The organism is Gemmatimonadaceae bacterium (assembly GCA_020851035.1).
In the GTDB taxonomy this organism is placed as follows: domain Bacteria; phylum Gemmatimonadota; class Gemmatimonadetes; order Gemmatimonadales; family Gemmatimonadaceae; genus JACMLX01.
Map to the genome: position 1 here is coordinate 57672 of JADZDM010000014.1, position 45954 is coordinate 103625.

At 69.3% G+C, this 45954-nt stretch carries 33 protein-coding genes and 2 pseudogenes (1 of these 35 cut by a window edge); 13 read left to right on the forward strand and 22 right to left on the reverse strand.

Going from position 1 to position 45954, the window contains the following annotated elements; all coding sequences use genetic code 11:
• The 8 genes from IT355_10905 to IT355_10940 form a co-directional block, all read left to right on the forward strand.
• Nucleotides 1-340, forward strand: the end of a protein-coding gene (locus IT355_10905; GenBank protein MCC7053767.1) for an acetyl-CoA carboxylase carboxyltransferase subunit alpha. 629 nt of this gene lie to the left of the window's left edge; 340 of the gene's 969 nt are visible here — the last part of the coding sequence; the start codon falls outside the window, past its left edge; it ends in the stop codon at nucleotides 338-340.
• Between the two features lie 3 nt (nucleotides 341-343).
• On the forward strand, nucleotides 344-1711 hold the full coding sequence (locus IT355_10910) for a hypothetical protein (GenBank protein ID MCC7053768.1): 1368 nt from the start codon (nucleotides 344-346) through the stop codon (nucleotides 1709-1711).
• A 63-nt stretch (nucleotides 1712-1774) separates the two neighbouring features.
• Entirely contained in the window at nucleotides 1775-3316 is a 1542-nt protein-coding gene (locus IT355_10915) for a methionine--tRNA ligase (protein MCC7053769.1), read from the forward strand.
• A gap of 321 nt (nucleotides 3317-3637) precedes the next feature.
• Entirely contained in the window at nucleotides 3638-5419 is a 1782-nt protein-coding gene (locus tag IT355_10920) for a hypothetical protein (GenBank protein ID MCC7053770.1), read from the forward strand.
• On the forward strand, nucleotides 5419-5961 hold the full coding sequence (locus IT355_10925; protein ID MCC7053771.1) for a prepilin-type N-terminal cleavage/methylation domain-containing protein: 543 nt from the start codon (nucleotides 5419-5421) through the stop codon (nucleotides 5959-5961). The genes IT355_10920 and IT355_10925 overlap by 1 nt, the downstream gene beginning before the upstream one ends.
• 20 nt (nucleotides 5962-5981) lie before the next feature.
• The gene (locus IT355_10930) at nucleotides 5982-6398 is read left to right on the forward strand and encodes a hypothetical protein (protein ID MCC7053772.1); all 417 of its coding nucleotides are present in this window, start codon (nucleotides 5982-5984) and stop codon (nucleotides 6396-6398) included.
• On the forward strand, nucleotides 6395-7354 hold the full coding sequence (locus IT355_10935) for a prepilin-type N-terminal cleavage/methylation domain-containing protein (GenBank protein ID MCC7053773.1): 960 nt from the start codon (nucleotides 6395-6397) through the stop codon (nucleotides 7352-7354). Before IT355_10930 ends, IT355_10935 begins: the two co-directional genes overlap by 4 nt.
• 73 nt (nucleotides 7355-7427) lie before the next feature.
• The gene (locus tag IT355_10940; protein MCC7053774.1) at nucleotides 7428-8000 is read left to right on the forward strand and encodes a TIGR00730 family Rossman fold protein; all 573 of its coding nucleotides are present in this window, start codon (nucleotides 7428-7430) and stop codon (nucleotides 7998-8000) included.
• 111 nt (nucleotides 8001-8111) lie between these two features.
• Here IT355_10940 and IT355_10945 read toward each other — a convergent pair whose 3' ends face one another.
• Together IT355_10945 and IT355_10950 are read right to left on the reverse strand one after the other, a co-directional pair.
• Nucleotides 8112-9671 carry a hypothetical protein gene (locus tag IT355_10945; protein ID MCC7053775.1) on the reverse strand — a complete coding sequence of 520 codons (1560 nt, stop codon included), beginning with the start codon at nucleotides 9669-9671 and terminating at the stop codon, nucleotides 8112-8114.
• 29 nt (nucleotides 9672-9700) lie between these two features.
• A complete protein-coding gene (locus tag IT355_10950; protein MCC7053776.1) occupies nucleotides 9701-12760 on the reverse strand; it encodes a SusC/RagA family TonB-linked outer membrane protein in 3060 nt (1019 codons plus the stop codon).
• 356 nt (nucleotides 12761-13116) lie between these two features.
• Between IT355_10950 and IT355_10955 the strand changes: the two genes are divergently transcribed.
• Nucleotides 13117-13953, forward strand: coding sequence for a carboxypeptidase regulatory-like domain-containing protein (locus IT355_10955; protein MCC7053777.1), 837 nt, complete (start codon nucleotides 13117-13119; stop codon nucleotides 13951-13953).
• 15 nt (nucleotides 13954-13968) lie between these two features.
• On the opposite strand, the gene IT355_10960 is transcribed toward IT355_10955, so the two are convergent.
• Both IT355_10960 and IT355_10965 read right to left on the reverse strand, forming a co-directional pair.
• A complete protein-coding gene (locus IT355_10960) occupies nucleotides 13969-17688 on the reverse strand; it encodes a VCBS repeat-containing protein (GenBank protein MCC7053778.1) in 3720 nt (1239 codons plus the stop codon).
• Nucleotides 17685-19145: a vanadium-dependent haloperoxidase gene (locus tag IT355_10965; GenBank protein MCC7053779.1), complete on the reverse strand. Its 1461-nt coding sequence runs from the start codon at nucleotides 19143-19145 to the stop codon at nucleotides 17685-17687. Before IT355_10965 ends, IT355_10960 begins: the two co-directional genes overlap by 4 nt.
• Nucleotides 19146-19237: 92 nt before the next feature.
• Here IT355_10965 and IT355_10970 point away from each other — a divergent pair.
• Nucleotides 19238-19915, forward strand: a pseudogene (locus IT355_10970) (thioredoxin domain-containing protein).
• A gap of 111 nt (nucleotides 19916-20026) precedes the next feature.
• Here IT355_10970 and IT355_10975 read toward each other — a convergent pair.
• From IT355_10975 to IT355_10985, 3 genes are all read right to left on the reverse strand, one after another.
• Nucleotides 20027-20692, reverse strand: a complete 666-nt coding sequence (locus IT355_10975) for a LemA family protein (GenBank protein MCC7053780.1) — start codon at nucleotides 20690-20692, stop codon at nucleotides 20027-20029.
• Between the two features lie 87 nt (nucleotides 20693-20779).
• On the reverse strand, nucleotides 20780-21553 hold the full coding sequence (locus IT355_10980; GenBank protein ID MCC7053781.1) for a hypothetical protein: 774 nt from the start codon (nucleotides 21551-21553) through the stop codon (nucleotides 20780-20782).
• Entirely contained in the window at nucleotides 21550-22371 is an 822-nt protein-coding gene (locus IT355_10985; GenBank protein MCC7053782.1) for a TPM domain-containing protein, read from the reverse strand. The genes IT355_10980 and IT355_10985 overlap by 4 nt, the downstream gene beginning before the upstream one ends.
• A 140-nt stretch (nucleotides 22372-22511) precedes the next feature.
• Here IT355_10985 and IT355_10990 point away from each other — a divergent pair, with 140 nt between their 5' ends.
• Together IT355_10990 and IT355_10995 are read left to right on the forward strand one after the other, a co-directional pair.
• Nucleotides 22512-23198 (forward strand): thioredoxin domain-containing protein, encoded by a 687-nt coding sequence (locus IT355_10990; protein MCC7053783.1) that lies wholly within the window; start codon nucleotides 22512-22514, stop codon nucleotides 23196-23198.
• Between the two features lie 58 nt (nucleotides 23199-23256).
• Nucleotides 23257-24570 (forward strand): hypothetical protein, encoded by a 1314-nt coding sequence (locus IT355_10995; protein MCC7053784.1) that lies wholly within the window; start codon nucleotides 23257-23259, stop codon nucleotides 24568-24570.
• Here IT355_10995 and IT355_11000 read toward each other — a convergent pair.
• The 3 genes from IT355_11000 to IT355_11010 form a co-directional block, all read right to left on the reverse strand.
• Nucleotides 24567-25157 carry a hypothetical protein gene (locus tag IT355_11000; protein MCC7053785.1) on the reverse strand — a complete coding sequence of 197 codons (591 nt, stop codon included), beginning with the start codon at nucleotides 25155-25157 and terminating at the stop codon, nucleotides 24567-24569. The two genes, IT355_10995 and IT355_11000, sit on opposite strands and share 4 nt — an antisense overlap.
• Before the next feature lie 98 nt (nucleotides 25158-25255).
• Nucleotides 25256-26197, reverse strand: coding sequence for a hypothetical protein (locus IT355_11005; GenBank protein MCC7053786.1), 942 nt, complete (start codon nucleotides 26195-26197; stop codon nucleotides 25256-25258).
• 187 nt (nucleotides 26198-26384) lie between these two features.
• Nucleotides 26385-27527, reverse strand: a complete 1143-nt coding sequence (locus IT355_11010; protein MCC7053787.1) for a carboxypeptidase regulatory-like domain-containing protein — start codon at nucleotides 27525-27527, stop codon at nucleotides 26385-26387.
• 39 nt (nucleotides 27528-27566) lie between these two features.
• On the opposite strand from IT355_11010, the gene IT355_11015 reads away from it, so the two are divergent.
• Nucleotides 27567-28748 carry an energy transducer TonB gene (locus tag IT355_11015; GenBank protein MCC7053788.1) on the forward strand — a complete coding sequence of 394 codons (1182 nt, stop codon included), beginning with the start codon at nucleotides 27567-27569 and terminating at the stop codon, nucleotides 28746-28748.
• A gap of 137 nt (nucleotides 28749-28885) precedes the next feature.
• Here the strand turns inward: IT355_11015 and IT355_11020 are convergent, their stop codons facing one another.
• The 12 genes and pseudogenes from IT355_11020 to IT355_11075 all read right to left on the reverse strand — a co-directional run bounded on the left by IT355_11020 (nucleotide 28886) and on the right by IT355_11075 (nucleotide 45954).
• Nucleotides 28886-29755, reverse strand: a complete 870-nt coding sequence (locus IT355_11020) for a DUF4397 domain-containing protein (protein MCC7053789.1) — start codon at nucleotides 29753-29755, stop codon at nucleotides 28886-28888.
• A gap of 37 nt (nucleotides 29756-29792) precedes the next feature.
• Nucleotides 29793-30275 carry a hypothetical protein gene (locus IT355_11025; protein ID MCC7053790.1) on the reverse strand — a complete coding sequence of 161 codons (483 nt, stop codon included), beginning with the start codon at nucleotides 30273-30275 and terminating at the stop codon, nucleotides 29793-29795.
• Nucleotides 30276-30285: 10 nt separating this feature from the next.
• On the reverse strand, nucleotides 30286-31902 hold the full coding sequence (locus tag IT355_11030) for a RagB/SusD family nutrient uptake outer membrane protein (protein ID MCC7053791.1): 1617 nt from the start codon (nucleotides 31900-31902) through the stop codon (nucleotides 30286-30288).
• Between the two features lie 89 nt (nucleotides 31903-31991).
• Nucleotides 31992-35357, reverse strand: a complete 3366-nt coding sequence (locus tag IT355_11035; protein ID MCC7053792.1) for a SusC/RagA family TonB-linked outer membrane protein — start codon at nucleotides 35355-35357, stop codon at nucleotides 31992-31994.
• Between the two features lie 445 nt (nucleotides 35358-35802).
• Nucleotides 35803-36231, reverse strand: coding sequence for a response regulator transcription factor (locus IT355_11040; protein ID MCC7053793.1), 429 nt, complete (start codon nucleotides 36229-36231; stop codon nucleotides 35803-35805).
• 165 nt (nucleotides 36232-36396) lie between these two features.
• Nucleotides 36397-36930 (reverse strand): CHRD domain-containing protein, encoded by a 534-nt coding sequence (locus tag IT355_11045; protein ID MCC7053794.1) that lies wholly within the window; start codon nucleotides 36928-36930, stop codon nucleotides 36397-36399.
• Nucleotides 36931-36941: 11 nt separating this feature from the next.
• Complete coding sequence (locus IT355_11050) at nucleotides 36942-38351, reverse strand: hypothetical protein (GenBank protein ID MCC7053795.1); 1410 nt, start codon at nucleotides 38349-38351, stop codon at nucleotides 36942-36944.
• A 7-nt stretch (nucleotides 38352-38358) separates the two neighbouring features.
• Nucleotides 38359-41472 carry a SusC/RagA family TonB-linked outer membrane protein gene (locus tag IT355_11055; GenBank protein MCC7053796.1) on the reverse strand — a complete coding sequence of 1038 codons (3114 nt, stop codon included), beginning with the start codon at nucleotides 41470-41472 and terminating at the stop codon, nucleotides 38359-38361.
• 293 nt (nucleotides 41473-41765) lie between these two features.
• On the reverse strand, nucleotides 41766-42011 hold the full coding sequence (gene atpC / locus IT355_11060) for an ATP synthase F1 subunit epsilon (GenBank protein ID MCC7053797.1): 246 nt from the start codon (nucleotides 42009-42011) through the stop codon (nucleotides 41766-41768).
• Nucleotides 42011-43447: a F0F1 ATP synthase subunit beta gene (atpD, locus tag IT355_11065; protein MCC7053798.1), complete on the reverse strand. Its 1437-nt coding sequence runs from the start codon at nucleotides 43445-43447 to the stop codon at nucleotides 42011-42013. Before atpD ends, atpC begins: the two co-directional genes overlap by 1 nt.
• 211 nt (nucleotides 43448-43658) lie before the next feature.
• A complete protein-coding gene (gene atpG, locus IT355_11070; GenBank protein ID MCC7053799.1) occupies nucleotides 43659-44522 on the reverse strand; it encodes an ATP synthase F1 subunit gamma in 864 nt (287 codons plus the stop codon).
• 29 nt (nucleotides 44523-44551) lie between these two features.
• Nucleotides 44552-45954: pseudogene (locus IT355_11075) on the reverse strand (F0F1 ATP synthase subunit alpha).

Genomic DNA, 45954 nt, shown 5'->3' on the forward strand with positions numbered 1-45954 from the left:
CGTGGCCGACCGGGTGCTCATGCTCGAGAATGCGATCTATTCCGTGATTTCAGTGGAAGGCTGTGCCGCCATCCTCTGGAAGGACAACAAGTCGCAGGAGAGCAAGGAGAAGGCGGCCAAGGCCCTCCGCATCACCGCGCCCGACCTCGTCGAGCTGCGACTGATCGACGAGATCGTGCCCGAGCCCGAGGGCGGCGCGCACACCAACCACGATGCCGCCGCCGCCACGCTCAAGACCACCCTCGTCCGGCTCCTCGACGACCTCCGCGGCCTGCGACCGGAGAAGCTCGTGCGCCGCCGCCGCGAGAAGTTCCTTCGCATGGGCCAGTTCATCGGCTAGCCGATGTCGGACCTGATCGAGGTTGCCTTCAAGGGCAACCGGAAGGAGTTCTTCCGCTGGGAAGACGTCGTCCCGCCGCCGGGCCCGCCGACGCAGGTGATCGTCGAGGGTGACCGCGGCGAGGACCTGGGACAGGTGCACGCCATCGGCGAGCTCGCCGAGCAGCGCTTCGCCGGCGTCGCACACGGTGCCGCACTCGGCGTGGCGGCACGCCGTGTCGTGCGACTCGCGAACCGCGACGACATCCGGCGCGCCACCGCCCTCGTCGAGGAGAACGAAGCCACCCGCCGCGCGGCCACCCAGCAGGTGCGCGCCCTCGGCCTGCAGATGAAGGTCACCGACGCCGAATGGCAGTGGGACCACCGCAAGCTCACGCTCTACTTCACCGCCGAGAAGCGCGTCGACTTCCGCACCCTCGTGCGGGACCTCGCCAGCACCTTCAAGGCACGCATCGAGCTGAAGCAGATCGGCGTGCGCGACGAGGCCAAGCGGCTCGATGGCATCGGCCGCTGCGGGCGCCAGTACTGCTCCGCGTCGTGGCTGCCCGACCTGCGGCCCGTGAACCTCGGCGTGGCCAAGGACCAGAAGCTGTCCCTGAATCCCACGCAGATCAGCGGCGCCTGCGGACGCCTCATGTGCTGCCTGCGCTACGAGCACGAGTTCTACGTGCAGAGCCGCAAGCGATTCCCGAAGGAGGGGAAGGTCATCGCGACGGCGAAGGGCGAGGAGAAGGTCATCCTCAACGACATCTTCCACGATCGCGTCACGCTGCGCGCTGCCGACGGCGAGACCCGAATCCTCACGCTCCTCGAACTGCGCCGCGAGACGTCGGCGTGGACGCCGGGCGTGACCGACGAGTTCAGCGTGGCCGACGCGCGCGAGGCCGCGGAGGAGGGAGTGCTTCCCCTCGACGATGCGCCGCGCGCGACCCCGGAGCGCACGCGGTTGCCAGCCCAGGATCGCACGCTGCCCGTGCTCCCCGCCACACCGCGCGGCAGTGCGACGGTCGCACCCGTGACGCCGGCGCCGGCCGGGCCGGATGACGCTACGCCCGCACGTCCCGCCGTCACGGCGACGCCGGTGAAGGCGGAGGCCGCCGTGCCGGCTCCGGACGCCGAGGCCATCCGGACGCCGACGTCTCCCCCCGGTACTGCGGTTGCGCCGGTGATGATGGGCGCCTCCGGCACCGACGACGCCGGTGATGACGACGAGGACGGTGACGATCCCGACGCGGACGAAACGGAGAGCCCCTCGGCAGATGGAACCCCTGCCGGCGACGCCCCGCGGCGCCGGCGCCGGCGCGGCCGCCGCGGCGGACGCCGTGGGCGTGGCAACCGTCCCGCCGGCGGTGACGAGACTCAGCCGCAGTAGCTTGCCCTGACGCGCGCAGCGGTCGCGGCGCCGTGCACCAACCCGTCCACATCCGGATCCACCGTGTCGCGCTTCTACATCACCACCGCCATCGACTACGCGAATGGTGACCCGCACATCGGGCACGCCTTCGAGAAGATCGGTGCCGACGCCATCGCGCGCGCGCATCGTGCGCTCGGCCACGATGTGCACTTCATGATCGGGATGGACGAGCACGGCCAGAAGGTGGCGCAGACCGCCGCCGCCGCCGGCGTCTCGGAACAGGCCTTCGTGGACGACATCGCCAGCCGGTTCGCCGGGATGTGGACCACCCTCCAGGTCTCGAACGACCAGTTCATCCGCACCACCTCGCCGGAGCACGAGGCCGGCGTTCAGGCGCTGATCTCCCGGATCTTCGAGCGGTCGCCCGATGCGTTCTACGAGAAGAGCTATGCGGGCTGGTACTGCGTGGGGTGCGAGGCCTTCAAGACCGACACCGAGATCGTCGACGGACAGTGCGTGCTGCACCCCACCCGCAAGCTCGAGTGGGTCGAGGAGCGCAACTGGTTCTTCCGCCTCTCGGCGTACGCCGACCGGCTCCGCGCCCTGATCCAGGGCAACCCGGCGTTCGTGCAACCGTCCAGCCGGCGCAACGAGATCCTCGGGTTGCTCGACTCGGGACTCGAGGACGTGTCCGCGAGCCGCGCCCGCAGCGGGTGGGCCGTGCCGTTCCCGCGCCCCACCAGCGATGGCCAGGCACAGGGCACGTACGTGTGGTTCGATGCGCTGCCCAACTACCTCACCGGAACCGGCTTCCCGCACCAGCCGGGTTGGGAGACGCGCTGGCCGGCGCAGGTCCACGTCATCGGCAAGGACATCACCCGGTTCCACGCGGTCATCTGGCCCGCCATGCTGATGGCGGCAGAGATCGCGCTGCCGGAGCGCGTCTGGGGCCACGGCTTCGTGCTCCTCGGCGGAGAGCGGTTCAGCAAGAGCGCCGGCGTGAAGCTCGACCTGCGCGAGGCGATCGACCGCTTCGGCGCCGACGCATTCCGGTACTTCCTGCTCCGCGAGATCCCCTTCGACGGAGACGGCAGCTTCTCGTGGGAGCGGTTCGGTGAGCGCTACAACGCCGACCTCGCGAACGCCTTCGGCAACCTCGCCAGTCGCGTCACGTCGATGATCGAGAAGTACAACGACGGCGTGATTCCACCGGCGGTGCCCGACACGCTCGACGAGCAGGACCTCGCCGACCTGGCCGACGCCGCCGCCGCGATCGACGGGTCGCGCGGCTACATGATCCATGACAGCCTGGCGGCGATCTGGCGCACCGTGGCACGCGCCAACGAACACGTGCAGCTGCACCAGCCCTGGGCGCTGGCGAAGTCCCCCGACACGCGCGAGGCGCTCCTGCAGGTGCTCGGATCGCTCGGGCGTGCACTGGCGCGACAGGCTGTGGCCATCGCCCCGTTCATGCCGGCCAAGGCGCAGGCGCTTTGGGAATCGCTCGGCGCTCCCGGCAGTGTGCACGGGGTTTCATGGCCCACACGTGCCGCGGTGGACGCTGCCGGCTGGCGGGTGACGAAGGGCGCCGCGCTCTTCCCGCGCGAGGAAGCCGCGAAATAGTCGCGGCATGGGCCCTGCCGCAGATCGCCCGAACTGCCGCGAAACGCTCCGCATCCCACGGGCGATCGGCAGCCACATCCCGCGATCAAGCCATTGCAGGGCAATGACTTGCAGTGACCTGCGCGGCGTGGCGCGCCCCCTGCCATGTTGTCGGGCACGGCACGGCAAGAGCCTGTGACACCAGCACTGGAGCAGCACTACCAGTCACCGCAGTGACTTCTTCGACCGACCCGTGGCATGACCACACCCAGAGTCAGACTCGGCTGTTACCAGTGTCCCACGTCCATCGTCCACTGGTCGGGCCTGCCTCTGGAGTGTGGTATGTCGCGTTTCGCTCCGAACCACTCACGGTTGGACGAACCCGCTCGATCAAAATCCCTGCGCCGCGGCTTCGCGCTCGAGTCCACGCTCCTCCTGATCGTGCTCTTCGGGGCGCTCATCGGCGTCGCCACGACTGCCATCGCGGTCTATTCGCGCACGGCCGGCGTCGAGGTGCGCGCCGCCCGCGTGCAGTACGCTGCCGAGGGCGCAGGTGACCAGCTGATGGCCCAGCTCGACGCCGCGATGGCCGACGGCGTCGTCAGCCCCGCCGACATCACCAGCCTCACCACCCCGACCCTCCCGGGGTTCACGTTCACGCAGAGCACGTCGTACGTCGGCGGAGCCGCGATGCGGATCATCACGCGTGGCGCCTTCAGCGGCCTGTATGCGCTGGAGCAGCCGATGAAGGTGTCCGTCACCGCCGACGATGCCGGCGGCAACCGCGCCGCCATCGAACTCGGTGTCCTGGTGCAGGCCGTGCCGGTGTTCCAGTTCGGCGTGTTCGCGGAGCGCGACCTCGAGATCACCAACGGCCCGCCGATGACGTTCGTGGGCTGGGTGCACTCCAACCGCAACATCTACCTCAGCTCCGCCAACGCCGACTACATGAGCCAGGTCACGGCGGCCGACAGCGTGTTCTGGATGCGCAAGGACACGGTCTCGCGCTTGCCGGGTGTGCGGATTGCCAACGCCTCCGGCACGCTGATGCCGCTCGACTTCGACAGCCGCAGCCATCCTGGTGCGGCGTTCGTCGCGCAGAGCAACACGGTGTTCGATGGGCGCCTGATGAGCGGCGAGAGTGGCGTGCGACGACTGCAGCTTCCGTTGCCCACCGGAATGGACCCGATCGAGCTGATTCGCCCTGCGCTGGTGGGAGACACCCCGGAAGTGCGCGGCGTGCGGATGGCCAACAAGGCGGATCTTCGCATCGTGGTGAACCTTGCCGCGCCGCTCACGAACGTGTGTACCGAGGCGACGTTCGTCCGCACCGGCGGCCGTGCCGCGCTCGCAGGCGCATGCCCGGGCATCCTGCAGTTCGCGCGCGATGCCTTCTACGATGGCCGCGAGATGCGGTCGCCCGACGTGCTGGAGCTCGATGTCGCGGCGCTGCGGGCGTGGGTGAACGCCAACGTCAGCAGTCGCCAGGTGAACGTGCTCTACGTCGAGTTCCAGAATCGCGACACCCTCGTCGCCGGCCGCGACTACCCGGCCCTGCGCCTGAAGAACGGCTGGGAACTCCCCGCCGCCGCGCCGGGTGAGGTCGGGGGCATGACCGTCTCGACCAACAGCGCCCTCTACGTGCAGGGTGACTACAACACGACCAACTGGAAGCCGGCCTCGCTGCTCGGCGACGTGGCGACCTTCCTGTCGAATGCATGGGCCGACGACTCGTCGGCGGTCTTCCCGCGGCCGCGCACCTTCGCAGCCACGACGGTGTACGCGGCCCTGCTCGCCGGGAACTCCGAGACGCCGTGTGATGCCATGAACTGCGGCACCCAGCCCTACGGTGGCGGCTTCGAGAACTTCCCGCGCTTCCTCGAGGACTGGGGTGGCAGCACCGGTGGTACGCAGTTCCAGTACCGCGGATCGCTGGTGGCGCTCTTCACCAGCCGCCAGTCGTCGAGACCGTGGGGCCACGGACTGAACATGGGATTCGGCTACTACAACCCTCCGTCGCGCGACTGGGCCTTCGAGACCCGCTTCAGCGACCCGCAGTTCCTGCCCCCCGGCACGCCGAGTCTCGGCGCCGTGGTGCAGGTCTCCTACCGCAGTGTGTTCTGATGACTCGTCGTGGCACGTCGATGGTCGAGCTGCTCGTGGTCCTCGCCATCCTCGCGGTGATGACCACGATCGCCGTGCCCAAGCTCCGGATCTCCACGCGTGCCACGGTCGAGCAGAATGCCCGCGTGCTGGCACAGGACCTGGACCTCGCGCGCACCCGCGCCTACGGTGCACGCGCCCGCGTGCGCACCGTGATCAACGACACGATCTGGCAGTTCTACCTCGACCAGAACCGAGACAGCACCTTCGCGGAGTCGGCCACCGAGCAGACGGCGTTCGGCACGCACTATCGCCGCACACTCGAGAAGGGCGTGATCATGAGCCGCGGCCTCGCGACGCGGCTGCCGAACGACCCGGATGCCACCGCGCCAACCGGCGTGCGGCGCCTCACGTTCACCGCCCGGGGCATCACGGAACCGATGGGCACGGCGATGTTCATCTACCTCACACATGCGCAGGACGCCGGATCGGTGTACGCCATCGAGATCAACCCCGCCGCCAACGTGCGCGTCTGGCGCTGGCTCAACGGTGGCTGGCAGTGACGTCCGACCCCGTCGAGCATATGCCGGCCCTCCCGACGCCGGACGCAGGCCAGCGCCGCGGCTTCGCGCTGCTCTCGATCATGGTCGCGGTCGTGCTGCTGGCGACGGCCGTGATGGCGATCGGCGCCGCCAACACCACCCGCCTCAGGTCGCAGACGATCTCCACCACGCGGACCGCGGCACTCAGCCTGGCCCGCGACCACCTCGAGGCGGTGCGCGCCCGGGATCCGTGGTCCGTGGCCAGCGAGGCACCCCAGGCCGTGGATGCCACCGGCGCCCCGGTCACGGGGGGGGAGTTCACCCGGGAACTCGTGGTCACCGTCGTGCAGGACAACCTCCTGATGCTCGAGGTGATCATCACCCCGCGCCGCGGCACGGCCCCGGTGCGGCTGATCACGAATCTCTTCCGCGGCGCCAGGATCGCGCCGGGGGCATGATGCCCGACCAGACTCCCATCCGCCGCGGCAACCGGCGCGCCGGCTTCACGCTCATCGAGCTCCTCATCGCGATGGTGCTCGGCCTGGTCGTGCTCACCATCTCGGCCAACTTCGCCTCTGCCACGCTGCGATCCAGCCGCGCGACCGACATGCGCGACGGCCTCAATCGCGACGCCCGCTTCGTCGGCCTGTCGGTCGCACGCGACGTGCAGGATGCCGGCGTCTCGCTCCCGTCCACGAGCACATTCGGCGCCGTCGCCACGCGCGGCGACACCGTCGTCGCACTGTCGGTGCCGTACCTGCCCAACCAGGCCGAGGTCTACCGGATGGTCGTGCCGGTCGCCTCGATCGATCCCCTGCCGCCCGGCGGCACCTGCGGCGCCACCTGCATCGACCTCGTCGACCCGAACGTCGTGCCCTTCCAGCTCCGGGTTGGCGACCTCGCGCTCCTGCAGGTCCAGAACGTGCGCCGGCTGATCGTGCTCACCGCCGTCTCGACCCCGGTCGCGGGCCAGCGGCGGATCACCTGGTCCACCGCCGACTCGCTGTTCGTCTGGCCGGCGGGGCTCACCGGCGGGCTGCGGCTCACCCGCACCACCGTCGCCGTGCAGCGGCTGCAGGCCACCGGCTACTACCACAACACCCTCGCCAGCACCCTGATGCGCGCTGACGGGTTCACCACCACCGGCCAGCTCAATGCAGGCCCCGCCGCACGCGGCGTGCTGACCTTCAGCACCCGGCTCGCCTTCACCGATGGCAACGAGCGCATCGCCGCCGACGGATTCGACGCCGACACCCTGAACGACTACGACCGGATCATGTCGGTGGTCGTGCGGGCGCGCATGAAGATCGAGCGCACTGACCGCACCATCAACGGTGGCGCGGTGCTGTACCGGAACTACGAGTGGAAGGTCACGCCGCGGAACCTGCTCTTCGAGCGGAACCGGCTGCTCTGATCCACCGCGCGCGACACGGATCGAGCTGCTAGGATTGCCGGGTCGTCCGCACCCGGAACCTCCTCCAGACCGCATGTCAGCGCTGCCAGTGCCACTCCGTCGCGTCGCCGTCTTCTGTGGCTCCGCACCCGGCGCGGATCCTCGCTTCCTCGTCGGCGCACGCGCGCTCGGCGCGGAGCTCGCCAGCGCCGGCATCGGCGTCGTCTACGGTGGCGCCATGGTCGGCTGCATGGGTGCCGTGGCCGATGGTGCGCTCTCGGCGGGCGGTGAGGTGATCGGGGTCCTAACGCGCGGCCTCGAGCGGCGTGAGATCGCACATCGCGGCCTCACCCGCCTGGAGCTCGTGGACACGATGCATGAGCGCAAGGCCCGCATGGCGGCGCTGAGCGACGCCGTGATCGTGCTTCCCGGCGGCTACGGCACCCTCGACGAGTTGTTCGAGGCGCTCACCTGGTCGCAGCTCCGCATCGACCGGAAGCCCATCGGGCTCCTCGATGCCCACGGTTTCTGGGAACCGCTGCTGGCCATGCTCGATGCCGCCGTGGACGCCGGGTTCATTCATCCCGGGAATCGCGCGCTACTCGCCTCCGGCCGCTCCGCCACCGCGCTCCTGGCGCAGTTCGCCGCGGCGGATCCGGAGCGCTGATTCGTGCCCGGTGGTCCGCCGTCGCCGCTGCGTACGGCAGTGGCGCATGCAACGAGGGGGCCGGAGATGAATCTCCGGCCCCCTCGTCGTCATGCGGTCACACCTGCAGGATCACGGCGCAGCGGAACTCGCTGCGCCCGTGCCGCCCCAGGTGTACGTCGGCTGTCCGATCACGCCGAGTTCCTTGGCGGGAACCGGCATCTCGTGCGGCGTGCCGGCAATCAGGCCGTCGATACGCCGGCGCCAGTAGTACGGCGCTGCGCCGAGGCCCATCAGCTCCAGCTCGTTCTCGTATCCGAGCTTGTCGATCAGGCCTGCCACACCGTCGCTGACTGCCGCGGCGCTCAGGCCACCGCGCGTGACGCGGGTCTTGTTGATCAGCGGCACCGCGCCGGCCAGTGCACCGGTGCGGATGAGTGCCTCGGCCCACAGCAGGTCGTTCTGCGTCGCCGTCATGACCGGCGCCGGGCCATAGCCGGCCCAGATGCCCGACGGATCCTGCAGGCCGGTCAGGTCATACCGCATGAAGCCGATGTTCGACTGGTGGTACGAGCCGCGGCTCGGACGGAAGATGGCGTCACGGGAGTACACGAAGTCCGTGCCGCCCCGTGCCGTCTTCGGGATGGTGCCGAAGCCGTCCACGATCGACGCGTCACCGAACGAGCCGTCGCCCAGGCGCTTGTCAGCCGAGTTCGGCTGCGGGTTGCCGGTCTCGGGCCACGGGGTGGCCTGGGTGGCCGGATCCAGCAGGTTGGCCACGCGGGTGTGCACGCGACCGGTGCTGAAGTCGTCGAACCAGGTCAGGATCTGGTGGCAGAACGAGACGCAGCCGTCGCCGACGAACACGAAGTCGAAGGCCGTGCCCGACGACATGCCCTTCTGCGTGTAGCCCAGCACCGTCGCCCAGTTCACCGTGGCGTTCTCGGCGGCGTTGCGCGGGTAATAGGCCAGCGTGATCGCGGACATGGTGTTCGCGATCTGGGCGATCTGCACGTTCGTGTACGACACGCCGTTGGTCCAGCTCGACGGCGTCGTGAAGGCATTGGCCGTCGCGATCGTGGCGGCCGACTGCAGCTTCGCGATCGCGGCGTCCCGCATCTCCTTGCGGTTCGAGAACGCCAGCGTCGAGAGGTCCGTCGTCTCGTCGACGATGTACCCCTTGTCGTAGTTGAGCGCGATGTAGCTGAGCGTGGCGCCGAGCATGAGCTCGGCGACGGCCTCGGAGCGCTTCGTGTCGGCCACGTTGTTGATCACGGTGCCGGTCACGCGGATCGCCTTCAGCACGTCCACCGCCGACGAGACGGCGGAGTACATGCCCACCCACGGCACTTCCATGGAGGTGCGGCCGGCGGCGGCGTTGTCGTTCTGCCAGGGGCGCGTGAGGCGCTTGCCGTCGGCGTCGATGCTGGAATAGAAGTTCATGTTCCAGTTGTTCCACGACGCCGAGAACGACTGGGCCTGCGTGACCAGCACGCAGTTGCCCTCGCACCCGTCGTACGTGTTGAACCAGGTGCGCATGGTACCGCCCGCGACGGCCTCGAGGGCCGCCGGGTCGGCGAGCGCACGCTTGGCGTCCGGCTGGTTCGGGTTTTCGACATCCAGTGAGCCGCAGCCGGCAAGCGACAGGGTCGCCAGCACGCCCGCAGCACCCATGAATCGGGTCATCTTCATCGGGTATATCTCCAGTGTTGGCGAGAGGATCAGAAGCCGAGTTCGAGCATCATCGTGAACGTGCGGTACGCGGGATACGTGAAGTAGTCCACGCGGTAGCCGAACGGGCTGCCATCGCCGCCCGGGCCCGTCACGTCAGGATCGTAGCCCGAGTACTTCGTGTGCGTCCACAGGTTGCGGCCGACGATACCGACGCGGGCCGTCTCCAGGCCGCCCACGCGCAGCGAGCGCATGATCGACTTCGGGATCTGGTAGTTCAGGGCCAGCTCGCGCAGGCGGACGAAGCCACCGTCTTCCACGAACTTGCTGTTCGGGTCGAAGTTGTTGTAGAAGGCCTGGAAGAAGCCCTGCGGCTTCTTGACCGCCGCGTTGCGCTGGTCGAAGTCCGTGTCGCGCAGCTCGTTGTACGGCCACTGGCGGGTGTAGTTGTAGATCTGGCCGCCCTTCTGCCAGGTCACCACGCCGTTCATCGTGAAGCCCTTCCACTGCAGCGTGTTGCTGAAGCCCATCGTGAAGTCGGGGTTCACGTCGCCGATCGGGCGCAGCGCCACGCCGTTCGCATCGAAGTACTTGAGCGGGCGCTCTGCGGCCGTGCCGTACGCGCTCTTGGCGACGTAGTAGCCCAGCTCGTTCAGCTGGTAGTCCGAGGCCGTGCCCGTGAGGGTGCCGTTCGTGATGTTCGTCGCCAGCTGGTCCGCCGTGCGGATCCAGTCGGAGCCGTAGATCACGCCGAAGGTCTGGCCGGCGGCGACGCGGAAGATGCGCGTGTTGCCGTCGTTCGGGTCGGGGCCCACCAGGAAGTCGGCCACGTTCAGCTCGGTGATCTTCGAGCGCGTGCGGTCACCGGTGATGTTCAGGCGCCAGAAGAAATCCTTCTTCGAGGCCAGCACGGCGCCGAAGGCGAATTCGTGGGTGGCGCCGTCGAGCGTGGCGGCGTTCACCCAGGTGTTCTGGTAGCCCGTGCCCGACGAGGTCGGGACCTTCAGGATCTGGTCACGCGTGTTCTTCTTCGAGTAGCTGTACTCGAAGCTGTAATTCCGCAGGAAGTTGATGTTGAACCCGGCCTCGGTCTCCTGCGAGAAGGCCGGCTTCAGGTTCGGGTTGCCGAGCGTGACCTTCGACGGGCTGCCGCCGTCGATCGAGAACGTCTCGTACTGCGCATCGAACTGCGGGCGCAGGCCGGCGGTGCCGTAGGACACGCGCAGCTTGCCCTCGTCCACGCCCGGGATCTTGAAGTCCTCGGTGAAGCGCCAGGCGCCCGAGGCGCGGACATACGTGGCGCTGCGGTTCTCGGAGCCGAACAGCGACGAGGCGTCGCGCCGCACGAGACCGTCGATCACGTAGCGATCCTTGATGTCGAACGTCGTGATCGCGAAGTAGTTCTGGTTGCGGATCGTCTGCGACTCGGACGTCGGGACGTTCGGGGCATTCAGGTCACCCTTCGCCGCCGCGCCGAACTCGGTCACGCCGCCCACCGTCAGCTTGTTCGCCTCGACGCGCAGGAAGTTCACCGCCTGGTCCTCGTAGACCGTCGCCAGCTTGGTCGTGTTCGTCAACCAGCCGAACGTCTTCGTGGCCGTCAGCGTCGCGCCGGTGTTGAAGGCGCGGTTCCCGGTGTAGCGCTGGCTCAGGTAGCCCTGGCCCGTGCCACCGATCGAGTTCAGGAAGCCGATCGGGATCAGGTTCTTGTTGTTCCGCGTGCTCTGGTCGTAGTTGAAGTTGCCTTCCGCCGTCAGCCACTCGAACGGCCGGTAGCTCACCTTGGCCGTGCCGGTGAAGCGGTTGCGGTCTTCGGAGATCGTCTGGTTGGCCAGGCGGTACAGCGGGTTCGACAGGTTGCCCGACGAGGGGGGCTGGCGGATGGCGGCCAGGTACGGCGTGCCGTCCGCGTTGTTCGCCGTGATGTCGATGTTCGGCTCCAGGAACCGGACGCCGAAGAACAGGCTGCCCTCGTTCGTCTGGTCGTTCGTGGACCGGCCGTAGAACATGCCGGTCGACAGGTTGATCTTCTCCGTGATCGCCTGGTCCACGTTGATGCGGAAGTTCTGGCGGCTGTAGCCCTTGAGCAGGGTCAGCACGCCCGTCTCCTGCGTGTTCTGCACCGAGGCGTTGAAGTTCGTGCCGCCCTTGCGCTGGCCGATCGAGATGTAGTTCGTCATCGTCGCGCCGGGCTTGAACACGGCCCCGAGCGCGTCGTACACGACCGGATAGCTGTTGTCCGAGATGTCGTCCGGCTCGGAGATGCGCTGGCCGTTGTCATCGAGCTTGAAGCCGCGCGACAGGCCGGTGGTGTTCGACGGGTCGAGCTGGAACGCCGTCGAGGTGTTCAGGCCGACCTTCTTCGGCAGGTAGCTCTGGCCGTACTCGTTGCGGAACTGGAAGTTCACCTGGCCTTCGGACAGGTTCGCGCCGCGCTTGGTGAAGATCTGGATCACGCCGTTCGCCGCATCGGAGCCGTAGAGCGAGCTCGCGGCCGCGCCCTTGATCACCTCGACGTGGTCGATGTCCTGCGAGTTGATGTCCGCCAGGCCGAGACGGGTGATGGTGCCGTCCACGATGATCAGCGGGTTCTGGCTGCCCGTCAGCGACGTGGCCGAGCGGAGCCGGATCGCCGGCTCACCACCGGGCGAGCCACTCACGGCCGTCACGCTGGCACCAGCCACGCGGCCGGCCAGGCTGCCCACCGGCGAGATCGCCGGCACTTCCTTGATCGCGGTGTTGTCCACCACCGCCACGGCAAAGGCCGTCTTCTTCTGGCTCGTCGCGTCCGACACGCCCGTCACGACCACCTGGTCGAGGTTGAGCACGTCACGCTCGAGGTCGAAGTCGCGGTCCACGCGACCCGGCGCGATGGCAATCGCCACCCGCTTCGGCTTGTAGCCGATGTAGCGCACCACGAAGTTCAGCGTCCGGCCACGGTAGCGCGTTGCATCGATGGTGAAGCTGTACCGACCATCGGCCGACGTGTTGGAACCGACACCGATCTCGGGAATGCCGACACTGGCGCCGCCGATCGGCTGCCCCTGCGTCGTCACCCGTCCCGCAAATACGGCCGCCTGCGCCGCCGCGACTTGTGCCCCTGCGGTCATTGCCGCAATCGCTGCGGCAAACCTCAGGGACTTGTTGAACAAGACACCGGCCATTGGGGTACCTCTTGGGATGGAGGAGTGGACCGCGACTGCAACCACGACGTGAACTGCGGCGGCACGGAGAAGCGACATGTCGGCCTCGCCCCTGTGGACCAGGGGTGAAACCGGCACGCCGGATCGCGCGTATACCGTTCCTGTGCGGCCGGCCAGCTTCAGCCGGGCAACGCTTCGTTACCAGTATCATCCCGAATTCACGCGGGGGCAATGGCGCGTCCGCTCGAGTTTTTGCGGCCGGGCTCGCTTGACGCTCCCCCCCGCGCTTGACCCCTCCGCGCGCGCCGGCCACGTTCCACCGCGTGACGCCCCTCGTCCCCCGCCTCCTGCTGGCGACTGTGCTGGTCGCCCTCTCCCCGCCTGTCACGGCGTGGGCGCAGGCGCGCAACGCCCGGCTCTCCGGCGCTGTCGTCGACAAGTCCAGCGGCTCGCCCCTGCCTGGCGCCACGGTCGTCGTCCTGGGCGACGGCCGCATCAAGACCACCGACTCGACCGGGGTGTTCCTCTTCGATCGCCTCCCCTCCGGCATCGCCCGCTTCCTCGTCCGCCACCCCGCGTTCCCGGCCGGCGCGCTCATCGTCGCCCTCGCCCCGGGCGAGATCATGGCGCACAACGTCGAGCTCGATTCGACCTCGGTCGAGGCGCAGCGACAGGCACGGCGCGACGCAGCAGCCCAGGCCGCTGCGCAGGCGCCAGCCACCCGCGCCGCCAACGGACAGGTCCTGGCCCCGGTGCTGGTCGAAGCCGAACGGTCCCGCGGCCCACGCTTCGCCAACTTCGAGCGGCGCCAGAAAACCGGGTCCGGACAGTACCTCGTGCGCGAGCAGATCGAACAGGGCGGCTTCTCCACCCTGCAGGACATCGCCCGCAGCCTGCGAGGCGTGAACGTGGAATGTTCAGGCGGCCCGAACGGGTGCCAGATCCGCATGGTCCGCGCCCCGATGCGATGCTTCCCCGAATACGTCGTCGATGACAACCTCGACAACGTCTTCGGGCCACTCGTCTCGGTGCGCGACATCGAGGCGATGGAGGTCTACACCGGCCCCGCCGACGTGCCGGGTGAGTACGCGGGCCGCAACGCCGGCTGCGGCGTGATCGTGATCTGGACCCGCTCCGGCCCGCCGCGCAAGAAGAAGTAGCCGCCGCTCGACCGGCTACCGGCGTCGGACCACCACCTCGCGCTGGTCCGACGCCACCGGCTCCACCTGCTCACGGCCATCCGGCCACCGCACCCAGACCCCGGTCATCCGGGTGGTCCGTGCGAGCACCTGCGCCGCGGCGTCCATCGACCAGTAGCCGCTGCCGGCGCGCAGCACCCGCACCGGCCCGCGCCGCGTCCCCGACACCACCGCCACCTGCGCCCCGATCGCGAGCGGGTTCGACGGCAGACCCTCCAGCCGCACCCGCACCCCAGGCGTCGCCCGGGCGTTGCGCCACAGTGTCATCGGCCCGCCGTTCTGCGACACGGCCAGGTCCACGCGCCCGTCGCCATCGTAGTCGGCGGCCGCCGCGCCACGCTGGTCACCCGGCACCGAGATGCCGCTCTGCTGCACCGTCTGCGCACGAAAGCTCCCCGCGCCATCGCCAAGCAGGAGCAGGCCGACGCCGGCGTCGAAGCGCATGGTGTTGATCTCGGTGGGATGGAAGTTCTGCGCGAGAAACAGGTCCTCCGCCCCGTCACCATCGAAGTCCGCCACCACGCTGCCGAACGACGGCGCCAGCTGCGCGGCGGTCGGCAGGGGACGCGCCTCGAAATGGTCGCCGCGATTGAGCAGCAGCACGTGGTCGAACGTGGTGGCCCCCACCCGCACCGCCTGCGCCGCCGCCGGCCCCAGCACGGTTTCCACGTCCGCCGCCGCGAACTCGGCGAACGTCGCGAACGTCGCCTTCACCGACGGCAGCGCCGCCCCGATGCGCGCGAAGCCGTCCAGCGGCATCTCGCGCTGCGTCCGCGCGTCGCGCTGCGCGAAGAGCAGGCCGAGGCGGTCGCCGTCCATGCGGGCCACGAACAGCGCATACGGCGCCGCCTCGCTCGCCTTCCACGGCACGTTGCGGCCCCAGCTCGTGGCGACGAGGTCGAGCTTGCCGTCCCCGTCGAAGTCGCCGGCGTTGACACCGTTCCAGCGGCTCGAGCGCGTGCGCAGCCCCATCGCCTCGGTCACGTCGCGGAAGGTGCCGTTGTCGTTGTGCAACACGCGCACCGGCCCGAACTCCACCGCCAGCACCAGCTCCGGCTTCGCGTCGCCATCCAGGTCCGCGAACAGTGCCGATGACACGAGGCCGAGCGCCGACATCGCCCGCGCGTTGGCCGGGTCGTCGGTGAAGGTGCCATCCGGTTGGCCAAGCAGGAGGCGGGAGCGCGCGGGGAGCGGCCAGAGGCCCGGAATGACCCGCGCCCCGACGAACAGGTCCGGCACGCCATCGCCGTTCACGTCGGCCATCGCCAGCGGCCCGATGCTGGCGGCATCACCGGCCACCGCCGGCACCGGCGCCCCGATGCGCGAGCCGGCGGCGAAGGTCAGCACCGCTGGCATCGCCCGCGCGGCGGCGGTGTCGGGTGCCTCGTAGCTGGACTGGCCGGCGAGCAGCGCGCTGGTGCCACCCGCCGTGGTGTGGGGCAGCACGGTGGTGAGGTCGGCCAGTTGCACGCCGCCGCCCACCGCCATCGGCACGAAGCGCGCACCGTCGTTGCGCAGCACCTGGAGCGCGCCGCCGCGTCCACTGCCGAAGACGAGGTCCACGCGGCCGTCACGATCGACGTCGATCCAGCTCACGCCGGGCCCGAGCTGGCTGAAGCGGTTGGGCAGCAGCGGCTGGCGCTTGAAGTCGGCGTAGAGCGAGTCGACGTGCGCGGCGCCGCCAAGCAGCGGTGTCGCGTCGGCGAACAGGGCGGGTCGCGCACGGTCACCGGATGGCGCCGGGACAATTCGTGCACTGTCACCGAATTGCGTGAGGGACGGCTCCGCGATCTCGTAGAGGCGGTCGGGACGGATGCCCTGGATGCGGCTCTCCCGGCCGCTCCGCCAGCGCACGTGGATCGAGAGCGCGGTATCCCGCGCGGCGAAGGTGAGCTGGGCGTCGCTCCCCGAGAGGTAGTAGCCGCCCGCCGTCATCTCGCGCGACTGCACGGGGCCGGTGGCACCCGTGACGGTCACCACCGCACCGATGCCCTGCGTGTTGGCGCCCTGCCCCTTCAGCCGCACTGACACGCGCGGTGCCGCCGTGCGGTTGCGGTACACCACGCTGGGCGCGTCCAGGCGCGTCACCACCATGTCCAGCGCGCCGTCGCCATCCAGGTCACCGAGGGCGATTCCCTGTGAGATGGCCTCGTCGGTGCCGAAGTCCCAGGCCGCACTCGCATCGGTGAACTGGAGGTCTCCGCCGTTGCGGAACGCGATGCTGTGCGTGGCCAGGCGCGGGAACTCCTTCGACTCGCGGTTCCACGGCACGCGCGGGAAGCTGTTGCGGATGCGGTCGTACGGATCGGCCTCGCGCACGTCGTAGCGGTGGCCGTTCACCGTCAGCAGGTCCTCGAAGCCGTCGAGGTCCACGTCGAGGAAGGCCGAGCCCCAGGTCCAGTCGGTGGCCGTCACGCCGGCGAAGTCGGCAACCTGCGCGAAGGTGCCGTCACCGCGCGCGAGCTGCAGCATGTTGCGCATCCACTGCGTGCGCTCGGGCGACAGCCCCACCGGCTTCTGCTGCGGCGTGTGCGTCGGCACCTGGCGCTGCTGTGCCGCGAGCGTCGGTGCCAGCATGTCGCTCGTGAAGATGTCGACGAGCCCGTCGCGGTTCACGTCGGCGAAGTCCACCGACATGCAGGTGTTGCTGGTGGCGCGCAGCGCCATCGTCGGTGCCAGCCGGAAGTTGCCGCGACCGTCGTTGAGCCAGAACTGGTCGGGGTCCTCCAGGTCGTTGCAGACGTAGAGGTCGGGCGCGCCGTCGCCGTTCACGTCGTAAAAGCGGGCGGCGAGCCCGAAGTAGTCGGGCTCCGTCGCCAGCGGACGGCCCGCCTCGTCGCGGAAGCGGTCGCCCTGCACCGGCGTGCGCGTGAAGTGCCCCGTCCCGTCGTTGAGGAAGAACAGGTCGGGTTCCGCCCGCTGCGACCGCAGGAACCCACCGAGGTCAGGGCGCTTCTCGACGCGGTACTCCTTCACCCACGCATCGACCACCACCACCGAATCACCCACCTTCCGCAGCACCTGGTCGAACGCGCGCTGCTGCGGCGTGTAGGCGTCGAGCGCGTTGCGCACCTTGTATGTGGTGACGTACAGGTCGAGCGAGCCGTTGCCGTCCACGTCGGCGAGGGTCATGGTGGAGGCGTTGTAGCCGCCCGTGAGCCCGCTTCCCGCAGTCGCATTCGTGAAGTGCCCACGGCCATCGTTGGTGAACAGCAGCACCGGGCCGCCGAAGGTGCCGGCGATCAGGTCGAGGTCGCGGTCACCATCCACGTCGGCCAGCACCACGCTGGTGGTCTGCACACCGGTGAAATCCAGGCCGCTGGCTTTCGTCACGTCGGTGAACCGGAAGTCGCCATCGTTGTGGTACAGCGCGGCCGGTGCTTCCTCCGACGCCAGCACCACATCCGGCCGCGCGTCGCCATCCACGTCGCCCAGTGCCACGCCCGCACCGTCCAGCAGGCCGCGGTTGTCCAGGCCGCGCGTCTCGTCGATGTCGTTGCGATGGGTGAGCCCGGTGCGCGATGCCGTCAGCAATTCGAAGCCGGCGTCACCGCGGCGGGGCACGGCCAGTGCGCGCCAGCGATGGCCGGCGGCCTCGTGCCAGCTCGTGTCCACGGCCGGCGCACCGCTGCATCCCGCCACCACGGCGGCCGCGGCGACCACCGCCGCCGCGCGCCACGCCCGCAACGGGTTCATGGCGCGCGTCTGGTCTGCAGCGCGTTGACCTTCCGGCCGATGCACTGCCCCTGCACCATCCCGTCCACCACGGCGGGCAGGTAGTGCACGCCGGCATACACGCGCGAGATGGCGACCTCGGCGCGCGCGGCGGAGAAGGTCGCGAACCGGCGCGGCGGCTGGCCGATGTCCACCTGCGTCGAGTCGATGTACGGAATCGTGTCACCGAGCAGCCGGATCAGCACGTCCACCGCGGCACCCGACTGCACCGAGTGTCCCGACGTGTACTCCGGGAAGGGCGGCGTGGGGATCACGGTCTGGTACGAGGGGTCGAGCACGCGCCGCACCCACACCTCGGGACGCACCACGTTCGACCGGTACTTCTCGCGCCAGCATCCGATGAAGGCATCGGCGATCGCGATCGACGTGAGCGCGTAGAGTTCCGCCGCAGCGTCGGCGCCCAGCTGCCGCCGCGCGACCATCAGGTTCGCGACGCTGATCCAGTGGAAGCCCGGCGTGCCCGTGGCCACCGGATTGTCGGCCCAGAACAGCGCCACCTGCTTCTGGTCCGGCGTGAGGGCCTTCACGCTGTCGTGGAACTGCTCACCCATCGTCCGGAACGCCGACCCCGGCGCCTCCGAATACGGCGGCAGCGGCGGCGGCGCGCACTCGTCACCCGACGTGAGCACGAACGGGCGCAGCACGCCCCAGTACGGCTCCGTCGGCTTCATCGGGTTGAAGGTCGGCAGCGTGGTCGGGCCATCGGCGCGCGGACGGTTGGTGAACGTGCCCTTGTCGGTCGCCGTCTCGACGTCCTCGCGCACGTTCGGGTTGTCGAGCAACACCACGTCGGACTGGTTCGAGAGCGTCTGCGGGACGAACTGCGCCACCGTCGACGTGTTCATCCACTCCTCGCGCCGGCCGGACGGCTTCCAGGCGCGGCCCCGCGTGGCGAAGAAGCTGTCCCGCGCGGCCCAGTCGAGGATCGCAGCACCGATCGCGCGCCCATGTGCCAGCGAGCGTGCGCTGTCCGCCGCGCTCACACCGGCCCGCACCCGCGCCGCGACCTGCGCCGCCGCCAGCGAATCGATCGTGCGACGCGTGCCCGGCAGTCCGTCGCGGAAGAGCGAGTCCATCACCACCCGCTCCGCTTCCGCTGCCGCGATCGGCCCATCCACTGCGTCGCCGGCGGGGAGCGCCGCGAAGCCGTTGAGCTGCCCGGACAACGAGCGAAGCCTGGACTGCGGATCCGCCGCGTAGCCCTCGTAGAGTGCGATCGATGCGTAGGCGGAGATCCGCGACGCCACCGGCGGTCCCAGTCGTTCGCTGCGGACGAAGGCCAGCGAGGTGCGCATCCACTGTGACACGAACTGCGGATCCACCGCCGGGCGCGCCTTCGTGCACCCGGCACCGACGGTGAGCAGCAGGATCACGCCGACGTGCCGCAGGATCGGCGCACCACGATGGATGGCAGGCATTGGGAGTGGCTCCAGGAAGACGGTCTCGCCCCGATTCTGAACGGTAGACTATTCCCGTTGGCTTGGACAGGCACGGCGGGTTAGCCTTCCGTATGCATCGCACCACGTCCACGATCCGGCCCATCCGGGCGCTGCTGCTGCTCGCGTTGCTCACCGGCTGTGAAGGGTCGCCACGCAGCGCCGCCGCCGATGTCCCCGGCACCGATGTCAGGCAGATCCCGGAGTACCGCAAGGCGATCGTCCCCGACCTGATGATGCAGGCCGCCGATGCCGGCCGCGTGCTCGGTGACCGCAGCGCACCGGTCCGCCTGATGGTCGTGAGTGACTACCAGTGCGCCGAGTGCCGCACGTGGGCGGACTCGGTGTTGCCGGTGCTCCGGGCGGCGTACATCGATTCCGGGCGGGCACGCCTGACCTGGGTGCACTACCCGCTGCGCTCGCACCCGAACGCGGTGCGGGCCGCCAGTGCCGCGCTCTGCGCCAGCGCCCAGGGCCGCTTCTGGGAGGCCGGGGCACGGCTCTTCGCGCAGCAGGCGCTGTGGGGCGGCACCAAGGACGCGAACGTCGTGATCGACTCGCTCGTCGCCACCCCCGGCATCGATGCGTTCGCCCTCCACAACTGCATCGACAGCGGCCGGATGCTGCGCCAGATCCGCGGTGACATCGACTGGGCCGACACGGCACGCGCCGGCGCGCCGCTGACGGTGGTGCTGGGCACCCGGCGCATCCCGGCATCCGCCGGACTGCCGGTCCTGCGCGCCGCGATCGATTCCGCGCTCGGCCGGCGCGGAGCACCGGATACGCCAACGACGAAGGGCCAGCTCCGGTGCACTGGAGCTGGCCCTTCGTCGTCGTGCCGGGGCGCCGTCAGGCCGGGCGCGTCACGGCGTGGCCGGTGCCGGTGTGGCCGGCGGTGCCGCCGCCGGGGCCGGCGTGGCCGATGGCGCGGTGAAGTCCACCGTCGGTGCCTCGCGCTTCGCGGCATCCGTCACCTCGAAGTACTCGCGCGGCTTGCTGCCGAGCACCTTCGCCGTCATCACCGCGGGAAACTTGCGGATGTACGCGTTGTACTCGTTCACCGCGTTGTTGTAGTCCGTGCGGCTCACGGCAATGCGGTTCTCGGTGCCGGTGAGCTCATCCTGCAGCCTCAGGAACTGGGCATCGCTCCGCAGCTGCGGGTAGCTGGTGACCAGCGTCATCATCGGCAGGACGGCGCGCGACAGGGCGTCGTTGGCCTGCGCCAGCTCGGCCGGGTTGGCGCCGCCCGGGCGCGCCAGCGCGCCCGTGAGGCCGCGCTGGGCCTGCGCCACGGCGATGAAGATGCTCGACTCCTGCGCCGCGAAGCCCTTCACCGTGGCCACCAGGTTCGGGATCAGGTCGGCGCGGCGCTGGAGCTGCACCTCGATCTCCTTCTGCGACTTCGCCGCCGACTCATCGAGCGACTGGATCGTGTTGTAGCCGCAGGCGCCGAGCGCCAACGGCAGGAGCATCACCGCGCGTCGCAGCCATCGCGTCCGTGCGCTGCGCACTGGGTCGGGTCGAGCCATCGTCAAGTCACGCATCGTTTCGCTCTCTCGAAGATCTGAAGTGAACGGCGCTGCCTGACGCAGCACCGGGGACCGCGACGGCCGACGCTAGACCGCGGCGGACGCCGACCGCGTGGACCCACCCACGCGGTTCAGGTACGCCACCAGGCGCCCCATCGCATCCAGCACGCCAAGCAGGACCGGCGTCACATCCGTCAAAGGAATCTGCACGTCGGTACGCGCATGCTGCACCAGCCGATCGAATGGCCGGGCATCGAACCCGGCCAGCGCCGCGACGTCGCGGCTGAGCTGCCGGTAGTCCATCGCGGGTGGCTGGCCTGCCACCCGCGACACCCCCCGGAACAGCACCATCAGCGTGGACAGCCCGTTCACCAGCATCTGCAACTGGTGCCGCTGGTTGTCCCCCACCGCCATCACCGCCCGGCGCAGCTGGAGCAGCTTGCCCATCGCCTCCCGCTCCACGTGCAGTCGCAGGTCCTCGGCGTCCACCGCAACGCCGGCGAACGGCGGATCCCCCACCAGCACCTGGTGGCGGTGCAGGATGTCCGCGTACTCCATCGCGAAGATGTCCGCGCTCGAGCGCCACTCGTCCAGCGTGAGCAGCAGCGGCGGCGGGTTGCCGGCCGCCGTCCACTTCTGCACCGCCGCCGCCTTCCGGATCAGCAGGTCCAGCGGCAGCGCATCGACGATCACGAGCAGGTTCGTGTCGGACTGGTGCGGGAGCACCTCTCCCGCCACCGCCGACCCGAACTTCAGCACCACCCGCAGCGTGTCACCGAAGACACGCTCGAGCTCGGTGACGAGTTCGCCGATCGCGATCGAACTCGCCTCCTCCGTGGCCTGCATCACTGAAGTCGTCACCAGCTCGATCCTCCGCCGCCGCCGCTGAAACCGCCACCCCCGCCGAACCCGCCGAATCCGCCACCTCCTCCACCACCGCCGCCGCCCCAGCCACCACCGCTGCCCCAGCCGCCGCCACCGATGTTCGGCAGGACGACCGGGATGAACCCGCCACCCCCGCCACCGCCACGCCCGCCGCGCCCGCCGCGACCCGCGCTCGACAGGAGGAAGATGATCACCATGATGATCAGGAACACCACCAGCGGACTGACCTGGATCTCCGGCGCCTGTTGCACACGGCGCCGCGGCACCAGCGTCGTGTCGAGCGCGAACCCGAACTCCGCGGCATAGTGCTGCGCCACCCGCACCGTCACCAGCGACAGCCCGCGGGCGTAGTCCTGCTCGCGGAAGTACGGCACCGCCTCCCGGCAGATCTCGCCCGACATCCCGTCGGTGATGAAGCCTTCACTGCCCTGCCCGACCTCGATCCGGCAGGCGCCGCGACCGCTCGTGTTCGTCTCCTTCGGCACGAGCAGGATCACCACGCCGGCATTCCGTGCCCGTGACCCCACGGCGTCGTTCGCGCCGACCTTCCAGGTCCGGGCGATCTCCAGCGCCACGTCGGCCGCCTCACGGTTGCCGAGATCCGCCATCGTCACGACCGCGATCTCGCCGCCGCTCTTGGCCTTCACGTCCTCGGCGATGCGCGTCAGCAGCGTGACGCGATCGGCAGGCAGGATGCCCGCGAAGTCGTTGACGTACCCCACCGGGGTCGCCGGGATCGCCACGCCCTGGAACAGGGCAAACACGCCGGCGACCAGCGCCGAGAGAAAGTGCATCGACTGGGTTTGAGGTGACGCTGAATAATACGCCGCAGTCGCCGGGAAGTGTCAGGCGCGCGGGATCCGCCACGCGGCACCGGTGCCGTCGGAGCGCCCGCCGGCAGTAACTTCCAGCTCCTTCCAGACCCCACGCGACCATGACCGTCCGCCTCCTGCTCGGCGCCCTCGCCACCCTGGCCCTGACTGCCTGCGCCCGCACCGCCGAGAGCGCAACGCCGGCCAGCCCGGCCATCACCTATGGGCCGGACTCCGCCACGGTCGTGATGGACACGGCACTCCTCCGCAAGGCGGATCTCGGCCGGATCACCGGTGACTCCACCGCGAAGGTCATCGTGCTCGAGGTCAGCGACTTCCAGTGCCCGTACTGCAAGGTCTTCCACGACTCCACGTACTCCCTCCTTCGCAGTGCCTACGTGGACAACGGCAAGGTCCGCATGGCGTACGTCAACCTCCCCCTCCGCGGCCACCGCAACGCCTGGCCCGCCGCCGAGGCGGCGATGTGCGCCTCGGTGCAGGGAAAGTTCTGGACGATGCACGACTCGCTGTTCGACGCCCAGCCGCGCTGGGAGGACATCGCGAAGCCGGACACGATGTTCGCACGGTTCGCGCGCACCCTGGCACTCGACGAGAAGGGCTACGCTTCGTGCATGACCACGCACGCCACGCGGCCGCTGATCGCCAGTGACGCCGAGCGGTCCTCCAGCGCCGGCATCAGCGGCACGCCGGCCTTCATCATCGGCGACAGCCTGCTCAGCGGCGCCTATCCGTTCGCCGACTTCCGCCGCGTGATCGACGCCAACCTCGCGGCGTCGGCGCCGCGCTGACGCCCCGCCGTCCAGCACCGCCGCCCGTGCTCCGCATGCACAACGGCGCGGTGGTGCCGTGAATCCCCTCCTGCGGGCGCTCTACGGTGGGGCGGGGCTGCTGGCGCGCGGCGTGGTGGCAACGGGGTGGCCCGGCGACGGCAAGCTGGCCCGCAGCGTGGCCGCACGCCGCGGGCTGGGCGCCCGGTACCGCGACTTCGCGACCAATGGACGTGACCGCAGCCGCCCGCTGGCCTGGTTCCACGCCCCGAGCGTGGGCGAGGGCCTGCAGGCCACACCCGTCATGGCGGAGTTGCGCACCAGGTTCCCGGGCGTGCAGCAGGCCTACACCCACTTCTCGCCGAGCGCCGCCGCCTTCGCCGCGCGGACCGGTGCCGACTTCCACGACTACCTGCCGTTCGACGGCGCCGCCGAGATGGCCGGCGCCATCGAGGCACTGTCGCCGTCGGCGCTCGTCTTCAGCAAGCTCGATGTCTGGCCGGTGCTGGTGGAACAAGCATCCCGACGGGGCGTCGCACTCGGGATGATCAGCGCGACGATCGCGGCAACCAGCGGCCGACGCGGCGGCCTGGCCGCCGCGATCGCACGCGATGCCTACGGCGCCCTGCAGGCCGTCGGCGCCATCGACCACGCCGACGCGGCACGGCTGGTCGACATCGGTGTTCGCGAGTCGGTGATCCAGGTCACGGGTGACACGCGCTACGACCAGGTGTGGGCCCGCGCCCTGCACGCGGCACGCACGGCGCCCACGCTCGACCGGTTCCGCACGACGGCGCGCCTCACCTGCGTCGCCGGCTCCACCTGGCCCGCCGACGATGCCGTGCTGCTCGAGGCATGGCGCCAGCTCACGGCAATCCACCCGGGTCGCCTCCGCCTGATCATCGCGCCGCACGAACCAACGCCGGCACACCTCCAGCCGGTGGAAGCGTGGGCGCGCGGGTGCGGCCTCACGTGCCTGCGCCTGGATGCGCACGGCGACGAATCGGCCGACGTGGTGCTGGTGGACCGCGTGGGAGTGCTCGGCGAGCTCTACTCCGTTGCCGACATCGCCTTCGTGGGTGGTGGCTTCCACGGCGCCGGGTTGCACTCGGTGCTCGAACCGGCGGCGTTCGGCGCGCCGGTGGTCTTCGGCCCACGGCACACGGCCAGCCGCGATGCAGGCCTGCTCATCAGCGCCGGCGGCGCCACACCGGTCACGGATGCCCGGTCGCTGACCACCGTGCTCACCGGATGGCTCGATCCCGCGCACGACGGGGCTCGCACCACCGCGGGCGCACACGCGCGCACACTCGTGGAACGTGGCCGTGGCGCCGCGACGCGATCAACGGACCTGGTGGCCGGACTGCTCGAACGTGCCGCGCCGCGCGCCTAGGGGCAGGCCACCCACGCTGCTTCGCCATCCGCGGCGAGATGCATGCCCGACGTGACCGTGATCGCATAGGTGGGCCCCGCGGCGACCTCCCACGTCAGCTGCACCGCCGTTCCCGGCGCGCCCTTCGTCCAGGTTCGGCTCCCGCGCTGCGGCACGAACAGGTACGCCGGCTCGCCCTGCAGCGTCGAACAGCGGTCGGCGGCCCCACCCCGCACCTGCACCAGCTGGCGCGTGAGCACCTGCACCCGTGCACGGAGCGTCACCGTGTCCGCCACGGACTCGACATAGCTGGCGGCGCGCAGCCGCGTGACGCTGTCACGGCCCGACGCGGCCGGCCCGAGGAAGAGGCGCACCACGTGCGCCGGCGTGAAGCGCATGGTGTGCTCCAACGGTGCCCGTCCCACCGGCAGCGGCCACGCGGCATGGACTGCGGTCGCCGGAGCACCCAGGGCGGCCGTCGCCCGCAGGAAGGTCTCGAACGCGGCGGATGCCGCGCCGGGCGCGGCCGCACCCTGGGCTCCCGCGGTGGCCACCACCGCGCACGCCGCGACGATGGCAGCCATCGCACGACGGATGACGTTCTGCATGGTTTCCTCCGTTCCAGTGTGACGGGCGCGCGCGATGCTCCGCGCACCCGTGCCCATTCTTGTCTGGCGCGTCATCGCGCCGTCATCGCAGTCCGGCGTCAGTAGTCGTACCAGCCCGGCGGCAGCCCGCCCCCGGGCTCGGGGGCCGGCGGTGGTGCACCGCCGGGTGTGGAGCCTGTGGCCTGCTGGTACGGATCGGTGATGCGGATGCGCCCACCGGGAATCGAACTGAAGACCAGTGTGCCGCAATCGGTGGTGTGGTCGGACGCCGCCATCGCCGCGCCGAACGAGCCGTTCCGGCCGAACTGCAGCCCGCGCATCGGCAGCCAGGCGAACTCCGCCTCCGCGAACGCCGACACGAGGTCGATCACCAGGCGCAGCGTCTCGTTGTTCAGCAGGTACCAGTGCGGGTTGCTGCTGAAATTGCGGTACAGCAGGCAGCCGTAGATGCCCCCTGCCAGCTGCTCGGACTCGGCCGGCGCGAGCGCATAGTCGTTCGCGCGGATCTTCGCGCGAGCCTTGTTCCCCAGGATCGGCTCCGCGAACACCTGGTTGATCACGGATCCCACCGTCGGGTACCGGTCCGGGAACACCCGCAGGTACTCCTCCGCCTTCGCCAGCAGGATGCGCCGCTCGCGGGGAGAGAGCGACCCCCAGAACTCGGTGTCCACGCCGGCAGGAGCCGGCACGAAGTCGCTCGTCGCCACCGACAGCGTCTCCGCCGCGTAGTACACTTGCGGTGAGTTGAGGCACGAGGCGCGTTCGGCCCCTGACCCCATCGGGAACCGCATCGCCTGCATCACGTCGAACGGCAACCCGAAGCCGGTCGGGTAGCTTGCCGTCACCGTGATCGTCGGCAGGCCGTACGCCGGGAAATCCAGCGAGCGCGGCGCCCGGCTGGCCAGCACACCCATGCAGTCACCGATCGCCGCCGAGACCATCGGGGCACCGCCGCTGCGCGGCGCCACCGGACCATCCTGACACGCCGTCAGTGCCACGGCACAGACGACGAGCACCGCTCCCGCATGCGTATGTCGCATCGGAATCCACCTCCAGCCAGGGAACGTGTCGAGCGACGTCGCTCCCCTGGCGGGGCGTGCATCGCGTCAGCCATGACGCATGGCTGACGCAGGCACGTTGTGTTGTCAGGCTCGCGGCACCCGCCCGCTTTTCACGCACCCCGTACCATCGTGATGCATGGCGGCGTGACGGCGCGGCAGCGGTGGTTCAGCGCGTCCAGACGATGATGGCGCCGCAGTCGGTCTCCGGGCGCTGGAACTCCGCCGGCACCGACTGGCCCGAGCGATACACTTCCATCGCGCGGATGTCCTGCACGTTCACGAACTGGTCGATCGAGAAGGAGAGCCCGCTCCGCCCGGTCACCATCGGCGTGCCGTCGATGATGAGTCCCATCGGGCACCCCTGGATGCTGGTGGTCAACCCGCGGCCGTACGCCACCTGGTTGCCGTCGCTGTTGCGGAAGAGCGTGATGCCGTTCCGCCCGCGCAGCACGTCCGTCACGTTCGACGCGTTCCGTGCCAGCAGCTCGGAGCGGCGGATGAAGATGCCGTTCGCCGTCCGCGCGCGATCGTCGAATCCCGCCATCGCCGCCGACCGGGCATCCGCGCGCACCTCGACGCGTGCGAGCGTCTGGCCGGCCGGCCGCAGCTTCACCGTGATGCTCGCCAGGCGCCCCTCGACGATGGTCACGGGCAGGTACTCCGCGAGGTATCCGACCTTGCGCACGCGGATGAACTGCAGCCCTCCTTCCAGCGGCGCGAGGCGGAACCGACCGGAGGAGTCACTGCTCGCCGTGAGCGGGGTCGAGATCGCATTGATCACCGCACCGAACACGCGACGCCCGCTCGAATCGACGATCGCGCCGGTCAGCCCGCCGCGGCGCGGCGGGAGGGGCGGACCGCTGACCGGCTGCTGCGAATCCACCGCGGCCGGAACGACGGCCGAATCGCGCGTCTCCGGCGGCGCGGCTGGCGCGGCAGCCGAGGGCGCCGGTGTCAGCGTCAGCCGCAACGACGCCGTGACCCCGGCGGCGATGTCGAACTCGAAGGCCAGCAGCCGGAAACCGGGATGCAGCACCTCGACCGACACGCGGCCGGGCACCAACCCGGCCAGGCGGAACGCCCCGTCCGGACCGGTCTCCAAATGCGGCTCGCCCGACACGTGCCGGACGACGGCGCCGCTCACGGGCGCGCCGCCCGAATCCACGACCACCCCGGCAATCGTGGCCGTGGCCGCCACCGGGCGCGCCGGAACCGCCTGTGCGCCGGCGTGGTTCGATACGGCACATCCCAGTGCCAGGAATACCGCCGCGGCCCGCAGCGTCCGTACTATTTGCGGCACTGGGTGCATGGTGTCAGAGTACAGGTTCCCTATCGGTGGATGAAAGCTATGTACGCTGGGTGTCGGACGCAGTTCCTCGGCGTCGCCACCGTCACGGTCGTCGCCGCCGCCGTACCGGCCCCCGTGGCCGGCCAGGCGGCTGCTCCCGAGTGCCGCGTCGCCGTGCTCGCCCACGACTCCGCGGGCGCGCCGCTGTCCGACGTGTCGGTGGAGACGCTCGGCCGCGGAGAGTCCGTGCGCACGCGCGAGGACGGGCGCGCCACCTTCGGCACCGGCTCCGCGGCGCCCGTCGTGTTGCGACTGCGACGCCTGGGCTTCGTCGCCGCCACGCAGAACGTGATGCCGTCGTGCGGAGGTGCCCCGGAGCCGATCCGGGTGGCCATGACGAGTGTGGCGACCGTCATCGCACCGATGATCGTCCGCGGTCGCAACACGCACCGCTTCACCGGGCCGCTCGCCGGCTTCTACGAGCGCCGGGCGCGCGGCGACGGCTACTTCTTCACCGTGGCCGACATCGACCGCCGCAACGTGCAGCGCATGGCGGACCTGATCCGCACGGTGCCGGGCTGGGGCCGCACGCAGAACGTCCGCACCGCCGACGCGATGATCCGTGGCACCGCCGTGCGCATGGGTGTCGCCGGGCGCAGCGGCGGCGCGGCCAGCGGGAGCAACTGCTTCCCGACGGTCGTGATCGACGGCTCGGCCGCCTCGATGGCCGAGCTGAACATGGACGCGATCGACCCGCGCAGTCTCGCCGGCGTGGAAGTGTACGTGGATGGCTCACGCACCCCATCGGAGTTCTGGGGCACCGCCGGCCAGGGGCGCTGTGGCGTCGTCGTCATGTGGTCGCGCAGCATGGATGCGATTGCACACGCGCCCCTCGCCGACCAGCACGCCGCCCCCGATGTGGTGTTCGAGCCGCACGAGGTGGACGAAGTCGCCACACTCGACCGCGATCGCTCGGTCCCGCCGCTCTATCCCGTGGAGCAGAGGCGGAAGAAGCGCCCCGGCGAGGCCACCGCCTCCTTCGTGGTGCTGCCGGGCGGCGAGCCCTGGGTGCGCGACGCGAAGGTGGTCAGTGCGACGGAACCCGCGTTCGGCGATGCCCTGCTCGAGGCCCTGCCACTGCTGCGCTTCAACGAGGCGCGGCGGAACGGCCGCCCCGTGGCCATGCGCGTGACGTTCACGGCGCGGTTCGGCGAGCCGGCACCGGCGGCATCCCGTCCCTGAACGTGCGAGGGGGCCGCACGACGAACCTCCGTCGGCGACCCCCTGCGTCCTGACCTTCGCTGCTGCGGCGGTGCGCCCCGCGATCATGCCGGTGCCGGGACATCACGCCCGGTGCCGGCATGCTGCGCAGGCAGCCCTTACGGGCGGACCCTCGGCACCGTCTCGGGCGGACGGCCGTCGAGGTACCAGACCACGGCTGGCGAGCCGCTGAACTGCGGGTTGGTGGCGTTGGACGTGGCGCGCGCGCCGAGGCCGGCCGGGAAGGCGACCGCGGTGAGCGACGAGCCGGCGATCCGCGAGCCGCCGTCGGGGTTGACGGCCGTGGTGCCGGCGGTGCCCACCGGGGCCAGCGCCGAGAGCACGGTGGTCGGGGTGTCTGCCACCTGCACCCGCGCGGCGATCGTGTCCGCCGTCACCTGTGCGTACGCCGTGGCGCGGCCATACGTGACGTTCGAGAACGCCGGCGTGGCCGGCAGGGCATCGGCCAGGCGCTTGGTGGTGAACACGTTCACGGCGCCAACGCCCGACGGGATCGCATGCACGGCACGGATGCCGACGCGGGCGCCGAGGGCGCTGAACGACGGGAACGAATCCACCAGCACGATGATGCTGTCCCGGTCACCCTGTGCGAGGCCGACGTGCAGGAGCGTGTAGTACGTGTCCTTCGCGAGCGTCACCGACCGGTCGAGGATCGGCGCGCCGGCCACGATCGCCGGCGTGGTGCTCACGATGAAGGCGCGAAGCTGACGCGCGCCGACCTTGGTGCCCGCGTAGGCCGAGGCCTGCCGGAAGTTCAGGCCGAGCCCCTCGAGCGGGTTCTCGATCTGGTCGACGAAGCGGTAGATCATCGCGCCCGTGTCCGGGATCGCGTTGATCACGCGCACGTACGCGAGATCACCGACCTGGGTCACGGTCGGACCGGTATCAGCCGAGCAGGCCGCCAGCGCGCCGAGCATACCGGCGGCCGCGGCGGTGCGCAGCGAGGACTTGAAGAGAGACATGGTCATCAGATGATGAAGGAGTGACGATCCGGCACCGGCCGGATCACTGTTGCTGTGTGGGGGGATTGGTCGGCTCGCCGCCCGAATCGCCCTTGACGATGAACGAGCGCGTGACGATGAACATCACGATGCCACCGACGGCGGCGCCGACCGTGACGAGGGTCTTGCCCCGGGCGAAGCGGCGCGTGTTCACGTCACGCACCTGCGACTCCGGGACGCTGACCCGCTCACCCGACCACCTGCTGCTCGGCCGGTTGATGTAGGTCACCTCGTCCACTGCCACGGTCAGCACGCCATCAACCCGCGAGATGGGCTTGCCACGGAACGAGAGCACATCCGCCCCGAGGCTCTGCACGACATCCGCCCGTCCGCGTTCGTTCAGCAGCACCTCGATGGGCGCGCCCGACATGTCGTCGCGGGCCGACCGGGGCCCGTACGTGTAGCATCCCGACAGGGAGGCCACGAGCACGGTGATCCCGGCCGTCGCGCGCGCCACGCGGAGTCGCTGCACAGCGAGGTGTCGCATCAGCGTCGACTCAGAAGCCGTACGTGCCGACCGCGGCACGGTTGGTGTTCTGGTACTGCGGCTTCAGGCGCGAGTTCAGCTCCTGGATCGGCACCGCCCACTCCAGCGGCGTGCCGACGATCAGGTCACCCCAGCCGCGGCTGTCGATGTACCACTGCGAGTAGCCCGTGAAGGCCGTCTCCATGCGCTTCTCCCACTTCATCGCCTCGAACGTCGAGCCGCAGGCCGTGGCCGTGCCACCCGCCACCGGCACGCGCGGCACACAGCCGCTGCCGCCCGGGACGGGATCATTCACGCCGTTGGTGAGCGGGATGGCCACCAGGCCGTTGCGGGCGCGGCTGTCGTTGATCAGCGGGATCGCCTCAGCCGGGCGATTGAGCTGCAGCAGCGCCTCGGCCGCCAGCATGCCGATTTCGTCCGACTCCATCAGCACCCAGGTGCCCGAACCGCTGGCGTTCCGGATGGCGCGGAAGCGGGTGTGGTCGTAGAACGAGTTCGACCACCCGTCACGCGCATTCGCCGACGTGCCGTCCTCGCCCGCCGGGCGGTTGCGGAAGTACAGCGTGGCGCTCGGCGCCTCCTGCGTGTTCTGCGCGTTCTGCAGGACACGGGTCTCGCCGGACGGGAAGCGCTTGTCCGGCGTCTTGATCAGGATGTAGCCGTTGCGCGAGGCCAGCGCACCGCTGGTGATGTACGCGTTGTACGCCCCCGAGGTGTCGGCCATGCCGATGATCGGCGTCGGCATGTAGTGCCAGCCCTGGTACAGCGTGAGCTGCACGATGGTGCCGTTCACCGACCAGCCGAGCGTCGGGTCGAGCGTGACCGTGATGTTCGACGTGATGCCGTTGGTGGCATCGGCGAGCACCTCGGTCCAGTTCACGGCGGCGCGCGCGGCCGGCGTGCGCGCGACGCCGGCGCGGAAGCGGGCCTTCAGCGACCGGGCCATCCGGACGAACGTCTGGGCATCGAGGCTGGTGCCGTTGATGTACGACGCGCCCGGGATCGGGAAGGCGGGCGAGACGTTCGTCGTGTTGTCGGTGCCCACCGCGATCGCGGAGTCGAGCATCGCGAGCGCGGTGGCGTTCACGACCGACGCCGGCGCGAAGTTCGCCTCATCCGTGGCCGACGGGGTGATCACCGAGGCCGAGTCGTAGATCATCGACAGCTGCCCGAGGGCGTAGCCGATGTTCAAGTACCCGATGGCGCGGGTGCGCGCCTTGGCCAGCGGCGTATCCGACAGCTTGTCCAGTGCCTTCACGGCGTCGGCGCTCTGGCGCGCGAAGCGGGTGAGGACGCTGAAGTCCTGGTTGTTGCCCTGGAGCGTGAGGTTGGCGCTGCCGAGGGAGTTGTCGAGGATGTCCCGCGGCAGCCCCATCCGCACGTTCATGCCGGCGTTGTTCACGCTGGCACCGCTCTCGAGGCCGAAGTTGAGGGTCTGGGGCCAGATCGAGTTGAGCGTGTTGTACTGGCCCACGAACATGCCCTGGAACGACTTGCCCGCGACCTGGGCCGCGCCATCGGCCGTCTGGAACGCGGCACTGACGTCGACCACGTTGGTGTTGCTGACCGGCAGGTTGCTGTCGCACCCCGCCATCGCAACGGCGCCGCAGGCTGCGGCTACGCGCACGAAACGCATGTGCATCTGTGTGAGTCTCATAAGGTATGGCAGGCCCCCCTGGCACCGCGTCACGGCGACGCGGTGCCGGGGCCCGGAGCTCAGAAGGTGGAGCCGAGCGAGAACGTGAAGGTCCGCAGGTTCGGGAAGGCGTAACGATCAACGCCGTTCAGCACCGGGGAGCCGAGTGACCCGCCGGCGAGGCCGGTCTCGGGATCGAAGCCTGTGTAGTTCGTGAAGGTCACGAGGTTGCGACCCACGACACCCACGCTCCAGTTCCCGGCGCCGAGCACCTTGCCGACACGGTACGACAGCGACACCTCGCGCAGGCGCGCATATGTCGCATCGAACGTGGACAGGTCGTTCGGACCCAGCACGTCGTACTTGCCGCCGATGCCACCGCCACGCTCGGCGCGGTAGTAGTAGCCGGCCGGCTTCGCGTTCGCGATCGTGGCGTTGGCCTGGTCCACCTCGGACACCATGAAGTCACCGAGGCTCCAGGCGTAGCCCTGGTTCCACATCCGCGCGCCATGCGACGCATCCAGCAGCGCGTAGGCGCTCAGGCGGTGGAACGTGACCGTGTTCGTGATCGACCAGCGGAACTTCGGCAGCGTGTTGCCCAGGGGCAGCGAGCGGACCGGGTTGCCCAGGGTCGTGTCGCGCAGCGGGATCAGCGTGCCGTAGTTGTAGTTCGCGTTCCACGGCGTCGCGTTCGACGTCGACGAGATGTTGCGCGCCGCCCAGTAGTTGCGGGTGTAGGCGCTGTCCTGCGACAGGCCGCCCGTCCAGACCACGAAGCCCTCGTTGTTCAGCTCATACTGCTGGCCCGAGCCGCGGGCGCCGCACTGCGAGGCGAACGCCGCCGGCAGGTCGCCGCAGGCGTGCGCGAACTTGGTGCCGTAGAACGTGCCGAGCTTCTCGCCCTCGCGGAACAGGAAGACGTTCTCCACGCTCTGCAGGCCCACGCCACCCGTGAACGGCGCCACGTTCAGCTTCGTGATCGTCGAGCGCGTCCGGTCGTAGTTGAAGCGCGTGCTCCAGCTCAGGTTCTGCTTGGTGATGATCGGGACGTTGATGCTCATCTCGAACGTCTTGTTGCTGAGCGTGCCGGCGTTCTGCCACTGGGTGGAGAAGCCCGTCACGTTCGGCACCGGCACCGGCAGGATCTGGTCGCGCACGTCCGACGTCGCGTAGTTGATCGTCACGCCGAACTTGTTCAGCACCTCGGCATCGAGGCCGATCTCGACCTCCCGGTTCTTCTCCGGGCCGAGGTTCGAGTTGCCGAGCAGCGTCGGGTTGATCACGCCGCCGGCCTGGAAACCGAAGCTCGGATACTGGGCATCGAAGCGCGGGCGGCCACCGGCCGTCCCGATCGAGGCGCGCAGCTTGAGCTCGTTGATCGGCTTCACGAACCACCACGGCTCCATCGCCACGCGCCAGGCCACCGAGCCACGACCGAACATCGCGAAGCGGTTGTCCGAGCCGAACAGCGACGAGCCGTCGCGGCGCACCAGGCCGCTCACGATGTAGCGATCCTTGTAGTCCAGGTCGAGGTTCGCGAACTGGCCGATCTGGCGCACGCTCTCGAGGTTCGAGCCGATCGCCAGGTTCTGGATCAGCGCGCCGGAATTCTCGACGCCCGGGAACGGGATGTTGTCACCACCCGAGTTCTGTGCCTTGAAGTCCTGCTGCTCGTACAGGTAGCGCAGCGTCAGCTTCGTGTTCAGCTCGCCGAACGAGCGACGGGCGGTGGCGTTGAAGCTGGTGTTGAACGACTGGTCGGCGAACGCACGGCGGAAGATGCTGCCGTTGTTGACGGCCGGGTTCGACGTCGTCGTGCGGAAGCCGCGATCCTGCACCGAGAACTGGTCGCCGTTCGAGCGGTCGTAGCCGAACTGGCCCTGCACGTCCAGCCAGCTGAGCGGCGAGTACTTCAGGTCCACGTTGCCGATGAAGCGGTCACGGCTGTCGTTGCGCTTCGAGTTCTGGAACGAGTAGAGCGGATTGTCGTTCTGGCCGCCCTGCGCCAGCGGGTTCGAGCGCACGTACAGGCGGTCGAAGGCGTCTGTGGCGAGCAGGTTCACGAAGGCCGGCACACGCGTCAGGCGGAAGAAGCCCGTGGTGCCACCGGTCTCGGAGCCGGACTGGTTCAGGCCGTCCTGGTCGAGGCGGCTGTAGTACGTGTTCACCGCGGCCGACCACTTCGAGCCGAAGCTCTGCGACACGTTCAGGCGCACCGAGTTGCGGCGCAGGCCGCTCAGGTAGCGGATCGAGCCTTCCTGCGTCGTGTTGTTCACGCTCGCGAAGAAGTTCGCGCCCTGGTAGCGGCCCGTCACGTCGAGGTTCACGGTCGAGAAGCGACCGTTCGTGATCGTGGCACCGATCGGGTTGTACGTGACCGGGAAGGCCCCCGTCGCATACAGGTTCTGCAGGCGCGTCACGCCGAGGTTGCCGGCAATGCCACCGTCGTTGCGGTAGGTGCGCGGCGTCAGGGCGAAGTCACCACCCTGCTCGTTGATGCGGAGCGCGTCGGCGTAGATGTCGGACACGCGCGTGCACGGCTGCGTGTTGCCATTGTTGAAGCCGTTGCCGTCGCAGAAGAGCTGCTTCGTGGCATCCTGCTGCAGGAACGTGTACTGCGAGAGCGGGAACTCACGCTCGATGTCGCCGGCACCGGCCTCGGTGCGCAGGCCGTAGCGGACGGTGTTGTCGCTGGCGCTGCGGCCGGACTTGGTGGTGATCTGGATCACGCCGTTGCCGGCGCGGGCGCCGTAGAGCGAGGCGCCGGCCGCACCCTTGACGACCTCGATGCTCTCGATGTCGAGGGCGTTGAGGTCAGGCAGCGGGCCCTGCAGGATGACGCCGTCCACGATGTACAGCGGCTCCTGGCTGCGTCCGCTGGCGTTGATCGACGTCGGGGCGCGCAACAGCACGGCGGGCTGGGCGCCCGGGCGGCCGGAGCTCGAGACGATCGAGGCGCCGGGCACCTTGCCCTGGAGCTGCGAGAGCGGGTTCACGCCGGCGACCGGCATGTCCTTCTCGTCCACGCGCGACACGGCGAACGGCACCTTGGCCTGTTCCGTGGCGCCCGTCACGCCGGTCACGATGACCTGGCTGAGGCGGTTCACGTCGGCGGCGAGCACGAAGTTCTGCGTGATCACGCCGGGGCGGAGCACGATGCTCTTCGCATCCGGCTTCTGGCCGATCGAGCGGGCGCGCAGCACCACGTTCTGGCCGCGCACGCGCGCGGACGGCACCGTGATGGTGAAGTTGCCGGCCGCGTTGGTGCCCACGGAGATGTTCATCTCCGTGATGAAGACGTTCGCTCCCTCGAGCGGACGCCCCTGGTCGGAGGTGACCTTGCCCTGAATGGTTGCGTTCTGCGCCTGGGCCATCGCCGCTGTACCCACCAGCGAGACGAGGACCGCGGCAGCGCGTCGCAACCCTGCCAACGACGTACGTGTCATATGCGGGACTCCTGAATCCGGTCGCACGTGGAGATCCGCCGGCTGGTGAATCCGCGGCCGCACCCGGCGGCCGCGTCACCCCGGCAGCCGACCGCCCGGGGTGGAACGATGGTGATCATCCGGCGTACCAGCCACCGGAGGCAAACCCGCGCCTGCAGCGCAGACGGGACCAGCATGGTGATCATTCAGGCCGTCGCGGCGGCCCGGATCATGCACCACAACCTTCTGCCGGCCTTTCAGCCGACCTCTACAACCAGAATTCGGACCACGGCGAAGCGCTCCGGCCCCCCTGGCAGCGCCGCATTTGCGCGCCTCCGGGTCCCGGAATTGGTGAAGACTACGGGTGCGCCAGCATGCATACAAGGCACGTTGGCGACATCTCAGTGGCTCTGTAACGAGGCGGCCGATGTATCACGCCCGCCGGCGATTGCGCCGGCGCAGACCGCTAACCCGGGCCGGCCTTTCCCTCGAGCAGTTCGGCCAGCACGGCCGCGATCCGCCGCAGCGCCGCCGGCTTGCGCAGGATGACATCCGCGCTGGCGGACTCGACCGGAAAGTCGTCGTCCCCGGTCAGCATCACCACCAGCGGCGCCTCTGCCCCCCGCTCCTTGAGCCGCGAGAGCAACGTCCAGCCGCTCAGCCCCGGCATGTTGGCGTCCAGCACCACCAGCGCCGGCCGGACCGCATCGATCAGCTCGGCAGCCAGGACCCCGTCGCGGGCGAGGCTCACGTCGTAGCCCGCCGCCTCGAGGTAGGTGTGGAGGACATCCGCCATCTCCGCGTGGTCCTCGGCCACCACGATGCGCGGCCGGGTGGCCGGCACCCCCTCGGGTGTCGCCGCCGCCGTACCGGACGCGGGAAAAGGGTCGGCCATGGACACACGCGTGGGGCGGGAGGGATAGTCCGATCGGGGGACGGAAACGCGAACGACAGCGAGCGTAGCACCAACCGTGCCGAGTCCTGCAGCCGAGGCCGGAAAACCCTGCGTCCCGCCCGGCAGGTGCCGGACGGGACGCAGGCCCACCACCTCACGCCAAGGTCAGGGGACCGGCGTGACCTGCCCGCGAATCTCACCACCCGCGTTCTTCCGCGTGTGGATGTTCGCATACGCCGTCCCCGCGTTCATCCGCACCAGCAACGAATCCCAGGTGAACGGCGCCACCATCGTGGTGCCGGCACGGGTGATCCGGCCGACACGCAGGATCCCCTTGACGCTCGCCGCCGTCCCGCCACCGGTGCCGGCCGCACGCGAGGCCTCCGTCGGGAAGAACCACACCATGATCGGTCCGGTGGCCCCCGCCGCGCCGGCATGGATGTGCGCCATCGTGACCGAGTCGGTGGTGGCGGTCGTCTCGATCGTGTAGACGATGTTGACCGAGTCCTCCTGGATCAACTCCATCGTGCCCGCGGCACTGGTCGTCACCGCCGGCACTTCGCTCGCGCCCGTGAGCGTCGCGGTGAACTTCTTCTTCTGCGGCGCGAGGCTCGACAGGCTGGGGTAGGTCTCGCTGCAGGCAGCGAGCGTCACGGCCAGCAGGCCCAGCATCGCGACGATCCGCATGGGTCGGTGCATCGGTGGGGTCCTCATGGATTGCGATCCAGGCACTGGGTGAAATTCGGGTTGTTCGTCTCCTGGAACGGCACCGGGACGTTCACGTCCACGCCGTAGGCCCCGCCCTTGAAGTACGTCCCCGAGGGGAAGACGGTCTCGGCGTTGCGGCCCAGGTGCTTGATCAGCCGGCGCATGTCACCGAGGCGATGCCCGGTGAGGAACAGCCAGTAGGCGCGCTCCTGGAACACCTGGCTCACCTGGTCGGCCAGCGCGGCCGGAGCCACCAGGGCCGGCAGGGGTGCCACCGCTGGCGGTGCGAGCAGCGCCGACGACGGGCCGGGGGGTGCCACGATCAATGACGGCAGGGCCGTCCGCAGCGCATTCAGGATGCTCACGTACTCCGCACCGCTGCGGGCCGCGTTCTCGGCCTCGATCAGCCGGGCCTCGGTGCCGTCCGCGAAGATGACCGGAGCCGACCGCGCCGCGTACTTGGTCTGCGGGAAGTACAGCGTGCTGTTGTCCGCACCCACCGCGAACGAGAGCGCGATGCCGCGGCCACGCGGCGCGTAGACGCGCACATCGGTGCTGTCCAGGCGGTAGCGCAGGCCGTTGCCCCCTTCCAGCGCCGAGACCGTGTGGCGGTTGAACGCCAGGGTCGCGAGGAAGATGCCGTTGTTCTGGCGGCCCGTGTTCTCACTGTGGAACAGTCGGTACTGGAAGGTGGTCGGCACCGCCGCCACCGCCGCCGCGGCATCGGCCGGCCGGTTCAGGTTGAGCAGCGCCCGCCCGCGACCGACCCGGATCAGGTTCACCACCGACGCATTCCCCGCCACGGACACATCGAGCCCCACCAGCGCGGAGTCGAGCTTGGCCAGCGCGGTCGTGAACAGCTGCACGCCGGTCTGCGGGGTGCCGAGCGTGAAGGTGCCGGCATTCACGTCGAAGTCGGACACCGGCACGCCGTTGCAGTACATCTCGGCGAGCATGATGTACGTGTACGCCGCGATCGCCTGCGTCTCGGACCGGCCGAGCTGCGTCGGGGCGAGCTTGTAGTACGCCGCCGCCGTGCGGTCGGCGGTGGCCCGCGCGCGCTGGAGGCTGTTGTAGATCGTGCTCAGCGTGGCATTGATCGGGTTGATGTTGCGCTGGTCCATCTCGCCGCGGGTCGGAAAGGTCTCCGCCCAGGTCAGCTCGTCGCCGAGCAGCGCGCTTTCGACGATCACGCCGCTCTCGCCGCCGGCTCCCATCGCGACCTGCAGGTCGGACAGGGTGCTGGCGCGCAGCGTCGGCAGCACGGTGACGTCGTTCAGCGAGCTCGGGTTGGCGACGTCGGGATCCTTCACGGCCAGCGTCTTGTCGATGTCACACGCGGACAACGACAGCGCGAGGCCGGCACACAGGACACCGAGGGATCGCCGCGAAGTCTCGAAAGAGAGTGTCATGGCAATGTCAGAAGTTGAAGTTCACGCGGAGCGTGTACGAGCGCGAAGGCGGGTTCGTGAGGAAGTCGACCGTGCCGAAGTTGCTGCCCGGGTTGGTCAGCACCTCGGGATCGAACCCGGTGTAGTCGGTCCACAGGCCGAGGTTGCGGCCGGCGATCGTCAGGCTCAGCCCCCCCGACTTGAGGATGCGCGCGGCCGCAGCCGGCACCACCCACGTCATCGAGACTTCGGAGAGGCGCACGAAGCTGGCGTCCTCGATGTAGCCATCGCTGGTGCCCATCGCGCGCGCGGCCGACTTCACCTGGTCGCTCAGCGGCGCATTGATGTCCCAGAAGTCCTGGCCGTTGGCAAAGCCGCCGTTGTTGCGGAACTCACGCGTGTTGTTGTAGAGGCGTGACCCGCCGCGGTAGTCGACCAGCACGTTGAACTGGAGGTTCTTCGCCACCCGGATGTCCGACTGGAATGACAGCTGGCGCGTCGGCAGCGGGCTGCCGAGGTACTCGAGCGAGTCGGAGAGCACGATCTCGCACTTCGGCCCGCCCACCAGGATCGGGTTGGCCAGCCCACCGTACGCCGGGCAGTTCACGCGGCTGATGATGCCGTCGGCGTTCAGGTCGCCGTAGCTCACGATCTTGCGCTGGAAGTAGCCGCCCGCCGGGTAGCCGGCGCGGAACTGCTGCGTGCCCTGGATGATCGGCGCGATCGGCTGGCCGTCCACGCTGCCCAGCGAGCCGATCTTGTTGTTGAACACCGTCGCCGTGAAGCGCTGCGAGTAGGTGAACGCCCGGGTGTCGATGAGCTTGACGTTGATCGTGCCCTCGAGCCCCTTCGTCGTCATCTTCGACAGGTTCACGAGCTGGTTGGCCGCCACGCCGAGGGACGGGGCGAGCACGCGGCCCACGAGCAGGTCGCGGGTGTCCTTCTTGAACGCGGTGAACTCACCGTCCACGCGGTTGCCGAAGAGGTTGAAGTCGAAGCCACCCTCCATCTCGCGCGTGATCTCCGGCTTCAGCAGTGCGTTGCCCACCGGACCGCCGATCGTGACGGCTGGGATGCTCGCGTCCGACGAGGCCGCATTCACCGAGACGGCGCTGAAGAACGTCTCCGACTGGCGGAAGCTCGGGCGGTTGCCGGCCTCACCGATCGACCCGCGCACGCGGAGCTGATCGACGAACCCGGCCTTCGGGAACCACTTCTCCTCCGAGACCACGTACGACCCGCTGAACGACGGGTAGTAGACGAAGTCGCGCGAGCCCACGCCGAACACGCTGGAGTTGTCCATGCGCACAGCCGCGGTCAGGAACAGGCGGTCGTTGAACGCGAGGTCCTGCTGCAGCACACCGGCCGTCGTCACGATTTGCGAGTTGGTCTCGTTCACCGCGAAGCGGGCGTTGGTGCCCGACAGCGACGACGTGCCCGGCAGCAGCACCGCGCCGAAGGCACTGGTGAAGCGGTTCGCCTCGTTGGTGTACTGGCCGCCCACCAGCGTCGAGAGCCGGATGGTGCTGGTCAGGTCATAGGTCGCCTTGGTGTTCGCTGTCACCGTGTACGTCGGGCGGTAGGCCCGTGCCTGGAAGCGGCTGCCCTCGATGCTGGCGGCACTCTGGAACACGCGGTTGGGCGGGATCAGCTGCTGGTCGTACTGGTACACGAAGTCGCCACCGGTCCGCAGCGTGCTCTCCAGCCAGCGCAGCGGCGTGTAACGGAAGGTCACGCCCGTCTGCAGGCGGTCCACGTCCTGCTGCTGCGTCTGCGCGAAGTACTGCGTGACCGGGATGTTGGCGCTGACGTACCCGCGGGAGAGCGAGTCGTTCGCGTTGCGGCATTCCAGGATCGTCGTGCGCGTCGCCGTGTTGCAGTCGAACGCGCCACCCAGCAGGCCCGCACTCAGCGTGCCGGCGAACGCGTTGTCGTTGATCGGCAGGTTCAGCACGCTCTTCAGGTAGCTGATCGTGACGTCGGCCCGCAGCGCCGAGGTCAGGTTCGCACCGACGTTCGCGCGCAAGTTCGTGCGGCGGGTACCGCTTGGCCCCACGATGCCGCTCTGGCGCCAGAGCTCACCGCCCAGGTAGTACTGGACCTGCTCGCTGCCGCCGTTCACGTTCACGCCGAGCCGGTTGCCGCCGCCCACCCGGAACGGTGAGGCGTTGGCGAAGGGCGAGTTCGAGTACAGCGTGTCGCGGCTGACGCAGGTGCGCAGCGTCTGGGCCTCGAGTCCGCAGTTCACGCGCAGCCCCGTCGGCCCCCTGCCGATCTGCCGGTAGTTGGTGGAGGTCAGGGGGTCCGACTCCGGCACCAGCGACCGCTCCGACCCGGCCTCGGTGTAGATCCCCCAGCGTGCCTTGCCCGACTTGCCACGCTTGGTGGTGATCTGGATCACGCCGTTGGCCGCGCCGGTGCCGTACAGCGCGGTGGCCGCGGCTCCCTTCAGCACCTGGATGTCCTCGATGTCCTGCGGGTTGATGTCATCGAGGCGCGACGTGGTCGCACCACCGACACCGACCGAGAAGTTCGACGAGTTGTTGTTCGACACCAGCCCGTCGATCACGAGGAGCGGGTCGTTCGACAGGTTGATCGAGGTCGGGCCGCGCAGGCGGATGCGGTTGCTGACCCCGATCGTGCCGCCGCCCGACTGCACCGAGACGCCCGGCGTGCGCGCCGAGAGCACCTGGGACAGGTTCGTCACCGCGGCCACGTTGAACGTGGTGCTGTCGATGCGGCTGACCGACGCCCCGACCTCGCGTGCCCGGGACGTGCCACCGGTGGCCCCGGACACCGTCACCTTGTCGAGCACGTTCTCGGCCACGCTGAGCGCGAAGTTCGCGGTCGCCTCGCCGTTGCCGCTCACCGTCGCGACGGCGTTCATGGCCGCGTAGCCGATGCGGGAGGCCCGCACGGTGTAGGTGCCGTTCGGCACGCCGCCGATCCGGTACGCACCATTCGACCGCGTCACCGCACCACGCTGGGTGCCGACGATCTGCACCCGCACGTCGCTGACGGGCTGTCCGCTGATGCGATCGGTCACGCGACCGGTGACCGCGCCGCCTGCAGGCTGTTGGGCGGCGAGTGGCACTCCGAGTGCCAGCAACGCCGCGACGAAGGCATACCGTCCAAATCGCATGGAACCCCCACGGGTGAGATCGCGGCGGACGCGGATGAACTGCCGGGCCGCCACGCGTGCACTGCGGCTCGACGTGACCGCAACCCGACACATTACACGCCGGACCGCTCGTTACAAGCAACCGTGGCAAACACTCCATCGGTGTCGGGGGCTCCCGGGGCTGCGCGACTAACACCCTTTCCCGCGTGATGCCGGTCAGCCGGCACGACGCGGCCGCGCTGCGGAATAACGCACGAAGGCGCGCCGTCTCCGGCGCGCCTTCGCGAACTGTTCGGACCTGCGGTCCTACGTCATCACAACGGTGTGGCTGACTCCGTTACCACCCGCACCACGTTGTCCACCACCTGCATGAACCCGCCGTCCACCTGGAAACGCTGCGCCGCGCCATCCAGCCGCAGCACGCCCTTGCCCAGCACCGTCATCAGCGGAGCGTGACCAGGCAGCACGCCCAGCTCACCATCCCAGCCCGGCGCCACCACCGCACTCGCCTGCCCCTCGAACAGGATCCGCTCCGGGGAGATGACCGAGACCGTCAGCATCAGGCCTTCGCCATCGCGTCGGCCTTCGCCATCAGGTCTTCCACGCCGCCGCACATGAAGAACGCCTGCTCCGGCAGGTGGTCGAACTCACCCGCGCAGAGACGGTCGAAGCTGCTGATCGTCTCCTCGAGCTTCACGAACTTGCCGCTGATGCCCGTGAACTGCTCGGCCACGTGGAACGGCTGCGACATGAAGCGCTGGATGCGGCGCGCACGCCCCACGATCTTCTTGTCGTCCTCGGACAGCTCGTCCATGCCGAGGATCGCGATGATGTCCTGCAGCTCCTTGTAGCGCTGCAGGATTCGCTGCGTCTCGATCGCCACGCGGTAGTGCCGCTCGCCGATGTACTGCTTGTCCAAGATGCGGCTGCTGGAGGCCAGCGGGTCCACGGCCGGGTAGATCCCGAGTTCCGAGATCGGGCGCGAGAGCACGACCGTGGCGTCGAGGTGCGCGAAGGCCGTCGCCGGCGCCGGGTCCGTGATGTCGTCGGCCGGCACGTAGATGGCCTGCACCGACGTGATCGAGCCGTTGCGCGTGGACGTGATGCGCTCCTGCAGGTCGCCCATCTCCGACGCCAGCGTCGGCTGGTAACCCACCGCGCTCGGCATGCGGCCGAGCAGGGCGGACACCTCGGAGCCGGCCTGCGTGAAGCGGAAGATGTTGTCCACGAACACCAGCACGTCGGCGTTCTCGGTGTCGCGGAAATACTCGGCCACCGTGAGGCCCGACAGCGCCACGCGCAGGCGCGCGCCCGGCGGCTCGTTCATCTGCCCGTAGACCAGCGCCACCTTGTCCAGGATGTTCGCCTCCTGGAACTCGAGGTACAGGTCGTTGCCCTCGCGCGTGCGCTCCCCCACGCCACAGAACACCGACTTGCCGCCGTGGGCCTTGGCGACGTTGTTGATCAGCTCCTGGATGACGACCGTCTTGCCCACGCCGGCGCCGCCGAAGAGGCCGATCTTGCCACCCTTCACGAACGGGGCGATCAGGTCGATGACCTTGATGCCCGTCTCGAAGATCTCGGTCTTCGGCTCGAGGTTCACGAAGTCGGGGCGCTTGCGGTGGATCGGCCAGCGCGGCGAGTCCGCCGGGATCTCGGCGCCGTTGTCGACCGGGTCACCGAGCACGTTCAGGATGCGCCCGAGCGCGGCCGCGCCCACCGGCACCATGATCGGGTTGCCCGTGTCGAGCACGTCCATGCCGCGCACCACCGAGTCGGTGCTGCTCATGGCCACCGTGCGCACCAGGTTGCGCCCGATGTGCTGCTGCACCTCGAGCGTCACCTTGATGTGCGTGCCGTCGGGGAGCACCTCGTCGATGCGGAGCGCGTTGTACAGCTCGGGGAGGTGATCCGCCTCGAACTCGACGTCGAGCACTGGGCCGATGACCTGCACCACCTTGCCGGTCACCGCCGCGGGAGTTGCTGTTGCTGCCATATGGAGTTCCGTCTCGGGGTTGTGTAATCGGTGATCGTGGTGCTGCCCTAGCGTGCCGACCTACGGATTTCCGCGCACAATGACGTCGACGAATTTTCGGTCAGGCCAAGGCGCGAACCGGAGCGATACCCATTGGTATCGCGAGGATTCGCAACGCCGGCATGGCCGAAAAGGCGTGACGTCATGCGTGGAAATCCGTTGGGCGTCACGCTTAGCCTTGCAGTGCTGCGGCGCCGCCCACGATCTCGGCGATTTCCTGCGTGATCTGCGCCTGGCGCGCCCGGTTGTACGTGCGGCGCAGGGTGCTGAGCATGTCGGTGGCGTTGTCGGTCGCGTTCTTCATCGCCGTCCGGCGCGCGCCCTGCTCCGCGGCCACCGTCTCCACCAGCGCGCGGTACACGGAGTTGCTGACGTAGGCCGGCAGCAGCTCGGTCAGGATCGCCTCGGCCGACGGCGACAGCAGGTAGTCGCGCTTCAGCGACCCGCCCGAAGGCGGCTTCACCGGCAGCACCTGCGTCGTCTGCGGCGGCGTGGAGATGGCCGAGTTGAACTGCGAGCTGGTCACGAACACTGCGTCCAGGTCACCGCTGATGAAGCGCGCCATCAGCGTGTCCACCAGCGACGACGCATCGGCCGCCGTCGGCCGGTCGCTGATGTCGGTGCGCTGCTCCGCCATCGCCCGGTTCACGTACTTGAAGTAGCCGATGCCCTTCTTGCCGACCACGTGCAGCTCGACCTCGATGCCGCGCTGCTCCAGCGCGGCCAGCTGGGCCCGCGCCTCCTTCACCAGGTTGGCGTTGAAGCCGCCGCACAGGCCGCGGTTCGACGTCAGGATGATGTGGGCGACGCGGCGCATCTGCACCGGCTGGCGCAGCAGCGGGAACTGCTCGGCCAGCTCGTCCGAGTAGAGGTCCCCGATCACCTCCGCCAGCGCCGACGCGTACGGACGGGCGGCCGCGACACGGTCCACGGCCCGCTTCATCTTCGACGTCGCCACCATCTCCATGGTGCGCGTGATCTTCTTCGTGTTCTCGACGGACTTGATCCGTCCCTTGAGCTCGCGACCCTTGGCCATGGTGCGTCAGGCGTCCGTGTGGCGCGGAATCAGCGGGCGGCGGCGGGCGCCGCCACCTTCTTGTACAGCGCGATCGCCTCGCGCAGCGCAGCCTCGTTCGGCTTCGTCAGCGCCTTCTCGGTCGCGATCGACTCGCCGATCGCCGGGTGACTGGCCGCCATGTAGGCATGGAAGCCGGTCTCCCACTCGCGCACGTGTGCCGGGTTCACGTCGTCCATCAGGCCGTTCGTCACGGCGTAGATGATCATCACCTGCTCCTCGACCAGCATCGGCGCGTACTGCGGCTGCTTCAGCACCTCCACCGTCAGCTTGCCGCGGTCGAGCTGGCGCTTGGTGGCGGCGTCGAGGTCGGAGGCAAAGCTCGAGAAGGCCTCCAGCTCACGGTACTGTGCCAGGTCGAGGCGCAGGCGGCCGGCGACACCCTTCATCGCCTTCGTCTGGGCCGAGCCACCCACGCGCGACACCGAGATGCCGACGTTCACGGCCGGCCGCACGCCGGAGTAGAACAGGTCGCCCTCGAGGAAGATCTGCCCGTCGGTGATCGAGATCACGTTGGTCGGGATGTACGCCGACACGTCGCCGGCCTGCGTCTCGATGATCGGCAGCGCGGTGAGCGAGCCACCCGCCTTGAAGATCGTCTTGCCGTCGACAACGTCGGCATCCTCGCGCAGCTTGGCCGCGCGTTCGAGAAGCCGCGAATGGAGGTAGAAGACGTCGCCGGGGAACGCCTCGCGACCCGGCGGGCGGCGGAGCACCAGCGAGAGCTGGCGGTACGCTGCAGCCTGCTTCGACAGGTCGTCGTACACGCAGAGCGCGTGGCGGCCCGTGTCGCGGAAGTACTCACCAATCGTGCACGCCGAATACGGACTGATGTAGAGCAGCGGCGCCGGATCGGACGCGCCGGCTGCGACCACGATGGTGTATTCCATCGCGCCGGCATCCTCGAGCGTCTTGACCACCTGAGCGACAGTGGACTGCTTCTGGCCAATGGCGTTGTAGATGCAGATGACGCCAAGCCCCTTCTGATTGATGATGGCGTCGACAGCAACGGCGGTCTTGCCGGTCTGACGGTCGCCGATGATGAGCTCGCGCTGTCCGCGGCCGATGGGCACCATCCCGTCGATGGCTTTCAGCCCGGTCTGCATCGGTTCCTTGACCGGCGACCGGTCCACGACGCAGGAGCCAGACGCTCGATGGGCATGAAGCTCTTGGTCGCAATCGGTCCCTTGCCGTCAATGGGCTGGCCCAGCGCATTGACGACACGACCGACGAGCTCGTCACCAACCGGCACGGAGATGATTCGACCGGTGCGCTTGACGGTGTCGCCTTCCTTGATATCCGTCGAGTGGCCGAGCAGAACGGCGCCGACGCTCTCTTCTTCGAGGTTCAGGGCGATCCCGAACAACCCGTGCGGGAACTCGAGCATCTCGCC

What these genes read in the sequence shown, in the direction of transcription:
- IT355_10910 (MCC7053768.1), top strand. Translation starts at nt 344, where the DNA reads ATGTCGGACCTGATCGAGGTTGCCTTCAAGGGCAACCGGAAGGAGTTC.
- IT355_10920 (MCC7053770.1), top strand. Translation starts at nt 3,638, where the DNA reads ATGTCGCGTTTCGCTCCGAACCACTCACGGTTGGACGAACCCGCTCGA.
- IT355_10925 (MCC7053771.1), top strand. Translation starts at nt 5,419, where the DNA reads ATGACTCGTCGTGGCACGTCGATGGTCGAGCTGCTCGTGGTCCTCGCC.
- IT355_10930 (MCC7053772.1), top strand. Translation starts at nt 5,982, where the DNA reads ATGCCGGCCCTCCCGACGCCGGACGCAGGCCAGCGCCGCGGCTTCGCG.
- IT355_10935 (MCC7053773.1), top strand. Translation starts at nt 6,395, where the DNA reads ATGATGCCCGACCAGACTCCCATCCGCCGCGGCAACCGGCGCGCCGGC.
- IT355_10940 (MCC7053774.1), top strand. Translation starts at nt 7,428, where the DNA reads ATGTCAGCGCTGCCAGTGCCACTCCGTCGCGTCGCCGTCTTCTGTGGC.
- IT355_10945 (MCC7053775.1), bottom strand. Translation starts at nt 9,671, where the DNA reads ATGAAGATGACCCGATTCATGGGTGCTGCGGGCGTGCTGGCGACCCTG.
- IT355_10950 (MCC7053776.1), bottom strand. Translation starts at nt 12,760, where the DNA reads ATGACCGCAGGGGCACAAGTCGCGGCGGCGCAGGCGGCCGTATTTGCG.
- IT355_10960 (MCC7053778.1), bottom strand. Translation starts at nt 17,688, where the DNA reads ATGAACCCGTTGCGGGCGTGGCGCGCGGCGGCGGTGGTCGCCGCGGCC.
- IT355_10965 (MCC7053779.1), bottom strand. Translation starts at nt 19,145, where the DNA reads ATGCCTGCCATCCATCGTGGTGCGCCGATCCTGCGGCACGTCGGCGTG.
- IT355_10975 (MCC7053780.1), bottom strand. Translation starts at nt 20,692, where the DNA reads ATGGCTCGACCCGACCCAGTGCGCAGCGCACGGACGCGATGGCTGCGA.
- IT355_10985 (MCC7053782.1), bottom strand. Translation starts at nt 22,371, where the DNA reads ATGCACTTTCTCTCGGCGCTGGTCGCCGGCGTGTTTGCCCTGTTCCAG.
- IT355_10990 (MCC7053783.1), top strand. Translation starts at nt 22,512, where the DNA reads ATGACCGTCCGCCTCCTGCTCGGCGCCCTCGCCACCCTGGCCCTGACT.
- IT355_11000 (MCC7053785.1), bottom strand. Translation starts at nt 25,157, where the DNA reads ATGCAGAACGTCATCCGTCGTGCGATGGCTGCCATCGTCGCGGCGTGC.
- IT355_11005 (MCC7053786.1), bottom strand. Translation starts at nt 26,197, where the DNA reads ATGCGACATACGCATGCGGGAGCGGTGCTCGTCGTCTGTGCCGTGGCA.
- IT355_11010 (MCC7053787.1), bottom strand. Translation starts at nt 27,527, where the DNA reads ATGCACCCAGTGCCGCAAATAGTACGGACGCTGCGGGCCGCGGCGGTA.
- IT355_11015 (MCC7053788.1), top strand. Translation starts at nt 27,567, where the DNA reads ATGTACGCTGGGTGTCGGACGCAGTTCCTCGGCGTCGCCACCGTCACG.
- IT355_11020 (MCC7053789.1), bottom strand. Translation starts at nt 29,755, where the DNA reads ATGACCATGTCTCTCTTCAAGTCCTCGCTGCGCACCGCCGCGGCCGCC.
- IT355_11025 (MCC7053790.1), bottom strand. Translation starts at nt 30,275, where the DNA reads ATGCGACACCTCGCTGTGCAGCGACTCCGCGTGGCGCGCGCGACGGCC.
- IT355_11035 (MCC7053792.1), bottom strand. Translation starts at nt 35,357, where the DNA reads ATGACACGTACGTCGTTGGCAGGGTTGCGACGCGCTGCCGCGGTCCTC.
- IT355_11040 (MCC7053793.1), bottom strand. Translation starts at nt 36,231, where the DNA reads ATGGCCGACCCTTTTCCCGCGTCCGGTACGGCGGCGGCGACACCCGAG.
- IT355_11045 (MCC7053794.1), bottom strand. Translation starts at nt 36,930, where the DNA reads ATGCACCGACCCATGCGGATCGTCGCGATGCTGGGCCTGCTGGCCGTG.
- IT355_11050 (MCC7053795.1), bottom strand. Translation starts at nt 38,351, where the DNA reads ATGACACTCTCTTTCGAGACTTCGCGGCGATCCCTCGGTGTCCTGTGT.
- IT355_11055 (MCC7053796.1), bottom strand. Translation starts at nt 41,472, where the DNA reads ATGCGATTTGGACGGTATGCCTTCGTCGCGGCGTTGCTGGCACTCGGA.
- atpC (MCC7053797.1), bottom strand. Translation starts at nt 42,011, where the DNA reads ATGCTGACGGTCTCGGTCATCTCCCCGGAGCGGATCCTGTTCGAGGGG.
- atpD (MCC7053798.1), bottom strand. Translation starts at nt 43,447, where the DNA reads ATGGCAGCAACAGCAACTCCCGCGGCGGTGACCGGCAAGGTGGTGCAG.
- atpG (MCC7053799.1), bottom strand. Translation starts at nt 44,522, where the DNA reads ATGGCCAAGGGTCGCGAGCTCAAGGGACGGATCAAGTCCGTCGAGAAC.